This window comes from Psychrobacter sp. APC 3279 (assembly GCF_030407795.1).
GTDB lineage: Bacteria > Pseudomonadota > Gammaproteobacteria > Pseudomonadales > Moraxellaceae > Psychrobacter.
In genome coordinates this window covers 115,343-165,479 of record NZ_JASDCR010000005.1, presented here as the reverse complement: position 1 = coordinate 165,479, position 50,137 = coordinate 115,343, and the positions used below count along the sequence as shown (strand labels likewise).

The window sequence follows — 50,137 nt, the reverse complement described above, 5'->3', positions numbered from 1 at the left end:
GCTTGCTGCTGTTCTCGCGGTAGAACCGGCAACAAATAACTCGATTAGTCTGCTTTGTTTATACCAACTTAGTTTACTCTTTCTCATAGTGCTATCCTAAATAATTTTACTTATCTAGGACAGCCCCATAAGTTATTAGGAAGTAAGAAAAATAAGGGTATATATTGAAGGAGGAGCTCTTGGATTAAAGGGTTTTATGACTAGGAGGCTTTGTAATTAAGAAGATTTTTAACTAACAAACATCGTGATTAACAAATGCTGTGATTAATAATTTCTAGAATTAAAAAGCAGGCATAAAAAAAGCTGAGATATACTCAGCTTTTTTATTTTTAACAGCTATCTGAAACCTATTAGTTAGGCTCAGTATTTCTCTGAGAGTCTAGTCATTTTCAAGGAAAGAGCGCAAGTGCTCAGAACGTGATGGATGACGCAATTTACGTAATGCTTTTGCCTCAATCTGACGAATACGCTCACGCGTTACATCGAACTGTTTACCGACTTCTTCTAGAGTATGATCGGTTGGCATATCGATACCGAAGCGCATTTTCAAGACACGCGCTTCACGTTCAGTCAGGTTACCCAATACATCACGCGTCGCTTCTTGCAGACCAGCAGCAGTCGCATCATCAACAGGGCTTGAAATCGTACCATCTTCGATAAAATCACCTAGGTGCGAATCTTCATCATCACCGATAGGGGTTTCCATAGAGATAGGTTCTTTAGCAATTTTCAGCACTTTACGGACTTTAACTTCGTCCATCTCTAAGCGTTCGCCTAACTCCTCAGGCGTTGGCTCGCGGCCCATTTCTTGTAGCAATTGACGTGAGACACGGTTTATCTTGTTGATGGTCTCAATCATATGCACAGGAATACGAATGGTGCGCGCTTGGTCAGCGATCGAGCGAGTAATCGCCTGACGAATCCACCAAGTAGCATAGGTCGAGAACTTATAACCACGACGATATTCAAACTTATCAACGGCTTTCATCAGACCGATGTTACCTTCTTGGATAAGATCCAAGAACTGTAGGCCACGATTGGTATATTTTTTGGCGATAGAGATAACCAGACGTAGGTTAGCTTCAACCATCTCTTTTTTCGCGCGGCGAGCTTTTGCTTCACCAACCGCCATACGACGTGCCACATCTTTCATATCGTGGATTTTCATGTCGAGCTGTTGCTCGTAATCACGGATACGACGTTGTAGTAAAATAACGTCATCAGTAACTTTTTCTAGCGTACCAGCAAATGCAGGCTTACCTTTGATACGTTCAATCAACCAATCAACATTGGTTTCATTGCTAGGGAAGGTCTTACGGAACTCTTCACGCGGCATACGACCACGGCGAATCACCAAACGCATGATTTGACGTTCTTGCTTACGTACGTCGTCATAGACGTCATGCATGATAGCCATGACTTGGTCTGACAAGCGATTATTTAGCTTTAGCATCATAAAGCGTTCAGCAAGTAGGGCATACGCTGTATCAGCCTGTACGCTACCACGGCCATAATCTAGCAATGCTTGCTTGGCTTTGATAAATAGATGCTCGATCTCTTCTAGACGTAAACGAACTTCTTCTGGATCAAGGCCGCTGGTTTCTTCTTCAGCTTCGTCTTCAACGTCATCTTCGTCTTCGTCGTCATCATCAAGCGCAGCTGCTTTCGCATTGACCTTGGCTTTGATAACTGGTGGATTTTCTTTTTCTTCTTTAATGCGCTCACGCTCTTCTTTCGCTGCTTCTTTTGCTTCTTGGGCTGCGATTTTGTCTTCTTCGGTCTCAGGATCTAAGAAACCAGTGATGACGTCAGAGAGTTTCTTTTCACCATCTTGTACTTTTTCATATTCGTCAAGGACAAACTGTACGGTACCAGGCCAATAAGCCATAGCATGCTGTACATCACGAATACCTTCTTCGATACGCTTAGCAATAGCAATTTCGCCTTCGCGAGTCAGTAGGTCAACCGTACCCATCTCACGCATATACATACGTACAGGGTCAGTGGTACGACCAGGCTCGGTTTCAACAGAGGCGAGTACTGCCGCTGCCTCATCTGCTGCCATATCATCATCACTTGAATCATCGTTCATCAAGATGTCATCGGCATCAGGAGCTGATTCAAAGATCTTGATACCGACATCGGTCAGCATTTGCACAATGTCTTCGATCTGATCGCTTTCGGTAATAGAGTCGGGCAGCTGGTCATTCACCTCAGCGTAGGTAAGATACCCTTGCTCTTTGCCCATTTGGATTAAGGTGGCCAGTTGAGATGTGGACTTAGAAACTGACTTATCGTTCATAAATACTCGCTTACTTGCATCGGACATTTTTATATTGTGACTCGCTATCGCTCGCTCTTTGCGTTGATCTTATCAATCGATTGATCAAAATATGGCGTAGAGGTTGTCAATAATATCAAAAATGAGTTGATATGAATAAAGGCTCAAAACACTACAATAACAATGCTGATAAACAGCCAAAAATTAGAAAAGCTAAAAAGACTTCAATATAGTACTTAAAAAACACAGTACTGAAAAAATAGTATCTAAAAGCGGATACGTAAAAATAATACCTAAAATTTGTGCTTAACGATGCATGCTCACAATCATTCACCAAGCAGTGCTGTCAATATACAGCGACACAGTTTAACACAGACCACAGTCGTCAAGCACGAGCTAGTGATAGCTACCGACCATTTTTTACTGATTATTTGCCATCAGCTAAATGATTTTGGAGCGACTCATGCTACTGGGCATAATCATTAGTAGTGGGGGCAGCTGCTAGACTTTTAAAGGGTCAACATTTGAAATTAAACATTAAGACTGCACAGTGACCATCTGGGCAGATTGCTCTGCCTGCTGTGCGCGTAGCCAATCATTCAATAATTGGGTTTGTTTACGGACGATCGCAAGCTTAATATGATCAGGGTTCTGTATCAGCTCTTGTATTTTTTTCTTCATGTTGCGCTCAAGCAGTTGACTGACTAGCTCTTCGATTAGGCCATCAAGCCCCAAAATATTGCGCGCAGTTAGCGCTTTATAGAAGCCGCCCCAATTACGGCTGAGCATGTCTTGGGTCGCAGGTTTTACGTTCGATAAGATAAAATGCGCCGCTGCATTGACATCTTTTGGTAAGTAATTAAGACAGCGCTTAATGGTACTTACGATGTCTAACAAGGCAGCATCTTGCAAGTCTTCCCACGCAAGAGGACGCAGCGTATCAGGCGATGCTTTTTTTTTGATATGGGCAGGTAGGTGTAAGCCATTAATCCCTGACTGTTGCCAAATCGACTCAATAGGGTCGTCGATTAACGCGCGCGGCTGAAACAAAAAGCACAGCTGCAATTGCTGACTGATGGTCATATCACCATCGAAATCTAGTAGCGCATCTTTGGCCTCGACATTCTGACTGCGCCTGCCGCCAAGCTTTTGATAAACGTCATTGTTAAGCAAATAGCGAAAGCTACTGCCTTTGGGTAAAGCGGTCGTCAACGAGCGAACTTGGGACATGAGCTTGGCTTTGCCTTCAGCCAGACTCATGTCATAACGCTCACTCAAGTATGCAAAAATATACTGTGATAGCGGCATGGCATTAGCGATTTGCTCACGCATGGCATCGCTGCCCTGACTCTTAATAAAAGTATCAGGATCATGATTGTTAGGCAGGGTTAAAAACCGCAGTTCTTTGTCATCGGCCAGTACAGGCAGGGCAACTTCAAGTGTACGCCAAGCCGCTTTTTGTCCTGCGCTATCTCCATCAAAGCTCAAAGTAAGCGTTGGATTGAGTGTCAGTAGACGCGATATTTGGCTTTCATTAATCGCTGTACCCATCGAGGCGATTGCCCCATAGATACCTGCTTGATAAAGAGCGATCACATCCATATAGCCTTCGACCACTAGCCAGCTATCTGCGCGCTGCTGACGTGATTCATAATAGCCGTATAGTACATGCTGCTTATGAAAGACGGGTGAGTCTGAGGAGTTGATATATTTAGGCTTTACTTCGTCATCAAGCGCTCGACCGCCAAAACCAATAGTGCGGCCTTGGTTATCACGAATTGGGAAGATGACTCGGTCTCGCAATAGATCGTAGTCGCGGCCAGACTCTGATTGACGTACCAATCCTAAAGCTTTTAGACCCTCAATATCCTGCGGAAATTGATGCTCAAGATGCTGCCAACCAAACGGTGCATAGCCAAGACCAAAGGTCTCAAAGATATCTTCTGTAATACCGCGCGATAAAAAGTAGTGCTTGGCATGGGGATGCGTGGTCAGGTTGTGCTGATAAAACTGTTGGATTTGCTCTAGCAGCTCATATAGATTGCCATCTTTATCATCGCTTTGCTCAATACCATGAGTGTCCTGCATACCAGCGCTAGTATCCGTATCTGTCAGCCATGTTGGCGGATAGCCATTGTCATCTGCATGGTTTGGCAAATACGGCTCTGAGGAATACGAGTCCATCGAATAGGATGCTGAATCATACGCCTCTAACGGTGGGAAATTCTCATAGCCCTGATTGTCATCATAAATGGGCTGATCGATGTAATTTTGGTCGCTTTGGGCAACATTGTTTTGATGATTGTCTTGATAAATGTCTTGACGATTATTTTGATGATTGTCTTGATTTGTACCGTCTTGACCTACTTTGCTATGTTCTACAGTTGGGTTAGGAATATTATGCACAGGCGGCGGTGCAATAGGTTTGGGTGCGCGACGTTGATAACTAACGTTTTGCTGTTCTTCTTTGGGTACTTCAATGCCTGTTTGCTTTGATAGTTCATTGACCGCTTCAATGAATGTCAAATTCTCATAATCACGCAAAAAACTGATGGCATTGCCACCGACGCTACAGCCGAAACAGTGATAGATGTTTTTTTGTGGATTGACATAAAAGGAAGGCGATTTTTCACCGTGAAAAGGGCAGCAGCCTTTATATTCACTACCAGCCCGTTTAAGCGTGGTGTGTTTGCCAATGATACTGATCAGGTCAGCTTGGCTATTTAATTGTTCAAGAATATGGTTAGGAATGCTCATACAAAAAACAGTTTACCATAGGTCGATTATATTGGGGCAGAGGTAATAAGGTACTGCTAGAAAAATAAGGCCAACATAATGTTGACCTTATTATCAATGAATACAGACTGTGTTAGTTAGGCTAAGCTAAGAAGAGACTTCACGTAATCAATTATTATCCATATCACTCACACTGTCGTCATTTAGCGTAGTGCGACGTGTTGGATTGGTATTTAGTGGATCGACGTTGGCTTCTCTTGCAGTCGAGCCAGTGCTTGATTGACTGGTTACGCGCTCAGCTGACGCTTCAGGCAGACCTAAGCCTACGCTAATACCATTACGCGCAGCAGCATTATTGGCGACTGGAGTATTGGCAGGCGTCGTGTTAGTCCCTGCTAGTCTCAACTGGGCTGCATTACGAATCATTTGTGTCTTGGTGGCGCCATTATACTCACCAGATGCGACTGATTTGTCAGTTGTGTTCGAACGACCAAGCTTGCCAAAGGTGATCTTGTTGAGCCAAGTACGGTCACGTTTAGTGCTTAATTTCACACTACCATTGCTAGTTAGCATTTCTGGGTAGTTGATCTGCAACAGCGTTTTGTAATCATTGGCCAAATCGGTTAGACCCAGTTTTTCATGGCTATAAGCTAATACCGCAAGAGCATCTGGCGTTGACTCACTTAGCGGGTAATACTGAAATACCCATTTGGCACGGTTGACCGCTGCTACATAAGCTTCACGCTCGATATACCAATTGGCTGCGCTCATTTCGCTCTCAGCAAACTGATTGTAGATGAACGTCATACGCTGAGCGGCATCTGGTGCATACGGGCTGTTTGGATATTTATTGATAAGCTCTTGGAAGTTGGCAAAGGCAATACGCAAATACGCGGTATCACGCTCAGCTTGGTTTAGTTTAAATAGCTTTAGGCTCTCAGATGAACCTTCCATATTGGCAACGCCGCGCACATAGTAGGCGTAGCTGACTTGTGGGTTAGACGGATACAGACGGATAAACTGCTCAGCACTTGCTGCTGCCATCTCATACTTATCGCCTTCGTATTGTGCATACATCATGTCAAGCAAAGCTTGCTCAGCGTACTGTCCGGTTGGGTAGAATGTGCGCAGATTGGTCAGCTCTTCGATACCTTGGATATAGTGACCTTTGTCAATCTGATTGACGGCCTCGTTATAGTACCCTTGCTCTGATTTTTCAGCTGTTTCTACTGCCTCACCATCTTTGGCGCCAGTTAGATTTTTGAAAGTCTGGCAACCCACTAGATTGACGCTAAGCGCCAGTAGGGTTATTGAGGACAGTTTGATAAACGTATTGCCAACAGCTTGCATACTTCTTCTCCGACACAAGACGCATAATAGCAGCGGCGCTATCATGCTATATAAAAGGTTAGTGATAAAAAACAACGCTAAATAGTCAGCGATCCACCAGCAAAAATTTTTTATCGAATGCAGTTTTTGTTATGACGTATTGTACTGATAGATTGGGTCTGATACATAGCGCTTTTATAGTAAGCCAGTCATAGACCACATGCACTTAACCATAGTCAAACGGTTTAAATGGCAAACATGATCAACAAAGCCCAATGCTATTTTCAAACTGTATCTAAGTACGGCATTCGCATACAGTGCCATAGCATACAGCAAAACATGGCTATACTTTATAGAATAACATTTGCTACGTCTATTTTTTCGCCATCTATATTGTATAGGCAGTTTAACATGAGCGGCTGTCACGAGCGATATCGAATGTCGCTAGCATGAGTAAATATACAGTAAATTACAGCAATGTCATGTTCTAGAGAGTTAAGCGAGGAATCTTACAGCCCAAAGGTATGCTCAAAAATTAACAGATAGCATGCGGCTTCTATAGGGCTTATGCGTGCGACATGATACACTAGAGCGGTATTGTCTTCGCTTTTTTGTACCTTAAAGGTGGTTATCTGCCATTTATAGGCAAAAAACGACAATTTTTTATACTGCTATTTATAATACTATCTTCGAAGTCACCTCACAAAACACTGTCAGGGGCTTTGCCACGTATCAATGTATCAATCCGCTATGAATAATGATGCCATGACTACCAATTTATCACCGAATCAATCGCTAGATACTGATTCATCAGCACAAGAGTCACCAATGCCAAATGATGTTTTGAACAATAATGAGCTACCTGATAATCAACCAATGATGAGTGAGCAAGTGCATGATGATGCGCTTGATGATGATGCGCTTGATAATGAAGAACTGCTCATCGATGATGGTAATGATCTGAACGATAGCGACATTGATGATAATGATATTGATGACAGCGATATGGACGGCGACGACGATGAAGCTCCAGTAGCGGGTCAAGCTGTACCAGTGATTGTAGACATGACGCATGTGGTCACAGAAGATCAAGCTGGCCTGCGTATTGACAAGGTCGCCTCACAAGCGTTTTCGGACTTTTCGCGTGTACAACTCCAGAACTGGATTACTGATGGTAGTCTGCTCTACAACGGCAGTGTCCAAAAACCGAAAGTCCGTGTCAAAGCAGATGACGTATTGCATCTATCAACGACGTTACAGCAGCATGGCGAAGACCAACCAGAAAACATAGATATCGATGTTGTCTATGAAGATGATGACGTATTGGTAATTAATAAACCTGTCGGTATGGTGGTTCACCCTGGCGCTGGTAATCAAAATGGCACTTTGGTCAATGCATTGCTATATCATTATCCTCAGCAGCATCATTTACCGCGTGCAGGTCTTGTACACCGTATTGATAAAGACACCTCTGGATTGCTACTGATTGGCAAAACCAAACCTGCACAGATGGCACTAATGGAGCAGCTAAAAGATAAGTCTGTTTATCGTCACTATAAGTGTGTGGTGGCAGGGGACCAAGCAAGCTTATCTCGTCATCGCCGTATCGATGCGCCGATTGGCCGACATCGTAACCAGCGTACTAAAATGACGGTGATGACCGCCGGCCGCGAAGCGGTAACGCATCTGCTAAATGTCACGCCATTGAACGAAAACTACTGTCTGCTAGATGTTGGACTTGAGACTGGACGTACGCATCAAATTCGTGTGCATCTAAGTCACATTACTTATCCATTAGTCGGTGACCGTGTCTATGGTGGCCGTCGTCAGTTGCGTTCTGGATTGACAGAAGCTCAGCGCCAAGCTATTAATAATTTCCCGCGCCAAGCACTGCATGCCTATACGTTAGGATTCGTGCATCCGACGACGGGTGAAGACATTGAGGTGACGACGCCACTACCTGAAGACATGCAAAAACTCATGGCAGTACTAAGCGACGGTTATTATGAAGAGTAAACGCTAACGTTTACTAGATGAGAGGTGAGAGCGAGCAGCCATGACGAACACGTTCCCGATGACAATGATTGCGCAAATTGATAATGTAGCCGTTTTTCAGACGGCTGCTTTTGTGCATGATGATATTGATGACTCTGCTGCTAAAAACCAGCGTACAGGTTACGAAGGTCAGTCAAATTACGGTGAGCTGAATTTAGGTCTGCATGTCAATGATAATGCACTGCAAGTATTAGATAACCGCATGAATCTATTGGCTGCTATCAATGAGCAGCTGATCGATAAGTCTGCACAAAACGAGCAGCATGCGGCTATTAATCGCTTGCATTGGGTCAGTCAGGTTCATGGTAAACATATTCATGATGTTGATGCTACTACGCTGAATATGGCGCCACTGTCTGCTGATGCGATGGTCAGTCAACAAAGTGGTCGCGGTCTGGCAATCATGACGGCAGACTGTGTACCGATTGTCTTGTGTCAACCTACCAGTGGCAAAATCGCAGCGATTCATGCAGGCTGGCAAGGATTGGCCTGCGGTGTGATACCAGAGACTGTTAATCGCTTTACTGATTCAGGCCCTATACAAGCTTGGATAGGAGTGTGTATCAGTCAGGAAAACTATGAAGTAAATACAGACGTTCGCGATAAGCTATTATCTGGGTGTATAGCTAACCAGACGTTATCACAGGCACATATCGATAACTTTGTGTCGCTATTTTCTATATCGTCTCATAATGACAAAATAAAGCTGGATTTACCGAAGCTTGCTGCCATGCAGTTAGAAGCTGTTGGTGCTACAGTTGTGAATGATTTGCCTGTTGACTGTAGCTACGCAGATACTCACTATTACTCGTATCGCCGTCAGACTCATATGCACCAGCCTGCAACGGGTCGGATGGCACTGGTCATCGTCCGTCGTTAGCAGCTTTATAGTCAGTGAACTACTAAACCGCTACGGTGTTACCCTCCCTAGATGTACTATATGTACAATCTACGGTCGGCTGCCTTGTAGCTGTTTTAGATTTCTTTGACTATATAATAATGAGTAGTGGCAAGGAAGTGATAAACAACAAAAAACAGCAGATTATTCTGCTGTTTTTTTATTTGAGTGCTACATTTGTATTAACACAAGGCCTGTATTAACACGAAATTTGTATTAACAAACAGAGTCGCTAGATTTTGGTACTGACAATCCAAATAAAGGACGTAAATACAGCGCCAAGAATGTACCTGCCATTGCCAGTATGCCCCAGATATAACCATGCAAGCTAAAAGAGGCGATACCACCAAAGTAAGCGCCGATATTACAACCGAACGCGAGACGTGCGCCATATCCCATCATCAATCCGCCAATGACCGATGCTGCAAAGTTACCTGCAGTAATCTTAGTAAACTTGAACAAACCACCCGCAGCAGAGGCGATAAACGCGCCAATGATGATACCGATATTTAATACAGTGGTCGAATCTGCAAAGATAGAAGCTTCAAGCGCTGCTGCATTAGCCCCTTGCCAATAGCCCCAACTAGCCACATCCATGCCAAAGCCGCTTGCAATTTTAGAGCCCCATAATGTAAATGCTGACGTAATGCCCCACGGTTGACCACGTGTAAGTAATGTCAGACCGTTAAGTAAAGCCAGAACGATTGCGGCAGCAAATAGCGGCCAAGAACCACGAAAAATTCGTTTCCAACCAGACTCAGAAGGCACGGGTGCCATCTTTGGTGCGTTTCTTTTTTTCTCAACGACTAACGTCACCCATGCGATAATGCCAAATATGGCTAGCGACACCAGCCATGCACCTGTATAACCAAGACCTGTAGAGGTTGCCAAAGAGAAAGGTGCATAAGCGGGCATTTCTTCTGTCCAGAATGGCAAGTGATAAGCCCCAATCGTGGCGCCCACTATGAAGAAAATAAAGGTGATGAACATAACAGAGCGTCCACCGCCTACCGCATAGAGCGTACCAGAGGCACAGCCGCCGCCCAATTGCATGCCGATACCAAATACAAATGCGCCTACGACTAGACTGACCCCTAATGGCGCGACATAACCTGCGACAGGACCGCCAAATAGCGTCGTGCCATAAGCAAGGATTGGCGCAAATAGCGTAACAGCAACTGCCAACATTAGCATGTGTGAGCGCATCGCCTGACCGTTGCCCACTGCCATCATACGTCTAAAGGCAGAGGTAAAGCCAAAGCGGGCATGAAAAAGGGTATAGCCTAACAAAAGACCTATGCCAAGTAGCAATGATTGAGAGATATGTTGAGTGGCTAATAGATACGCAAGCACCATCAATCCTACGATGCCACCACCCATAATTAAGGGTTTTTGTGGTGCATTTAAGGCCAGATCATCTCTGAAGATAGGGTCTTTTGTGTCGTTTACAGGTTGAACGAGAGTAGTCAAGGTAATAGCTTCCTTATCCGATGATGTTATCAGATATCATTTTTATAAGAATTTATATGAGTATAGTTGCGCAGGTTTGCAGAATTGGAAACTGTATTTCTGTTAATTCGATTGATTCGGTTTAGCAGTAAGAAACGTTACATCATAATCCTATTGTCATTAATGTAAATACGGAGAGGTTAGAAGAAATAGAATTAGTATATGATTATATGGAATAAATAGGCTGCTGTTTATATGATCTTATATTAATAGTTAACTATGGTACTGATAATCATAGGTTTATCAGGTATCGGGAATTTGTTTGTGTCATATTATCAGTTAACGCGACTTACCCATTTATACAAAATATATTAAAAGTATATGTGATCTGATTAGTCAGACTTTAATAAATAACTTAAAAACGAAAATACGTCTGATACAATGGGCTTGAATTCAATGAAGGTCGTCGCATATATACTGGTATGTATACGCTGACGTATAGAGACTATGTAATTAAGGACTGTGCAGTTAAAACAGTGCAATTAAAGACTATGCGATTGCTCTATCATCATTGATGTTTCTGCCAATTAAATCGACTAAACGAAACGTTGCTTGATTCTGTTGTATCGCTCGAAAGCTTAAGAGCTTGAGCTATCGATAAGTATTTATCGTGAAAGTGAGGCCACTAACTATCGATTGTGGCTAAGTATCCAATATTTTGTAAATTTATATTCAACCAATTATTTATTATTAGAGTACGTATGAATACACCTGCTAAATCGTCTGACACCTCTACATCTACTGATAACGCGCCTAATGTCTCAATCGCTGTTATCTTCCATAGTAATTATGGTCATACCAAGCGTGTCGCTGAGGCGATAGTACAAGGTGCGCATCAGCAATTGCCAGAAGCACAAGCCAAGGCTGTCGATGTTTATGATGTTGATTGGGACTACTTAGATCAGGCAGATTTGCTGGTTTTTGGTAGTGCAGTGTATATGGGTAGCGTGACAGCTGAATTTAAGACCTTTATGGATGAAACTTCTAAGCGTTGGTATCATCGTAAATGGGAAGGCAAGTGGGCAGCAGCGTTTGCCAATTCGGGCGGTCTGAGCGGTGATAAACTTGCTGTATTGCAGCAGATTTCTCTATATGCGATGCAACATGGTATGAACTGGATTGGTCTGCCATTGATGCCGACAGGTCATGAGGCTCATGATTTGAACCGTCTGTCTAGCTTCTTGGGATTGATGACTCAGTCGCTTGATGGTCCACCTGAAGAGACGCCAGGTTCGGGCGATATTGATACTGCTATTTGGTTTGGTGATCATCTCGCCAAAACGATTATTAAGCATCAACCAGCTGACACTAAGCTCTAAAAATAGCTAAAACCGACAGAGCAATCGAATAAAAAAGCAGACATTATTGATGTCTGCTTTTTTTTGTGCCAATTTTTATTGAACGATAAGTTCTATTAAGCGCTAGGCTTTTATTGAGCGGCAAGCTTAGTAGGGGCAGGCTTCACGGGAATAGGACTGTCAACGAATTGAAACGATTGACAACCTCCTAACAGCATCGTTGCTACTAGCAAATAGGTAAAGGCGAATGACTTCATAGTAATATCTCAAAAACGATTTTAGCCCAACGACATGTCACGATTATCCATCATTAGAAATAATAGTAGTGTAGAGTCAGGCTTATTTGCAGACATTATATATAAAAATCGGCGGGTCATAGCAGTTTAAAGGCGATATAGGTATTCGGTACTGTTTTTACGCAGGCTATCTAGCTGTTTATAGTATAGCTTATCTAACGCTTAGCTTTATTCGCTATATATAAAATTCGCCAACTGTTTGATAGTATCTATAGGCATTTTAACGGGTTGTGTTATAAATAAGAATAGTGATAATATGTTGAAAGCTGACCAAATAGTCAAGTATCCTATAGTACGAGTTTTCTAACAAAATTGTTCGATGCTTACTGATATTTGCAACCGATTTACCTGATATAAAAAGTGCGCTGTGCTGATTTTTTTATCTCTTAAGAATGTATTAGCAAATAAAACAGAATAACCGTACTTAAAAGGTTGCAGCATGATGTAAACCAAGTGCTTACGTTCAGCATTTAAGCCGTCAAATTCCTTAAGCCTTATGCTTATCTTCATTATTTTATTTTAGCCGAGTCTTGCTATGATTAGTTTTTACTTAAATGGGAAACGCCATGAGCTAACCCAGCTTAACCCTAATACGACGGTGCTTGAGTATCTACGATTGCATGAAGGCCAAACGGATACGAAGGAAGGCTGTGGTAGTGGTGATTGCGGAGCCTGTACTGTGATGGTTCAGCGCCTGCCTAACGCTAGCCAGCCAGCGCTTAATGATGAAAATGCCGACGAAAAAAATGCTACGCCACCGTTCTATACGATTAACTCCTGTATTACGCTAGTGTCGCTCATGAATGGTTATCATCTGATGACGGCTTCTTATTTAGCAGATAATCCAGAACATCATCCAGAACGTGCTCTGCTGCATCCAGCGCAGCAGGCCATGGTTGAATGTCACGGATCACAGTGCGGTTTTTGTACGCCTGGGTTTGTGATGTCGCTGGCTTGCGTTTACGAAAACAATCGTATGCAGACAAGTCTAGAAGCAGAAAATCAGGGCGATGCTAAGCAACTAAGCTATGATGAGGTGGTTGCTTCAATCTCTGGCAATCTATGTCGCTGTACAGGTTATCGTCCGATTATCGAGGCGGGCCTATTGATGAGTGATATCGGTCAGCAGAGAGAGGCGGAGCAGTCGGCGGTGAAAGACCTGACGATCAGTCTCGCAACAGATGCGATGAGCAGTACAAAGGAATCAACAGTATCTGAAAACGTGCCAGATAACGTCGAATTAAAGAATGAAAAGTCGAAAGCTATTGCCCCTGCAGTCAGTGATGCTGGGCGACAGTTATATATGCCCAAGTCACTAGATGAGCTTAATCAAGTATTAGCGGCCTATCCGCAGGCTACGATTTGGGCAGGTGGTACGGATTTAGGGCTGAGCGTAACCCAGCATTTGGTTGATCACGAGATCATTATCCAGCTTTCAGGTGTTGAGGCACTAAAATCATGGTCACTATTTGACGCAAAGTCTGACCCAAGCGAAGGGCCAGATAACGAGCAAGCTTCTAGCCAATCACTAGTACTAGGTGCTGGCATGAGCTATCAGCAGATGTTGCCTGTGCTTGAGCAGTATTTTCCAAGCTTTGCGCAAGTATTTGAGCGTATTGCTTCTCCGCAAATTCGTAATATGGGCACCATCGGCGGCAATATAGCCAATGCGTCGCCGATTGGTGATTTACCACCGATTTTATTAGCGTTAGATGCGTCAATTCATCTGCGTCATTGCGCGCCTAATCGTGAAGAATCAGATAATGATTTAGATAATAGTGATTCGGTTTATACGGATGAGATCATACCGTTATCAGAATTTTTCTTAGATTATAAAAAGACCAAACTGCAAGCAGGCAGTTATGTTGTCGCCATCCATATTCCTCTGATGCATGACAATCAGCACTTATTTATTCATAAAATTAGCAAACGTTATGAGGATGATATTTCAGCGTGCCTATTGGCTGCGCGAATCGATGTATCAGCAGATGGCATGATGATAGAGGATGCAAGGCTTGGGCTTGGCGGCATGGCTGCTATACCACTATTAGCCACAACCTGTCAGAAAGCGCTCATTGGGCAAGTGGCTGAAGTGGCAAGTTTTGAGCAAGCAGCACAAGTCTTGTCTGCCGATGTGACACCAATGACTGATGTCAGAGCTAGCCGTGAATACCGCATGCATGTGGTGCAGCGTCTACTGGTGAAATGCGGTAAGCAGTTGGCAGCAGATATGCAGACTGAGAGTGCCTAATCGTTATCATTATTAAAAATTAAAAACAGCATTAATAAAAGCGTATTAATAGAAGAGACTTGCCATGAGCCATCATTCGTCCTTATTCGACAGTTATAGTATCCGCCGTGTGCGTCCGCCAAAAAACAAAATTGGCACCTCGGCCAAGCATGATAGTGCGATTAGCCATGTCATGGGGACGGCAACTTATGTAGATGATATTGCAAAACCGCAAGGCACGCTACATCTGGCAGTAGGTAAAAGCAGCCACGCTCATGCACGTGTATTGAGTATGGATTTAAGCGCTGTCAGAGATGCGGATGGGGTGGTAGATGTCTTAAGTTTTAAAGATTTACCGGCGCAGACCGATATCGGTGCGGTGTTCGACGGCGAGCCATTGATGGTGGATGACATCACAGAGTATGTTGGTCAGACACTGTTTGTAGTGGTGGCGAGCAGTCATCGCGCTGCCAAAAAAGCGGCTACTAAGGCAGTGGTTGAATATGAGCCATTGCCAGCGGTACTCAGTATAGATAAAGCACTAGAGCAAGAGTTGTTTGTGCGTCCGAGTCATTTTATGAAGCGTGGTGACGCGGCGACTGCACTTGATAACGCACCGATTCGCATTGAAGGTCATATTCATATGCGCGGGCAAGAGCACTTTTATCTTGAAGGGCAAGTGTCGTATGTGGTGCCATGTGATGACGGCGGGCTGGAAGTATACACGTCGTCACAGCATCCAAGCGAAGTACAGCAGCTGGTCGCCGAAGTGACAGACTTGCCATTTCATGCGGTAAACACAGTCGTGCGCCGTATGGGTGGTGGTTTCGGTGGTAAAGAGACGCAAGCCGCTGCATGGGCGTGTCTGTGCGGTATCGTGGTTAAGCGTCATAATGTGCCTGTTAGTATGCGTCTAGATCGTCAAGATGACATGGTGGTGACGGGTAAGCGTCATGAGTTTGCCAATCGTTATGAAGTGGGTTTAGATGAGTCTGGGTGTATATTGGGCGTCGATATGCAATTGGCTGGCTTGTGTGGTTACGCGCCAGATTTGTCTGATGCCATCGTTGATAGAGCGATGTTCCATTGTGATAATGCTTACTATTATCCGGCTGCCCATGTAGCAGGTCATCGCTGCAAAACGCATACCGTATCCAATACTGCCTATCGAGGGTTTGGTGGTCCGCAAGGTCTGATGACTGCTGAATATATGATGGACCATATTGCCTATACGCTGGGGCAAGATCCATTGCAAGTACGCTTGGCAAACTTATATCAAGATGGTCAAAGCACGCATTACGGTCAGACTATTGAGCATTTTGATTTAGCGACCATCATGACCAAGTTGGCAGACGATTGCGATTATGATAATCGCCGCCAGCAAATTCTAGAAGCCAATCAAAAAGCTGCCGCTGAAGGCAGTGATAAACGTTTGGGTCTTGCTTTAACGCCAGTAAAATTCGGTATTTCATTTACGGTGCAGACGCTCAATCAGGCAGGCGCATTGGTACATATTTATACCGATGGTAGTATCCATCTGAATCACGGTGGTACAGAGATGGGTCAAGGGCTATATATCAAAATCGCCCAGATCGTCGCCAATGAGTTCGATGTGGATCTGGATACGGTAAAAGTATCAGCCACGCGTACAGATAAAGTCCCTAACACTTCACCAACTGCCGCGTCATCAGGGACAGATATTAATGGTAAGGCAGCTCAAAATGCTTGTTTGAGCATCAAATCTCGCATCGTTGAGTTTGCTGCTGAGCATTTTGACGTAGCGCAAGAAGACATACGTTTTGAAAAGAATCATGTCTATATCGGTGATAAAGAAACGTTGACCTTTGCTGAAATGATTCAGCTGTCATATCAAAACCGTATCAGCCTATCGTCCACTGGCTACTATAAAACGCCGAAGATATTTTACGATCGCTCTAAAGCATGGGGTCGTCCGTTTTTCTACTTTGCACTCGGTGCTGCCTGTGCTGAGGTGGAAATTGATACGTTGACAGGCGAGTACCAAGTACTGCGCTGTGATGTACTACATGATGCAGGACAGTCGATTAACCCTGCCATTGATATTGGCCAGATTGAAGGGGGCTTTGTTCAAGGTATGGGTTGGCTCACAGCAGAAGAGTTGATTTGGAACGACAAAGGTAAGCTCGCATCTGACAGTCCTGCCAACTATAAAATTCCAACCGCGCATGATCTGCCCAAGCAGTGGAATGTCAAACTGTACGATCGCAAAAACGAAGAACAAACGATTTATAACTCTAAAGCCGTTGGTGAGCCGCCATTTATGTTGGCAGCCAGTGTTTGGTGCGCCCTCAATAATGCAGTCGCAAGCCTTGGTGAGTATAAGAAGAATCCAGAGCTGACCATGCCTGCGACGCCAGAAGCAGTATTGAAAGCGGTCATGCGCATGCAAGGCACGCCGTGGGATTTAACAACTAAAGCAGACACAGATACGGTTGATAGTTTAGTCAAAGGCGCAGAAGAAAATAGTGACTTATACAACGACAAAGTCATGCCGCAAGAAGTACGTCATGCTAAAGATATTAACCCAGCGGAAGTCGAAGGCAAACAAACCGATAACCAGCCTAATGCGGTAGAGCATCCAAATGTAGCAGGGGCAAGAGGTCCTGCGCACAGTGAATGAGTCGTTAACACTGCCAGTCGTTTGGTACGAAGGTCTAGCGCGATATCAGCAGCGCGGCATTGCTCACGTGTTGGCGACAGTCGTAGCCGTAAATGGATCTGCTCCTCGAGCGCTACAGGCAAAAATGATTGTCACGCAAGATAGTATCGTGGATACGCTAGGCGGCGGCGGTCTAGAGCACGATGTTGTCAATACGGCACGGCAGCTATTGAATGGTGAAATAGCGGCAACGGTATCAAAAGAAGTAAAACCAAAAGTCGCTGAAACTGACGGTGAAAGCACGTTAATACCTTCTAAAGCAGTGCGCCGTGATGCTGTCTACACCAAGCACTACCCGCTAGGTGCGAAATTGGCACAGTGTTGCGGCGGTAGCGTCACCGTTATGTTCGAATGCTTCAATGTAACGCCGCCGATGTCAGTACTAGTGTTTGGAGCAGGGCATGTAGCATCAGCGCTAATGACCATCCTATCTGAGCTGCCTTGTCAGGTAGATTGGGTGGACAGCCGCCCAGAGATGTTTAAGCGTTATTTAGTTGATGAATCTACTACCAATAAATCCAAACTTTATAACTTACCAGCGCATATCCGTCCGCATATCGATGATGAGCCTGTAGATTTTGTACGTCCATTTATCGAGCAGGGTGGTCAGCGTTTTATTCTAGTTATGACTCATGACCATAGTGTTGATTTCGAGTTAGTGCGGGCGGCATTAGATACTATTTCTGACATGAGCGCATCTCATGATAAGTGCTCAGATATCTCGACACCTTACGTAGGTTGCATTGCCTCGGCAACCAAAGCCAAGCGTTTTAGAGATCGCTTGATGCAACGTGGCTACAGTGAGCAACTAGTGGATCAGTTGATCATGCCGATTGGGTTGCAAATTGGTGGAAAAGAGCCGATGGCGGTGGCGGTTTCGATCATGGCACAGCTCCTACAACAGTATCATCAGGCTATTTCTTGAACGGTTCACTCCATATAACTTTCATACTTTTTATCAAATTATCAAAACGCTCAGTACTATCAAGCCATTGTGAGATCTACGAATGACCCTACATATCTATCAAGCTCGACTGCTGCACTACTTGACCGAGAGCGATCGTACTGAGCGTACATCCTCTGATCATTCACAGACATTAATTGCTGAGCAAGACATAACGTTACTACCAGTGATTGAAGGTGTACAGGTTTATCCTGAATATATCGCTGATGGTGCGCTTGTCGTAGATGATGTGACAGGGTGCATTGTAGAGTATGGTCATAATGAGACAATATTAGCGAAATATACTAATACCTCTGAGCAGGTAGGTCAGTTAGGAGTCAAAGTACATGATTATCACGATAAATTGATCATGCCAGGCTTTATTGATACCCATGTGCATTATCCGCAAATAGATATGATTGCTGCTTACGGTGAGCAATTACTTGATTGGCTTAATAATTATACTTTCGTCACCGAGGCCAATTTTGGCGATCCGAAAGTAGCACATGATACGGCGCAGTTCTTCTTAAACCAACTGCTTGCTAATGGTACGACGAGTGCCATGGTGTTTTCTACCAGTCATCCTGAATCAGTGAACGCATTTTTTACGGAAAGCCACAAGCTCAATACTCGTATGATCACAGGTAATGTACTGATGGATCAAAATGCGCCTGATAACTTGTGTGTGCCTGCTGAGCAAGGCATTCGAGATACCCAAAACATCATTGATAACTGGCATGAGCGCGGACGTCAGCATGTGGCGATTACGCCAAGATTTGCCATTACTTCGACACCCAAGCAACTACAAATGGCAGGTGAGCTGTATACCAGTTACGAGAGTGTTTATCTGCAAACGCATCTAGCAGAAAATCATGATGAGATTGCCTTTGTCAAACAGCTGTATCCCAATCATAAAGGCTATCTTGATGTCTATGATACGATGGGATTACTGGGTCGCCGCACCACCTTGGCACATGGTATTCACCTTGAAATATCTGAGTATGAGCGTCTGCGCGCGACTGGTACACAAATATCACACTGTCCGACGTCCAATCTGTTTTTGGGTAGTGGACTATTTGATTTACCCAAGACGTTAAGTTATACCGGTGTCAGTATCGCCACTGACGTTGGAGCAGGGACGAGTCTGTCGATGCTGACGACTCTGTCAGAAGCGTATAAAATCCAACAACTACAAAGCAATCAGCTATCCGCTCATCAAGGGCTGTACCAAATTACGTTGGGTAATGCCCAGTCGCTATTATTGGACAATAAAATCGGTAACTTTATGCCAAATAAAGAAGCGGATTTTGTGGTCATCGATATGGGTGCAACGGAATTGCTTGAGCGACGTATGGCACAGACCAAGACACTGGAAGAGCAGTTGTTTGTACTAATGATGCTAGGCGATGATAGAGTAATTGATCAGACAGTCATCGCTGGCGTAAGTCGCTATCGTAAATCTATATCTTGATAAACTAGCGAAAAATATGAATAACGAAAAAGTCCTGTTTATGTTAAACATAAACAGGACTTTTATCAGATTGATTTGTGCTTAATGACAGCTTAACTGCATTCATCTTCTAACTCAATAGACACATGCCAATCCGTGATATCAATCTCATGGCAATTATTACCCTCGCCATTGATACGATCAATAACTAAAAAATCACTGTCACGCCCAAGCGCGAGTAGAGGGTGATGCCAGACATTAGCATCGTACTGTACACCTTGGTGAGATTTCGCATAGAACACGGCTAGGTCATCAGGCGACTGCGGCGGCACACCAGCTTTAGCGACGACGACAATATAATCTTGGCCTTCCATAGATACAAACGCCTGTGTCCCAAGCGGATGGTATTCCATGACCGAAAGGGCAATCGGATTCTCACGCTTTTTGGCTCGAAAGATACTCATGCCAACTGCACCACCGTCTAGTTTACTTTCGGCAAGTGCATGATGACGAACCGCATAGCCATTATTGATCTCATAAGTATTGTCAGCCGTTTGTTCATTATCACTATAGCGCTCGATAACCGAACCGTAAGGGGCAAAGTTTGCCTTGGTTAAAGGCTTAGCTGTTAGGGTGATACCCATTATTTTGCCTCTTTACTATTAATATCAGTACCAGTGTCAGTATTAGCCTCAGCAATTTTGCCATACACGCGTACACGGCTGATACCACCATCTGGGAAGATATTGACCCGAATATGAGTGATAGGCTGGTCTATCTGAAGCTTGTCTTTACCAAAGTGATGAACGTCGTCGGCGTTGGTTTTTTGCGGTTCAAGTAAGGTTTCCCAAAACATACTCTGAGTCACTAAAGTTTGCTCTGGTGTATTTGGTGAGTAGACGGCTTGGATCGAGACTTTATCAGGGTAATTGCCTTTAAAGTGGGCAGTATCTATCTCGATAGCGTCAACGATACCTGCTTGACCTAGTGCGATGATGCACCAGTCATTGCCTGGCTCACGGCGACGACGAGTCTCCCAACCATCACCCATGTTAGGCGCTTTAGTTGGTAGTAGTAAATTACTAGCCGCACCAAAGTGCGCATCGTTACTGGCAATGGCACGACCACCATTTAATGCACCTGCCAAGTCAAGTGTCTCACCTTGTGTATTTAGGCTGGCATCAAGTTGGATATCACCATAGACACGTAATCGGGCAACGCCGCCATCTGGATAAATGTTTAAACGAATATGAGTTACCGTTTGCTCATGATCAATCTCGACAAGCTCATGATTGTGACCTTGAAGCGGGGTCATACCCACTAGTGCCTGCCAGTTTTTATTGTCCCAATCTTTTTTGCTTAGACTAGTAAGTTCAGCTTCATCTTGCTGCAGTAGCTCTGGCGCGTACAAGGCATCGACACTGGCGGAAGATGGAAAATTACCCGTAAAGTGACTGGTATCAATATCGAGACCAGAAATTTTGGTTGGGCGAGCAAGCTGGATAACTAAATAATCGTAACCCAAATGGCGCTTGCGACGTGTTTCCCAGCCGTCCATCCACTTACCGTTGTCATCGAACTTACCCACGACAAAGATAGGTGCATCAGGATTTAGAATACGGCTTTTATCCGCAAAAAAATCATCGGTGGCGAATAGTGATTTTGCACCCAAGCGACTGTCAGCGACGTTTGATTTCTTGGTAAACGCTGGCAGGGTATCAGGTAGATTGTTTGCGGAAATAATTTGTCCAACTTCTGAAGTGTTTTGACTCACAATGATTCCTTTTTTAATAATGGTGTTTATTAATAACGTATGGCTTATTTTATCTATTAATCTATGCCAATTCGCACTCGCTCAGCTAAGTAGAACGAATACTAGGACGATAGCCTAGCTTACATCCAGTTAGCAGTGTTATCCGGCGTAGCAGGATGATTTTCGTACCAGTGCTTGGCGATGTCATCACGGCGGCATATCCATACGTCGGGCTTATTGGTGATATATTGCAAAAACTGCTTTAGCGCTTTTATGCGCCCTGCACGTCCAATAATGCGACAATGCAAGCCGATGGTCAGCATTTTAGGGGTGTGTGCGCCTTCCTCGTATAAGGTATCAAAGCTGTCTTTGAGATACTGATAAAATGGTTCAGCATGAGTGAATCCCGGGCTAGAAGAAAAACGCATGTCATTGGTCTCGAGGCTATAAGGTATGACCAAATGCGGTTTACGTGTGATCATATTGCCATCTTGGACCTTTACATTGAGCCAATACGGTAACTCATCACCGTACGAGTCAGAGTCATAGGTATAGCCGCCTTGCTCGGCGACCAGTTCACGAGTATTTGGACTATCGCGTCCTGTATACCAGCCGAGAGGTTGTCCGCCTAGCATACGTTTAAATATCTGGGTGGCGCAGCGAATGTGTTCACGCTCCGTCTCACGGTACATATCCTGATAAGTAATCCAGCGTAAACCATGACTGGCAATCTCATGACCGTCTTCTAGTACACGCTCGATAATATGCGGTGTTTTTTCAGCAGCGGCGGCACAGGTAAACGTGGTGATAGGAATACCATAATCTTTAAAGACATCTAATACACGCCACACACCGACACGGCTACCGTATTCGAATGCAGACTCAATAGACTGGTGACGGTTGTTAAATTCTGGTGTGCCCAAAATATCAGACAAAAAACGCTCTGATTGACCATCGCCATGGATGACGCTATTTTCTGCACCTTCTTCGATATTTAATACAAACTGTACGGCGATTTTTGCGCCACTTGGCCATTTTGCTTTTGGTGGATTGCCAGCATAGCCTTTTAGGTCGCGGGGATATGTGCTCAGATCAAAGTCACTGGTAATTTTTTTGCTCATTATTTATGTTCCTATATCGCTTAGAGCCTTAGATATTTATTTAAATATTGCTCGTAAATGACAGTTATTTTTTATCACAAATTAAAGTGATGACGCATAGGCCACAAGCTGTTGGCGCTCGGCATCCGTCAACTGAGTAATATTACCAAGCGGCATATAGCCAGTCTGTACCGCAGTGACGATTTTCGCTTTATGAATTTTTAAGTCTTCTGGTGTCTGCAAAATGATTCCTGCTGGCGGTGCGGCAAAGCCTTGTTGTGTCGGTTGCACAGCATGACAAGTACTACAGCGCGTATGCACGACATCCATCATAGCATCATCTGCTGACGCGCTCATGGGTACGGTTTCAGCAGTAGCTACATCATTACTAACACTGTTATTAGCATTAGCAACGGTATCAGTGTTTGAGTCAGTAGTCGCGCTTGTAGTTGACGGCGTACTTTCAGTTGTCGTAGGTGCTACTGACGTATTAGCAGGCATTGCAGACGCTGGCTCAATTGGTTCAGGTCGCATCCAAATAATTAATAATACGGTTAATACGGCTGGAATAACCAAGTAACGAGGTTTTTTATGACCCAAATGCTTTTGGTTAAAGTAATGACGCGCAGTCGCGGTAATGATACCGACGAAGACCAATACCAACCAACCTTTCTCATGAGCATACATCATTGGGTAATGGTTGCTGATCATGGTAAAAATGAGCGGTAGGGTAAAATAATTATTCATCAGTGAGCGATTTTTGGCTTGTAATGCCAATTCAGCCACTTCTTTACCTGGTTTTTCGCCGCGCCGCACACAGTCAACGAGTGCGCGCTGAGCCGGCATAATACCAAAGAATACGTTACCTACCATCACCGTGCCCAAGATGGCACCGATATGTATAAATGAGGCGCGATCACTAAACAGCTGATAAGAGCCCCAGCTCGCGATGACCAGCAAGATAAAAATCAGCGTACTAAAGATAAACGCGTTTTTACCCAAATGACTGCGCACGATAACTTCATAAATGAAGTAACTACCAAACAAGAAAAGCAAGCTGGTGGCAATGGCACCGATACTGGTAAAAGGTACTTTGCTTGGGTCAATCAGGTAGGCAGTTGCATTGGCATAATAGACGATAGACATCATCGCCGCACCCGTCAGCCAAGTGGTATAAGCTTCCCACTTAAACCAATGTAGCGTCTTTGGCATCTCTTCTGGTTCGAGTTTGTATTTGGCAATTTCATAAAATCCGCCGCCATGAACGGCCCAAAGATCACCCGAAATGCCTTTGTCTGTTTTCCACTGTGGCGGTTTGCGTAGGCTTAGATCTAGCCACACAAAATAAAACGATGCACCAATCCATGCTACCCCAGCGATAACATGAAACCAGCGGAAAAATAAACTCAACCATTCGAGAAGATAGGCGCCCATGTAATAAATGTCCTTTAATATGACAGTGTCTTAATAAAATGTCTTTTGATAGTATTTCTTGAAAGCTAATAACAACTCAGAGAGCTAAACAACGCTAGAGCTATGATCCGCGATAGGTACTATAACCGTGCGCACTAAGCAGGAGCGGTACGTGATAATGACTGGCATCGTTTACCACAAAGTCGATAACCACTTGCGGATAAAATGCTGTCAGCTGCTGAGCATCAAAATAAGACTGAGTATCGAACGTTACGGTATAGCGGCCAATATTTAGCTGATGCTCTGTGCTATCGATGGCTGTATCAAAATGCCAAGCGTCTGGTGTGACACGGCCATCACTATTGGTTGTACCATGCGCTAGTAATTTGATCACACCGTTGTCTTGTATGCGGTGCAAGGTAACGGCGACATCAGCCGCAGGTTTGCCAAGATGAGTGTCTAAGATATGTGATGATAGGGTGGCAGACATAATGCTTCCTTTAAATTTGTGAGAAATATAAATCGGGTAAAAATACTAGTCTAACTCTGCAACTACTATTTGCTTGTCTCAGCATTACCTAGCAATTTAGTTAAACGTAGACGCGTAATTTTATTTTGTTCAGTGGCTGCATTTGCCAGTTCAGTAGCGCGATCGTTAGGCAGGCGCGCTAATAGCAGATCTAGCATTTGCTGCGCGCTTTTACCGGTCGCAAAGACAATAAAAATAAAACCAAATTTATCAAGATAGTCGCGATTGCCTTTGGCAAGTGCTTCGAGGACTTCATCTGCTGCATCGTTAGCGCCTGATTGTTCGTGTGCGGCGCTACTTTGTGTGTTGCGATATTTTTCTTTTAGAGATGCCACGTTGCCGATTTGCGGATGCCCATCAAACGCTTCTAATAAGTTAGGCTCATCATTTTGCACTTTGTTCCAGATAGCGTCGCTACTTGCTAGCAGTGCATCAAAGTCTGCAAAAGGGCGGGCGACTGCAAGTTTATAGGCCCAGCTTTTACTGGTGCAGCAAGTCAATAGCTGAGCGATGGCGACTTCTTGTGATAGGTCGTTAAATTGCGCTAAGGTTAAGCTCACGATGACATCCTTTTCTAATAGGGTAGCCCGTTATTTGTATCGGGCGATAAATGTTTGATAGAGGTTTATACCTTATGATTATTTGCATAAACTTATAGGTATAAGCAGTAATTTTGATAAGTGGCGCTTGCTTCAGCTTTATGGCTGATTTAATTAAGCTAGTCGCGATTAATTTGCTTAAAATCAAAAGTCGATAATCTATGTGTTCGTAGTCAGAGCTTTGGCGCTTATATACGCTTTGCATAATTTCAAGTTATAGTGAACTGACAATATGAAACAGATTTGCTAAGGAAACACTGATATTTTAGCCGTCCAAAACGTCTGGCAAGAAGTGATTAATGACGGCGTAATTGATTTACAGTTCCCATTTTGCTAAAACCTGACTAATTGGTCAACTGTTTTATGTGAAATATTTTTATTTAACAGGTTATGCTGATCAAATCTATGTATTTATACAAGAATACACAGCAAAATATAGCGACTATTTTGTCGAACCTGTCTCTTAAAGTGAGATACCACTGCTATGACTCAAAATAATCAAAAGGAAGAAACCTCAGTGACTGATACGCCCTCGCACCGTAGCCAACAAGCCATTCGCGCACAGAACCAAGCGCTTATCTTAGCGGCAGCTGAAGAAGAGTTTGTGCTCCAAAGCTATCGCGGCGCTACGATGCAGGGTATTGCCGATAGAGCAGGCTTGCCTAAAGCCAATGTTCACTACTACTTTAAAAACAAAAAGAATCTCTACATGGCAGTGCTGCGTTCGATCATTCAAGAATGGAACGAAGGTTTGGTAACCATTACAGTAGATAGCGACCCAAAAACAGTCATCGAAAAATTCGTCCGTACCAAGCTACATCAAGCCTTTGTCAATCCAAGTCGCCATAAATTGTTTGCGATTGAAGTTATCGGCGGTGCACCGCATTTGCATGAATTTATGTCCACTACGATGAAGGAGTGGGTACACGATAAAGCACAGGTAATGAAAGAGTGGCACAAGCAAGGCAAAATTGGGATTACTGATCCTCTACAACTACTGATTTTGATTTGGGCGACTACCCAACGTTATGCTGAATTCGAGATTGAAATCGTTGGATTAATGGATAAGACGGCGTATGACGCAGCAGATGAAGCACGTGCGGCAGACTTTCTGGTGCCTTTTATTTTAAAAGGCTGTGGCCTTGAATAATGACAAGGTACCTATTTGACAGGGTGCCTATTTAATAAGTCAGGTGCTTAATCAGCGAAGTGCACAGATTATTTCTATTTTTCTGTGCACCTCGTTTACGGCGAAACACTTCGATATGTTCAGCCCTAGCTTGTGTTTAGCATTAAGCGACTTCTTGCGTTGGTTCTAATTTGTCTTTTGCATGCTGTGCTTTGGTATCAAACTCGATGCCATAGTTTTGAGGTAAAATCATATCAAGGGTGATAGCCACAATACCTGCCATCGTTACCGCTGAGCCAAAGATATTCTGAAAGAACTGGGGCGTTTGTGACAGTACATCAGGGACAAAGGCGATACCCGTTGCCAGACCCAGTGAGGTGGCAATGATTAAGACATTACGATGCGTGAATTGCACGGTAGATAAGATACGAATACCAGCAGTCGCTACCGTCGCAAACATCAGTAGCGTGACGCCGCCAACAACAGGCTTCGGTAATTGGGTAAAAATAGCACCAAGGACGGGGAATAGCCCCATCAGGCATAGAATGCCGCCCACATAGAAACCCACATAGCGACTGGCAATACCCGTCATCTGGATTACACCGTTGTTTTGGCTAAAGGTTGTCACAGGGAAGGTATTGAATATCGCCGCAATCAGAGAGTTAACACCATCTCCTAGTACACCGCCTTTGATGCGTTTCTCATAGAGAGGGCCTTTGATCGGTTCACCTGATATCATTGAGGTAGCGGTCAAATCACCCGAGGTCTCAATACTGGTAATGATGTACATAAAGGCAATGGGAATAAATGCCTGCCAATCAAAACCAAAACCATATTTGAAGGGAATGGGAACGGTGAAAAAATCCGCTTCAGACACCAATGAAAAATCAATGCGCCCCATAAATACGGCAGCGAGCAAGCCTAACATCAGACCGATAAAGATAGCACTTGAGCGAATAACCTTATTGTTAATAATGCTAATGAGCACCACACTGACGAGTACGCCACCACCTAAGAGTAGGTTTGGAATACTACCGAAATCCTCAGCACCAAACCCACCTGCCAAATCAGTGAGACCTACCTTTGTTAGGGACAAACCAATCGTGACAATCACACAGCCAGTAACAATAGGGCTCATAAATGATTTGAGTTTGGTAATAAACTGACTCAAAAATATCTCAACAAATGCACCGAGAAATGAAACGCCAAAAATAACTGATAAGATCTCTTCTGGACCACCGCCACGGTTTTTTACCACAAACCCTGCCGTCAATACTGCTGCCAAAAATCCAAAGCTGGTGCCTTGTAATGCCATAAGACCAGAGCCAACAGGACCTACTTTACGGGTCTGAATAAAGGTTGCAACGCCAGATACTATCAATGACATACTGAGAAGGTAGGGAATATGCTCTCCTAAACCTAATGTGCCACCTATGATAAGAGAGGGTGTGATGATACCTACAAACGCTGCAAGTACGTGCTGTATAGCACCTAAAAATGCTTTAATGGGGGTGGGACGGTCATGCAGTCTATACAGTAAATCGGTATTCGCTGGAACGTTTTCACTCATGGTGGTTTCCTCCTAAAATAACTGCTTAGTACCCGCTTGACTGTAGATATCAGACAATGTGGTAAATCACGAGATCAAAGTTTTAACCCAATCTTTGACTTGTTTTTATCGATGTAAACAATAGGGGTACGCATCCGTCTGTAAGATAAGTAACAAAATTAACTAACATATATCGGCTAATATTTGAACAACCTGACCAATTAGTCAGGTCTATTTAGGGTATAGGTAAAACACAAGTCATTGCAATGTTTTTTTTGGTACTAGTGCGTTTACAGGTTTGTTACGAAGGAGGGAGGGTTAAGTAACATTGAAAGGTAGATCAAAGACGAGGGGTGTTGACCATTGAAAGTAAATAAATACTAAGACCTATCGTTAGTTCTATTGCTGTTTTTTAATCAAAAAAAGCCCCAACCATATTCGTTATGGTTGGGGCTTTTACAATTTTGCTTAACGGTTGATATTTATTCCACTATAACCAAAATTGCTACTTTGGTGGACGACCAGTTATTTTGGGCTTGATGACCATACGGGTGAGCGGATAACGCCTTGTCCTGACTTACCAAACGCTTCGCCACCATTGAGGGACTTGATAGTCAGCACGCCTTTGCCGCCTTGGGTCGATGCGTAGACCACGCGTTTACCGTTTGGTGAGAAGCTTGGTGCTTCATCAATACCTGTATTGCCAAGATTGGTAGTGATAGCACCATTACTATTCATAATAGCCGCTGAGCGTCCACTCAAAAAGGCAATTTGTGTGCCGTCACTGCTAAACTGTGGACTGGTTGCATAACCACCGTTTGACACTTTAGTCGTTTGTCCTGTAGCAAACTCGTAGCGATAGACTTGCGGCTTGTTAAAGCCAGTTTTATCACTGACAAACACAAAAGATTTGCCGTCTGGTGCATAGCTTGGTTGTACTTCACTGCTCGGTAAATTGGTGAGCCTTCTAGGTGTACCGCCGCTGGCACTCATCTCATAGATATCAGCGCTACCTTCAAAACTACTAGAGAATAATATCTTGCTGCCATCAGGGGAGAATGAAGGGCTTAAGTTGCTACCTGAAAAAGGCGTCAGGGCAGTTGCGCCGCCGCCACTGACGTTTTGCACATAGATGATAGGATATGATTTTTCACGTTGTACTGAGTAGGCGATACGGTTGCCATCAGGTGACCATGCTGGTGAGAAGATAGAGCCTGTCACTTCAGTAATAGTTCTAGCATTTTCGCCATCAGCATCCATCACTTTGAGACGCGAGATCTTTTGCTTGCCAGTTCCTGTTTCTTCAATATAAGCAATGCGTCCTGAGAAGTCTCCTGGAATACCAGTAATCAGCTCGTACACTTTGTCTGCGATGACATGACCGGCATAACGCATACTTTCTCTATTATTGTCAGCAGTTAGGCTTTGCTTGCCTTCTATCACGCGGCCAGATTTGACATCGATGACTTCGTAATCGGTGATTATTTTGCCACGATTGGTACGCGTGCTACCGACGACTAGATACGGTATACCCATGCTTTGCCAAACAGGTAATGTACCTGTCAGCTCTTTACTACTGTGCGGCTGCTGCGGCAGATCCTGATTGGTTACTTTTAGCTCGGTTTTACTCAAGTCATTTAATATAATCGGTGATAAGACAGAGTCACCTGCAAACGGCACAAACGCGACTTGGTTTTGCTGAACAGGAATCTCATAGTCCAATTCTAATACAACAGGTGCAGCGAGCACGCTTTGCGATATTAGCAATGCTGAAGTGCTGGCGAGTAACGATACTAGTAGTTTTTTGTGGGTACGCATGAGTAAATGGAGCTCCTAAAATTAGTATGATATTCATTTTTTATTTAATGAGACAAGCATCTAGATGAGGCAGCAACCTATGCGAGACAAGCCGCTTAACGTCACGTTACCAATATTACAAGGACCTAGCAACTGATTAATTGCTGCCTTTAAACTGTATGGTAAAAGTCGGGTATTTAGGGTCATCAGCATCAATCGGGAGGCTGCCAGTATTGAGTACCGCTTGTCTTGCCGCTTCGTTGACCGTGCTATCAGGTCCAGAGGCCGTCACATTGATCACATCGCCATTTGCATTGACAGTAATGGTCAGGGTGGCACGTTGAGTAGAGCCTCGCGCAGCAGTAGGCGGCGTATAGTTGCGCTTAATTAAGTTGATGATTTCGCTGTTGCTGGCACCGCGACTGCCACTGGATGCAGAGCGGCTACTGCCCTTGGACGTACTAGGGGTTGACGTATCACCAGACATAGTAGACTGCCCATCTGATAGGCTAAAGGTTTTTCCTGCATTGCCAGAGCCAGCAGTATCAATCTCAATATTGCGATCGCTAGCAGTGGGACGTTTTATCTTTGGTGGGTTGTTTTGCTTTTGACGAAACTCTCCCAGTCTCTTTTGTTCTTCTATGAGCTGATCACGTTTGCTTTGATCAACTTGGTCAAGCTCTTCCATGGCTGATTCATCTAATTGTGCTGCCCACTCAGCCATTTTGCGCTCATATTCTTGATTTTGCTCAAGCAGACGTTGTTGATGGTCTTCACTCATAAGTATGGGTTGACCAGCTGGCTCCTCAGATCGTGTGAATACAGGCACGCGCTGAGAGCTTGACTGACTTGGATTTTGCGCACTAACGCTACTACCAGACACTTCTGGCTGGGCACTACTGGACGAATCGCTAGTGCTACTATCCATCTGCATTGCGCTAGCTGCTGCACGGTTGGCCAGTATTTGTCCTTGCATTTCAGCAAGTTGCTCAGGAGATACCATGACCGTCTCGATACTACCAGCAGTCTCAACTTCAGTGGTTTGATAGTTATAAACCAGTATGCTAATGACAAGGCCATGCGCCAGTAAGCTTAGCAACATAGGCAGTGTTAGCCCATTGCTTTCTGGTTCGGTAGGTACATAGACGGCAGGAGCATTATGCATGGTAAGGATACTCATGAACGTGATTTGTCAGATTGATTACTAGAATTGGCTATTATGATATAAGACATTTACTAAAGGACGCTGATCACTATAAAGAAGGCGTAGGCAGAGGCGCACCGGTCAGTAATCCAACTTTTTCGATACCTGCTTGTTGCAAGGTTGCCATCAGCGTCATGATGGCACCATACTGATTGTTTTGATCGGCATTAATCATCACCTGTACTGGTTCAGCATTACTATTATCGCTCTGAGACTGCAGGTTAGATAAAGTATTAATCAGCTCAGGCTCACTTACTGGCACATCGACATTGCTTTCATAGCTGATAAAAATATCACCCTTATCAGTCAACGAGACAATCACAGGTAACTGGCTTTGACTCATGGTATTGGTTTGCTCTTTTGGCAGATCAACATCGACGCCTGTAATCAGCATCGGCGCTGTCACCATAAATATCACCAGTAGCACCAGCATGACGTCAATGTAAGGAACGACGTTCATTTCTGCATTAAGGGCTTTTTTTTCACGGCCGTAGGGGTTTGGTTTCATAGCCCTGTCACCTGACCTGCATTAACTTGGGTTTCTTTGCTAATAGGCGCTTGTACGCTGGTCTCACGCTGTAGCATACCTGTCATCTCATCACAAAATAAGGCGCGCGAGTCATATAGTCGGCTCGATTTTGCTGTGAAGTGGTTGTATGCCAATACGGCAGGGATAGCGGCAAACAAACCCATGGCTGTGGCAATCAGTGCTTCGGCGATACCGGGCGCTACCGAGGCGAGGGTAGCTTGCTCAGTTTGAGACAGTCCCAAAAAGGCATTCATGATGCCCCACACTGTACCGAACAATCCGATGTACGGAGCAACGGAGCCAATGCTGGCTAGCGTCGTCAGTCCTGACTCGAGCAATTGCTGCTGGCGACCTAGGCCGACGCGTAGCTTGCGTTCAACACCATCGATAATATCGTCTTTAGGTTGACGCTTTTTATGCATTCTCAGATATTCTGAAAAGCCCACATAAAAAATCTGCTCAAGTCCTTGACGATCAAGAGAACCCTGAATGCCTTGGTATAGCTTGGCTAAGTCTTCGCCTGACCAAAACCAAGTCTCAAATTGTTGATCAAAGTTTTTGGCTGTACCAAGTCGCGCACTCATGCGAAATATAATAACCCAGCTGAGCAAAGAGGCTAATAACAATAGTGCCATCACAATCTGCACCAATAGACTGGCTTGGGTAATAAGATCGACAATATTTAATGATTCAGGCATGTAATGGACTCACGAATAATTGATAACAGCTGGCTGGAATAGTGATATCCGAACCAGACAACCCCTAAACAAACACTATTTACTTTTTATTACTTAATACGCAGCTCGTTTCTTCACTAAAAATTTGTAACTGTGCTTAGAAAAATGCTGCAACAGTAAGTATCGCGATTTAGGTATCGGTATAATAACCCCCTAGTTTACTTCTAAATGAGAGAAAGGTCATTATTAATGTGTTAAACGACTATTTAGTTGGGCTGCTACTGATTCATTCAGTAGTTAGTTGGATAACATGAATAATGACCGAGCAAATACTTACTACCTAAAACTCATGACTCAAACCGAATATTACCTTAATGACGAATAGAAAGTAGTTTTTCGAATAGCGTAGGGCAACATGGCTGTATGTGGCTTTTCATATGGCTTTTCTGACCAATAGTCTTGAAGTCTCTCAAAATCGCATTTTGTGCGAGATAGACATTATCAACGATTGAGTTTGTAAGATAACTGGTCTAATATGTTACGCTTTGTTACTACATTATTCTTATTGTGGCATCGTTATTTTTTCGCTGAGGTCATGTTTAATTTTAGGTAATGATGACTTTTTATTAGCCAGTCGGGGGCGACACTTATGAATGCAATTGAACGCTATTTTGGGATTAATGGTGAAAATACCACGATCAAAACAGAAATCATCGCTGGTATAACCACGTTCTTGACGATGGCTTATATTATCTTTGTCAACCCTAACGTCTTAGCCGATGCAGGTATGGATAAAGGGGCCGTATTTGTAGCGACCTGTATAGCAGCAGCAGTAGGTTGTTTCATCATGGGTATCTACGCCCGACTACCAGTTGCGCTCGCACCAGGTATGGGTCTTAATGCCTTCTTTACCTATGGTGTGGTGCTTGGTATGGGCTACGCATGGCAGACAGCGTTAGGTGCGGTGTTCTTGTCTGGTTGTATCTTCGTACTATTGAGTCTATTTAAGATTCGTGAAGCAATCATCAATGCCATTCCAACGTCTCTCAAAAACGGCGTAGTTGCTGGTATTGGTGCGTTCCTGGCGTTTATTGCTTTGCAGAGTGCAGGTATCATCGTCAATCATGACGCAACCTTAGTTGGCCTTGGTGACATGACATCGTTTGGTCCTGTCATGGCTTCACTAGGTTTTGTTGTTATCATTGGCCTGTCTTACAAGAGAGTCCCAGGTGCGGTAACCATTGGTATTTTATTGGTTGCACTGATTAGCTTATTAATGGGCTATACACAGTTCACAGGTATCATCTCTTCACCGCCTTCTATTGCACCGACGCTAATGCAGTTAGACATTGCTGGTGCATTTGATGTGGGCATGATCAGTGTGATCTTTGCTTTCTTATTTGTCGATTTGTTTGATACTGCTGGTACTTTGATTGCCACCACTAGCCAAGCAAAACTAACGGACAAAGATGGCAATATCCCGAACATGGGCAAGGCACTACTCGCTGATTCAACCGCGACAGTAGCGGGTTCTTTACTGGGTACTTCATCGACGACCAGCTATATTGAGAGTATCTCTGGTATCGCCTCAGGTGGCCGTACAGGCTTGATGGCTGTTACGGTAGGTGTGCTATTCCTATTCAGTATCTTTTTCTCGCCATTAGCAGGTATGATTCCAGCTTATGCAACGGCTGGCGCTATCTTTTATGTAGCCGTACTTATGATGGGTACTCTAAAGGACATTAACTGGAGCGACTTAACAGAAGCGGCACCAGTAGTCGTGGTATTGCTATTCACACCGCTTACATACTCTATCGCTGACGGTATCGCACTTGGTTTTATTACCTTTACAGCTGTAAAAGCAATTGCAGGCAAGTTTGCAGATATCAGTATCGCTGTCTGGATTTTGACTGCTATATTGTTGTTCAAGATTATCTTCCTATAATGCAAAATGTATTAAGACATTAATAGCGTCTTAAACAAAAAACCCTCCTTATCAGCTGATGATAAGGAGGGTTTTTTTTGTCAGCATTATAAGCCTATCGTCTTAATTTAAGCTCGGTATCTTTGGTATGAATGTTTAGTATTTCTGATACCAGTATTAAGTAGGCTGATGCCAAACTATGGGCAATAGTAAACAAAAAAACGTAACCAAAGCGTCATGGCCAATAAAGTGCTTGTAAGTTATTGTTATTTAGATATATATTAATTTATGAAAATAATAAATTTCGTTAGTTTGAAAAAAACTTTCGTGATATTATAGCCGAGTTAAGCGCATCACCTCAATCAACGCCGTAGAGGTTTTTCTTACAGTGAATTAGCATCACCAAAGATGACAGATTTGTGATTATTAGAGCGATTTTTCGGTTCAATAAGGCGATATTTGGTCATCACACTCCTTTCACTACTAACAAGAAGAAGGCACTAATGCCGCTTAGCTTTTCGTTGTTGCCTTTGTATTGTTAACGTAGCCCGTTTAACAGTCGAACGACCTACTTAACCGTCTCCAGCCTATGCTGGATTTTTAGTTTTGTGATGGCGCCGTTTGGTCTTTTGATTATTGCTGTGAATATCCGTCAATAACCACTATTTTTTGATAGCGGTTATGAGCAGTTATACAGGACGATCAGACTTCCTAAAGCACCATTTATTATGGTTTTTAAACGATAGTTATGGAGTTATTATGAACCCAGTAGACCAGTTTACCCCGCAAGAGCCGATCTTGTTTAATCCTGTTGATATGCTGTCGCCTGAGTATCTCGCCCAGTCAGCAGAAGAGTTAAATAAGCGTATTTCGCCGCTATATAGCGCCGATGAAGAACGTTGGTTGTCTGAGTTATTGCCACTTGCCAAACCCAGTATAGAAGAACGCGATGCTGCTGCTGAGCAAACGCGCAAACTGGTCGAGCACGTACGTAATGATGGTAAAGCCGTCAAGATGGTTGACTCATTATTGCTTGAGTATAGCCTTGATACCCAAGAAGGTATCTTGCTAATGAGCTTGGCAGAAGCCTTGATTCGTGTGCCAGACAACTATACGGCTGATGCGTTGATTCATGACAAAATGAGTGTGGCTGACTGGAAAAAGCACATTAAAAATGACAATGGCTTTATGGTCAATGCCTCTACTTGGGGCATGATGATGACTGGTCGCGTTGTCAGTATTGACAGCAGTACCACTGCATCAGGTTTCTTGGATCGCATGACTAAAAAGATGGGCGAGCCTGTCATTCGTAGTGCGATGCAAAAAGCCATGCGTATCATGGGCCATCAGTTTGTATTGGGCGAGACCATCGAAGACGCCAATAAAAACAGCCAGCCATATCGTAATAGAGGCTATACCTATTCATTTGATATGTTAGGTGAAGCGGCCATCACGCATAAAGATGCGGAAAAATACTTCAATGATTATCTACATGCGATCAGAGCCACGGCGAACGTAAAAGTCAAAGAAGGCATGCCGAAGCCGTCAGTGTCTATCAAATTATCAGCACTGCATCCTCGCTATGAAGCCACGCAAGAAGCGCAAGTAATGGGCCTATTACGTCAGCGCTGCCTGCTATTGATTGAAGCGGCACGTGAAGTCAATGTCGATATCAGTATTGATGCTGAAGAAGCAGATCGCCTTGAGATTTCTCTAAAACTGTTTGAGTCTTTGTACCGCGATAATTTAACGGCAGACTGGGATGGTTTAGGTATCGTTGTACAAGGGTACTCTAAACGCGCTATCGCTGTATTAGCATGGCTTGCTCGTTTGTCTACTGAAGTCGGTGATCGTATTCCAGTACGTCTAGTTAAAGGCGCTTACTGGGATACTGAGATCAAACTTGCTCAGCAAAAAGGTCTATCAGGCTATCCAGTTTGGACACGTAAAGAAGGTACGGATACTGCATACCTTGCTTGTGCGCGCTTCTTATTGTCAGACCATCTGCGCGGGCTAATCTGGCCACAGTTTGCGACGCATAATGCGCATACACTGTCATCAATCATGACCATGAGTGCACATAGGGACTTTGAATTCCAACGTCTGCACGGCATGGGCGATGCGCTTTATGATCACATTTTGCAAGCTTATGAAATTCCTGTACGTATCTATGCGCCAGTAGGTGCACACAAAGACTTGCTACCGTACTTGGTACGCCGCTTGCTTGAGAACGGTGCCAACAGCTCGTTTGTTCATCAGTTGCTAGACAAGTCTTACCCAATCGAAAAGCTAACGGTGCATCCATATGACAAGCTGCTTGGTAATGCAACATTGCACAATCCAGACATCCCGTTACCGTTAGAGATTTATGGTGAACGCCGTGCAAGTTTTGGCCCAAATATCTTTGTAGAGTCGCAATGGCTGCCGTTCAAATCAGCTATTGATAGCCATCTACACAAAACATGGTCAGCAACCTCTATTATTAATGGTAAAGCTGTTGATTCTTACGAAGTAGATGGTCAAACGAATCAACTTGATACGCAAACTGTACTTGCGCCTTGGAACCACGAAGTTAGTGCTGGTAAAGTAACTTATGCCAACGCTGAAGTGGCTCGCCAAGCGATTGATGTTGCTGTTGCTGGTCAAGAAGTATGGAAAAATGTACCAGCTGCTAAGCGTGCTGAGATATTACGTAAGATTGCTGAGCTATACGAAGAGAACTACGCTGAACTAATGGCACTATGCCAAGTTGAAGCGGGCAAAACCATGCAAGACGGCATCGATGAAATCAAAGAAGCCGTTGATTTCTGTCGTTTCTATGCTGACGAAGCAGAGCGCCTAGATGACGTCGTACATGAGTTTACAGACTTGGCTGGTAAGCAGTCTCGTCAAGTATATAAAGCACGCGGTACTTTTGTTTGTATCAGTCCATGGAACTTCCCATTGGCTATCTATACGGGACAGATTGTAGCTGCACTTGCTGCAGGTAACACGGTAGTAGCGAAACCTGCTGAACAAACCAGTTTGGTAGCTCATTTTGGTGCCCAATTGATGTATCAAGCGGGTATACCAGCAGAAGCATTGCAATTAGTCATTGGTGCAGGCGACGTAGGTGGTGCTTTGACGGCGGCTGACAATATCGCAGGTGTGATATTTACAGGTTCTACTCAAACAGCCCAACGTATCAACCAAAGCTTAAATGATCATGCACAAGCTAGCGGTGAATTGCCTGTCTTTATCGCTGAGACTGGCGGTCAAAATGCGATGATCGTTGACTCAACGGCACTGCCAGAGCAAGTCGTTAGAGATGCGGTACTATCAGCATTTGGTTCAGCAGGTCAGCGTTGTTCAGCTTGTCGCATATTGTGTGTACAGGAAGAAATGGCGGATGATTTAATCGAGCTATTGCAAGGTAATATGGCTGAGTTGTCTGTAGGTAATCCTCTATATGCTGCCACAGATGTAGGTCCAGTGATTGATGCAGATGCTAAGCATGGTTTAGAGGCGCACATCGAACGTATGAGTGCTGAGCCGACTGCTACTATCTTGGCACAGACGCCGATGAGCTCAAGCTCAGTTGTCAGTCAAGAGAAGTCTACCTTTGTATTGCCAACCGCAATCGAAGTGAAGAGCATCGATGTGATCGGTGGTGAGCACTTTGGCCCAATTCTACACGTAATGCGTTACCAAGCACGTGATTTGAATAAGCTGATTGATGCCATTAACAACACAGGCTTTGGTTTGACGTTAGGTATCCATAGCCGTATCGAAAATACTGTTGAGCACATTGAGCGCCGTGCCTTCGTCGGTAACACTTATATCAACCGTAACCAAATCGGCGCGGTCGTAAACGTACAGCCATTCGGTGGTTGTGGTCTGTCAGGTACTGGCCCTAAAGCTGGTGGCCCGCACTATGTCGCGCGTCTCATGCAACTTAGCTCAGAAACAGTCAACGCTGAACAGTCAGCTGCTTATATAACAGCGACCGAAACCCAAACTACCACTCAAACAGAACTCGCATAAGGAGTAGCAACATGGCGACTGAATTCAAAAAAAATCATGCCCAGGTTTGTGAATCTTGGCGATTACTCGGCGCAGTGAATCGCGCAACATATCTACAAGCAGCCATTCCAAAACTGGCATTGCTCACTGGTGATGCCAATAAAGCAAAGCGTTTATTCAACCATTTGTTGAGCGCTGCGCCTAGCTTGGATGAAATGCATCGTATGACAGGGGCAACAGGCGAGTCCAATGACTTGTATGTGACTGGCCGTGGTAAGACGATGGTCATCGGCGGCGAAACTGCTAGAGCCATGGCAGTATTAGGTCAGCTTATCGCGGCTTTGCTGACAGGTAATGAAGTTATATTGCATTGCCCAAGCCAAGATGAGATGTGTAATGAAGCTGCTAAGATACTGCACGACACAGGGATCAGCGAAGATGTATTGAGTGTGGCTAACGATTCGCAAACAGTCACACTTTTATATATCGATCGTCTAGCGCAAGTGGCTGTCTCTGGTAGCCGCAGCGAGGTGCAAGCCATCAGTCAAGAGCTTGCCAATACTGACGGTATTTTGACGCAGGTTATCAGTGTCACTGATATGGAAGGCTTGTCAGAGATGCTGACGCCTGATTATCTGCATCGTTTTGTCACTGAGCGAGTCAAGACTATCAATACCACAGCAATCGGTGGTAACGCGAGCTTGCTCGAGCTTGGTACAGAGTAGAAACATTGCATTAATTACGAATTCGCTTCGCTTTTATATCAACTTTCATAAAGGCTAAGCGGTATTTGGTAGCGCTATAAATGCCAAACTAGTAATTGCATAAGATGTATAAGAAAAAACCGCTATCTGAATAATTATCAGATAGCGGTTTTTTTGTTTATGCTATTTAACTGAAGCCTGATGACAGGATGTTATTCAGCAATATCCACCCATACCCAGCCATTCTCTAGCCATTCGCTCAAATCATCTGCATCAACATCTGTGACGTCGCTATGCTGTAATGCTTCACCATTGGCTAAGCGTACTAGTACTGCTATCGCAGCTTCATCAAGCCCATCGATACGTTGACCATTTGCATACAGCACGGTGCCATCATCGGTCTGGCTATAGAGTAGGCGGTTGCTATAGTCTGCCTGCAATGTGGCTCCTTCTGATAGGGCTTGCGTTAGCTCATCGGTATCTAACGTCTCTTCTGGCATCAGCGCATCATATTGGCGTTTACTAACCACTTCAGAGATTGCTTGGCGAATCATGTCATCACCGCGATCAGATTGTAGCATCTCTAGCAGCTGCGCCTTGATAGCCGCAATACTATCTGCTTGCAATTCACCTGACGCTTGTAGTGCTTGCGGTAGTAGCATCGGGATAAACAGCTTGCTGTCATTGGTCGCGATATCGGCCACACTATCGATGATTTGCATCAGGTTTGGACGGCGGCAACCAAATGAAAAAGTCAGACAGTCATCTTGTGCTACACCGAAATGTGATAATTTAGGCGGTACATAAAGGACATCACCCGCTTCTAGTATCTCATCAAAGATAAGCTCGCCCATGTCGTCGAACAAGCGTAAAGGCTCATCAGCAACAAATTCTGTCTGGTCATCACAGAATTTGCCTAGTTGCCAACGTCTAGAGCCGTACCCTTGTGCCAAGAACACATCGTAGTCGTCATAATGCTTACCGACCGAACCACCTGCTGGCGCATAAGAGACCATGATGTCATCGCGCTGCCATTGCGGAATAAAGTCAAACGCTTGCCACAATTGACCAAGCTCTGGCGACCATTGCTCAAGATTCTGTACCAATACGGTCCATTGCTCTGGTAAGTTTTCAAAATCCGTTTCACTCAGTGGGCTTTTTTTGAGTTGCCACTGTGCCTGACCTTCTTTTTTACTGGCTGCTTGAGTCAGCAATCTTGCGCTAGCATCTTCTTCAAGTGCAAGACCAATCATGTCATCTGGCTCAAACATGTCAATCAGCTGCGGCAACCCTTGCTTGATAAGCAGTGGCTTCTTTTGCCAGTATTCAGTCAGGAATTGCTCAGGCGTGATAGAGTCGGGTAAACAAAGAGGAATAGAAGTCATTGATAAATCCATATTTTGACGGTGTACAAGATTAATAATAAGGGATGCTTTATAGGAAGGTTTTAATAGTTTAAGATTGTCATCTATTTGATGTCTATTATTTTGGTGACGTTTATATAGTACATATAAGCAATAACGATTATCAAAATAATAGCTGTCAGCAGAGCATCCACTCAATCGTAGGAACGTTATGAAAAAGCTGCATTTTGTTGTCATCATCGCTAGCGTATTTTTGCTACAGGCCTGTGTCCATAAAATTGTCACAGTACCCGCAAAAATCGCTTATAAAACTACCAAAGGCGTGGTCAAAGGAACCGTTGCTGTGGGTAAAGCCATCATACCGGGCGACAGTGATGACGATGATGATAAAAAATAAAACCTTACTTATCGACTATGGGTTTTGAATCAAAAGCAATCGAATCAAAACCAATCATAGCGTTCAAAGTAAGGTTACTTTTTATTCAGATACTAGTTATTCAGATAATAGCTATTAAGATAATAAGTGAATAAGATAAAAGTGCTATCAAGTAGGAGCGAGTAAATAATACTAGGCGCTCCTACCTTTCTAGTCCGATCTTATTATCAGTATGCTCTTATCAGTTATTAAAGCTTGGCAATCCACTCTTTAATAGCGCGTGCTTGCTCAGCGGCATTACCGATATAAGTGGCAGGCGTCAATGCACGTAGGCGTTCTTTGTCCGCATCACTAACTGCCGATAGCTCATCGCTTTCGACGAACGTTAGCATGGCTTCACGAGTCATAGCATTACCACGAGTCAAAGCTTTTAGTTTCTCGTACGGGTTTTCAACACGGTAGCGACGCATGACCGTTTGAATCGGTTCTGCCAACACTTCTTGCGCTTGATTCAAGTCATCATTTAAACGCTGTGCATTTAGCTCAAGTTTACCCACGCCTTTTAGGCAAGCATCAAACGCAATCATGCTCTGTGCTAGACCAACACCGATATTACGCAATACCGTTGAGTCCGATAGGTCACGCTGCATACGTGAAATTGGTAGTTTCTCACCCAAATGGGCTAGCATCGCATTGGCAACGCCTAAGTTACCTTCAGAGTTTTCAAAGTCAATTGGATTAACTTTATGCGGCATAGTAGAAGAACCAACTTCACCGTCTTTTAGGCGCTGTTTAAAATAGCCTAAGCTAATATATTGCCAAATATCACGGTTGAAATCGATCAAGATTGTATTGAAGCGTTTAACAGCATCAAACAATTCAGCGATATAGTCGTGTGGCTCGATTTGAGTCGTGTAAGGGTTAAATGTTAACTCTAGACGCTGATTGATAAACGCTTCAGCATGGCTCTGCCAGTCAACGTCAGGATACGCTGAAAAGTGCGCATTATAGTTACCGACTGCGCCGTTGATTTTACCTAATAGCTCTACTTGATTGATTTGCTTGATTTGACGGGCTAGGCGATAGGCTACGTTTGCCATCTCTTTACCCAATGTCGTTGGACTGGCTGTCTGACCATGTGTACGTGATAACATTGGCTGATCAGCGTGAGCAATAGATAAGTCAACGATGCTATCAGTCACTTGCTGCATTTTGGCAACGACTAGCTCGCGGCTGTCTTTGAGCATCAATGCATACGATAGGTTATTGATATCTTCACTGGTACAAGCAAAGTGAATGAACTCAAGTGAATCGATTAAGGCATCCTGACCACGGAACTTGTCTTTGATAAAGTACTCAACCGCTTTTACATCATGATTGGTCGTCGCTTCGATGTCTTTGATAGCTTGAGCATCTGCTTCGCTAAAGTCATCAACGATTGCATTCAAAAAAGCGTTGGTCTGGTCATCAAATGCTGCTAATTCACCAATTGCGCTGTTGTCAGCTAAAGACTGCAACCAGCGAATCTCTACCGTAACGCGAGCTTTGATTAGACCAAATTCAGATAAATAAGGACGTAAGCTGTCAGCCTTTGATGCGTAACGACCATCAATTGGAGAGAGAGCGGTAAGTGGGGTCATGGTTATGCCTCAGTAGTTATGAAATAAAAAACTGCAAGAGTCTAGATAAAAAATTACCATATAAAAAACGACGTCGAAATCGTTGCGCGTAATATAGCAGAAATATGATATTAAAAAAGCGGTCTATGCAAATAAAGCGATGTTGGCCCTCGTTAAAATCAATCTATTCACTGCATCAACATCATGCTTTAAGTTGGGTCTTAGGAATCAATTAGAATCCGCAAGGTGCATCGATAGATTCAATCACGCCGCCGCCCAGACATACTTCATCGATATAAAATACCGCTGACTGACCAGGGGTGACGGCGCGCTGTGGCTCATCAAATACCACGCGCACTTCGCTGCCATCAGTATTGGTCGCAAACACGCGACATGCTTGATCTGGCTGGCGATAGCGAGACTTTTCCATACAGGCTAGACCTTCGTCGCTAAACACATCCGCAGGTGGTAGACCATCAATCCAATCGAGCTTATAGGCTTTTAGCTCGTTGCTCATTAGCATGGGATGTTCATGCCCTTGACCGACGATTAAACGATTTTTCTCTAAGTCTTTTGCCAATACAAACCACGGTGCCTCTACACGGTCTTTAACACCGCCAATACCGATGCCGCCACGTTGACCCAATGTGTAATACATGAGGCCATCATGAGTACCGATGACTTTATTATCATCAGTAAGTATCTCGCCTTTTTGAGCAGGCAGATATTGCTGTAAGAAGTCTTTAAAACGGCGCTCACCAATGAAGCAAATACCCGTAGAGTCTTTCTTTTTAGCCGTCGCTAGGTCATGCTCTTCAGCAATCTGACGTACCATTGGCTTTTCAAGCTCACCAACTGGGAATAGCGTTTTGGCGATTTTGTCACCGCCAACCGCATGCAAGAAATAGCTTTGGTCTTTATTGTTATCAAGACCGCGTAAGAGCTGTGCAACCTCGTCACCTTCGGCATTGGTATAGTTTACACTGCGGCGCGTGTAGTGACCTGTAGCGATATAATCTGCCCCAAGGGTCAACGCATAGTCCAAAAACGCTTTAAACTTGATTTCTTTATTGCACAAGATATCTGGGTTTGGGGTGCGTCCTGCTTTATATTCCGCCAAAAAGTGCTCGAATACGCGATCCCAGTATTCCATAGCAAAGTTGGCCGTGTGCAGCTTCATACCGATTTTGTCACATACGGCTTGCGCGTCTGCTAGATCATCCATCGCCGTACAGTATTCGGTGCCGTCATCTTCTTCCCAATTCTTCATAAACAAGCCTTCGACCTTGAAGCCTGCCTGCTGAAGTAATACGGCTGATACAGAAGAATCGACCCCACCTGACATACCGACGATTACATGCTTGGTGCTAGGGTTTTCGACATCAGCAAGTGTTAAAGGGCGATGAGCATTAAAAGACTCAGAAACGGTTGTGCTTGAGGTATTTTGTATGGCTGACATAAAACGGCTCAACTATTTATACGTTATCCAAAGTACATGCCGACGCCAAGTGTTATGCAATCACTACAATACGTAGTCTCAGCACAACAACGTCAGCTTGTCTTTTGGATCTGGTATTATGATAAAATAAACGTCATATTATACCAGTTAATTGAAACTGATGGCGACCGATGGTGTCTGGCTACTAGTAAAACCACTTTGAAAATTCAGATAGTGGTTTTGAATTATTTTAATCACCTTTAACTCATCTTGGAATAATAATGATAAAAATTGGTCAAGGTATTGATGTTCACGCGTTTCATAATAATGGTCAGCAGCAGCAATATGTCATTCTAGCAGGCGTGCCTATTGAGCATACTCACAGTTTGCTCGCACACTCTGATGGGGATGTGGTTTTGCACGCACTTGCTGATGCGCTGCTTGGTGCATTGGCGCTTGGTGATATCGGGCAGCATTTTCCTGATACCGATGCGGCACATGCTGGATTGGATTCACGAGTATTGCTGCGTTATGTTTATAGTAAGGTGAAAGAGGCTGGTTATAGCCTAGGTAATGCTGATATTACGGTGATGTGCGAGCGTCCAAAGTTAGCGCCGCATAATCCAGCCATGCGCGCTAATATCGCTAGCGACTTACAAACAGATATTAGCAATATCAGCGTGAAAGCCACCACGACTGAAAAATTGGGATTTACAGGTCGTCAAGAGGGCATCATGGCCAATGCCGTGGTATTATTAGTCCCTAATGCTATCGAACCTACATAGATAGAAATTCGTGCTTGTAATACAGCGGCAGTCGCCCCATGTATCAGCCACGTCTTTACACAATTATTTTATATAAATAATCATTTTAATGAACCGCTTTATCAATAGGAGCTTTTATGAGTGAGCAAACCCCAAACACTGCTGCAAACGACGTTGAACAATTGATCCGTGATCAAATCCGTGACAACAAAGTCATTATCTACATGAAAGGCACACCGCAATTTCCACAGTGTGGCTTTTCAGCGCGCTCTATTGAAGTGCTGACTCAGATTGGTCGTCCATTTGCGTTTGTAAACATTTTAGAAAACCCAGAAATCCGTGCAACGTTGCCAAAAATCGCGAATTGGCCAACGTTCCCGCAATTATGGATTGATGGTGAGTTGATGGGTGGATCAGACATCATCTTGCAAATGTATCAATCGGGCGAGCTAAAGCCATTGGTTGAAGCAAACAGCCCTGCTGCTTAATACTTGAAAGTGTGAATTGGATGTCTTTAATGTCCAATTAGCCTTTGCAAGATACAAGCACGGCAAACCCAAGTAGTCATTAATGGCTATTTGGGTTTTTTTATTGTCGCTATTAGTAACGTTAGTACCGTATTTATTATTGTCCCTATTAGTATTTCCACTCGCGTATGTCATTAGGTTTCGTTGTTTTTATAGGATTTACCCCCATATAGTGTCCAAGATACCAGCGATATAAATAATAATTATCAGATGAGTAAGAGAGCTTTATGAATAATCAAACCAGCGAACAGTCAAACGAGCAAAGAGAAGCGGCTGAGCAGGCGGCTATTGAAAAACGCCGTGAACGTTTAAAAAATGAATCGACACGCATTATTGAGATTGCTAATAATGAGTCATACTCAGCACTTAAATGTATTCATCAGCTTAGTGTGGCAGGCGGTGCAACTGAAGCAACCTATGTGGCTATCGAGCAGCGCATCGTTGTAGACCAAGATCCTGCAGGCGCTTATCATTTGGCACTGTTGGCACAAAACACACCAGATTTGCCAATCGATGCTCGTCAGCTTATCGAGTTGGTAGTCAACAAAGGTGATAACCATCAGCGTTTAGCATTGCTTAAAAACTTACCATTACCGCCAGTTGAGCTTATCAAAGAGCAGATCTTGGCCAGTGATGATGGTGAGGCGATTGGTCAAATGAACGCTTATCTACAGATCAATCCAGAAGGGTATGGTAGCCATCATATGCTGTCTAGTGGTCAATCAGATCAGATCGTACCGCTTAGCCCTGGCAATAATAATCAAAACGATGATTAAAACAGTAACTAAGGCGTGTCTTCAGTTCACCCGATAGTCATCTAAATGGGCTAAAAATGGCTAAATCTTGCCAAACATCGTCAAATAGCTGTTTAATATCCCGATATTATTTGCGCTATTTTTCTTGTTTGACGGCAATTTATCTCATTTTTATCACCATTTTTGAAATGAAGACACGCCCTAGTAAGGCAACAACTAGCAAGATAGTAACCAGAGTAGAGAACTTTTCGCTTAATTTTAATAGTTTTTGTTCTAACGTTTTTTAAGTATCAAAAAATTGTTATAATTATGGGTTATTCAGGGCGTGTTCTTAATCTGAACAAAAGCATCTGAATGGGCTAAAAATGGTTAAATATTGCCAAACTATGTCAAATAGCTGGTTAATATCCTGATATTATTTGCGCTATTTTCCTTGTTTGACTGCAATTTACCTCATTTTTATCACCATTTTCAAAATAAGAACACGCCCTAACCAATTATGAACGACTTATCTGAGTCGTTATCTTTTTTATAAATTCGACTGACGTTTATTTGCTGACTGTTTTCTTATTTGAACATAAGATATGGCAATCAGCAGCGTTATGAGTCAAGTGAGGCACACATGCAATACCCAAAACATTACGACGTGATAGTGATCGGCGGTGGTCATGCTGGTACAGAAGCTGCTCTGGCGGCTGCACGTATGGGCGCACAGACCTTATTGTTGACGCATAATATTGAGACGCTCGGGCAGATGAGTTGTAACCCTGCGATTGGCGGTATCGGTAAATCGCATCTAGTACGTGAGATTGATGCGTTGGGCGGTGCAATGGCATTGGCAACGGATAAAGCAGGTATCCAGTTTCGCGTACTAAACAGCCGTAAAGGGGCTGCCGTTCGTGCCACACGCGCGCAAGCAGACCGTATCTTGTATAAAGCGGCTATTCGCCATACGCTAGAAAACCAGCCAAATTTAGATATATTCCAGCAAGCCGCTGATGATATCTTGGTTGAGAATGGTCGTGCGACGGCTGTTGTGACTTCTACAGGTATTATTTTTAAGACCGAAACAGTGGTATTGACTTCAGGAACTTTCTTGGGCGGTGTGATTCATATTGGTTTAGAGAACTCAAATGGTGGCCGTGCAGGGGATCAGCCTTCTATCAAGTTGGCAGATCGTTTACGTGAGCTTAAGCTGCCAGTTGGTCGTCTAAAAACAGGTACCCCAGCACGTATTGATGCACGTAGTGTTGACTTTAGCGTGATGACCGTACAACCAGGTGATACACCGTTGCCAGTGATGAGTTATATGGGTGATGTCTCTATGCACCCTGAGCAAGTTAACTGCTATATCACGCATACCAATGCGCGTACTCATGACATCATTCGTGAAAACCTTGACCGTTCACCAATGTTCTCTGGCAAAATCGAAGGCGTGGGCCCACGTTATTGCCCATCGATCGAAGATAAGATTCATCGCTTTGCGGATAAAGACAGCCATCAGATTTTCATCGAGCCAGAAGGTCTGACCACACATGAGTTGTATCCAAATGGTATCTCAACCAGTTTGCCATTTGATGTGCAGTTAGACTTTATTCATAGTATGAAAGGCTTAGAAAACGCGCATATTACTCGTCCAGGTTATGCGATTGAGTATGATTACTTTGATCCACAAAACCTAAAGCCAACGCTTGAAACCAAGTCGATTGATCGTCTGTACTTTGCAGGTCAGATTAATGGTACGACAGGCTATGAAGAAGCGGGCGTACAAGGTTTGCTTGCAGGTACCAATGCGGCATTGGTCACTACCAACAATAGCGAATTTGACACATGGACACCGCGCCGCGATGAAGCGTATCTCGGTGTACTTGTCGATGACTTGATTACTCACGGTACTACCGAGCCTTATCGTATGTTTACGAGCCGTGCAGAATATCGTTTATTGCTACGTGAAGACAATGCAGATCAGCGTTTGACTGAGACTGGTCGTAAGCTAGGTCTAGTAGACGATGTACGCTGGCAGGCCTATCAAGAAAAAATGGAAGCCATCGCGACAGAAACCTCACGCCTAAAAGATATGTGGGCCACGCCTGCTAATGCTTTAGGTAAGCAAGTGACTGAGCAAACAGGTGAAGTGCTGTCTAAAGAGTCGACTGCCTTTGATTTGCTAAAGCGTCCGCAAATACATTTTGCTGATATCGCCGCTATCACGGACTCAACCGTTGATGCACAAGTGGGTGAGCAGATAGAGATTTCTGTTAAATATGCTGGCTATATCGATCGTCAACAAGAAGATATCGACCAAATGAAGCGTTTAGAAAACACGGCGCTACCGTTAGACTTTGATTATAGTATCGTGTCAGGTCTATCGAACGAGATAGTACAGAAACTTACGCAAGTTCGTCCTGCGACGCTAGCCCAAGCTGGACGCGTAAGCGGTGTAACCCCTGCTGCTATTCAATTGTTGGCAATGACGGTTAAAAAGCATAAAAAAGCAAAAGCTGCATTGGACTCATAATAGGCATGCAATAAAGCCTTTTATAATAAAGTACTTATAGTATAAAAGCCCGTAACGATATTTCATTACGGGCTTTTGTTTGTCAAAAAAAACGTCAGTTTTAAAAGAAAGTCACATGTAACCTTGTCCTACTTGCTACTTTGTCTCTATACTAGGTCAGTAAATTTTCTTACTACTTGTTAATTTGTCTCGCTGATGTCCATATATTGATGGGCTTGTCACCGAACTGAGTCTACTTATGATTGATGCTATTGTTTTTGCTATTACCATTGTTTTACCCAACCTTGCCTTAATGTGGTTGGGTTTTTTTATGCAACGACGTGGTGAAGCAAGCCAAACTTTTATCGATCAGGCGTCAAGTTTTGTCTTTAATTATTGCTTGCCGTGTTTATTGTTTTTTAGCGTGGTTGATAGCGACGTCGATTATGGTAAGCAAATTACGCTTATCCTTGTTGGTATCTTGGTGACGTTTATATTATTTATTGGCGCAGAGTTTTATGCCAAACGCTTCGTCAAGCGTCCTGAAGACCAAGGTGTGTTTGTACAAGGCGTATTCCGTAGCAATATGGCCATCATTGGCCTTGCAACCGTGGCCAACGCTTACGGCGCGCAAGGGTTAAGTATCGGTGCGGTCTATATGGGCGTGGTGACGATACTGTTTAATATCTTGGCGGTCATTACCTTGAGCCGCGTATCCAAAAGCGTAGATGACACATGGGTTAGTCGCGGTACGATGATCGTAAAAAAATTGCTAACCAATCCTCTAATTTTGGCATTGGTCGGCGCATTCGTCTATAAAGCACTACCATTACCGCCACTCACAGGGGTGATTCATACCACCGGTGACTTACTGGCAGCGGTGGCTCTGCCGCTAGCACTGATCTGTGCAGGTGCTAGTATTAACCTAAAATCTATGTTGCATCCTTCGGGCTTATCTATGCAGGCGAGTATTGGTCGAATTGTCATCGCACCATTGATTGCGATCGCTGTTGGGCTCGGATTTGGACTATCAGGCGTGCATATGGGGGTGTTGTTTTTGATGGTCGCATCGCCCACAGCTGCAGCCAGCTATGTCATGGCAAAAGCAATGGGTGGCAATGATGTATTGGCGGCTAATATTTTGGCATTTACCACTGTTGTCGGCATGTTTGGTATGGCGATTGGGGCAGCGTCGTTACGTGCCCTTGGATTGATGTAATGCAGATTTTATACTATTCTTAAATAAGTAAGTATTTTCGCTTTATCTAATTTTGATAGTCTTAAAAAAGCCCTCTTTTCAAATAAGAAAAGAGGGCTTTTGGTATTAATCTAGCGTTCACTATTACGCTTGTCTTCACGGCGCTGCTTGCGCTTTGGACTAGTACGATAGGTTAAATACCCACCGATAGCCATAGCGGCAAGAAAGGCAACGATATACATAAATATTGACGAGCCAATCATGAGCGATGCACCGATAATGGGAGTTGCTTCCATGTCAAAAATCCAGTTAAGGTTCATCAATAATTATGCAAGTGTCTCATTTCATTGTAAAGTAAATAAGTTTAGCTCCGATGTAAGTTCAAGTGAACGGATACGGGCAGCTTGGTCATAGATATTGGCCGTCACAATCAGCTCATCTGGCTGATAGGTTGCCAAAAACGCAGCGAGTCTCGGTTTTACCGTGTCGACAGAGCCAATGAATGATACTGACAATGCATTGTCTACCATCATTTTCTCTGCTTGACTCCAGATACTGTCCATATCGTGAGTAGGCTTAGGCATTTGACCTGTTTCACCACGGCGCAGACGTACAAAGCTCTGCTGTGCTGAGGTAAAGTGATATTGAGCGGTCGCATCATCATCAGCCAACAATAAGTTTGCAGCCAGCATCACATAAGGCTTATCTAGATAGACAGACGGTTTAAACTGTTCGCGGTAAGTCTCAATTGCTTGCCCAAGCATTTGCGGAGCAAAGTGAGAGGCAAACACATAAGGCAGTCCTAAATGTGCAGCCAAAGTCGCACCAAATAGAGAAGAGCCTAATATCCAAATCGGTATGCCTGATTTTGCGCCAGGAAATGCCTGTACGGGACTGCCTTCTGTATCATTACCTAGGAAATACATCAGCTCTTGCACATCTTGTGGAAAGCGTTCGGCGTCTTTCA

General features: G+C 43.9%; 38 protein-coding genes and 1 pseudogene (1 of these 39 only partly in view). 17 read left to right on the top strand and 22 right to left on the bottom strand.

Features of this window, described 5'->3' with window-relative positions:
- The 4 genes and pseudogenes from QL898_RS04055 to QL898_RS04040 form a co-directional block, all read right to left on the bottom strand.
- Positions 1 to 87, bottom strand: a pseudogene (locus QL898_RS04055) (IS1595 family transposase); the annotation flags it as partial.
- Between the two features lie 292 nt (positions 88 to 379).
- A complete protein-coding gene (gene rpoD, locus QL898_RS04050; RefSeq protein WP_290175884.1) occupies positions 380 to 2,302 on the bottom strand; it encodes an RNA polymerase sigma factor RpoD in 1,923 nt (640 codons plus the stop codon).
- A 516-nt stretch (positions 2,303 to 2,818) separates the two neighbouring features.
- A complete protein-coding gene (locus tag QL898_RS04045) occupies positions 2,819 to 5,038 on the bottom strand; it encodes a CHC2 zinc finger domain-containing protein (RefSeq protein WP_290175883.1) in 2,220 nt (739 codons plus the stop codon).
- A 147-nt stretch (positions 5,039 to 5,185) separates the two neighbouring features.
- Positions 5,186 to 6,367 carry an outer membrane protein assembly factor BamD gene (locus tag QL898_RS04040; RefSeq protein ID WP_290175882.1) on the bottom strand — a complete coding sequence of 394 codons (1,182 nt, stop codon included), beginning with the start codon at positions 6,365 to 6,367 and terminating at the stop codon, positions 5,186 to 5,188.
- A gap of 744 nt (positions 6,368 to 7,111) precedes the next feature.
- Here QL898_RS04040 and QL898_RS04035 point away from each other — a divergent pair.
- Together QL898_RS04035 and QL898_RS04030 are read left to right on the top strand one after the other, a co-directional pair.
- Positions 7,112 to 8,362 (top strand): RluA family pseudouridine synthase, encoded by a 1,251-nt coding sequence (locus tag QL898_RS04035; RefSeq protein WP_290175881.1) that lies wholly within the window; start codon positions 7,112 to 7,114, stop codon positions 8,360 to 8,362.
- A gap of 40 nt (positions 8,363 to 8,402) precedes the next feature.
- Positions 8,403 to 9,281, top strand: a complete 879-nt coding sequence (locus tag QL898_RS04030) for a polyphenol oxidase family protein (protein WP_290175879.1) — start codon at positions 8,403 to 8,405, stop codon at positions 9,279 to 9,281.
- A gap of 234 nt (positions 9,282 to 9,515) precedes the next feature.
- On the opposite strand, the gene QL898_RS04025 is transcribed toward QL898_RS04030, so the two are convergent.
- On the bottom strand, positions 9,516 to 10,769 hold the full coding sequence (locus tag QL898_RS04025; RefSeq protein ID WP_290175878.1) for a YeeE/YedE family protein: 1,254 nt from the start codon (positions 10,767 to 10,769) through the stop codon (positions 9,516 to 9,518).
- Between the two features lie 740 nt (positions 10,770 to 11,509).
- On the opposite strand from QL898_RS04025, the gene QL898_RS04020 reads away from it, so the two are divergent.
- On the top strand, positions 11,510 to 12,127 hold the full coding sequence (locus tag QL898_RS04020) for a flavodoxin family protein (RefSeq protein ID WP_290175877.1): 618 nt from the start codon (positions 11,510 to 11,512) through the stop codon (positions 12,125 to 12,127).
- Between the two features lie 110 nt (positions 12,128 to 12,237).
- Here QL898_RS04020 and QL898_RS04015 read toward each other — a convergent pair whose 3' ends face one another.
- Entirely contained in the window at positions 12,238 to 12,363 is a 126-nt protein-coding gene (locus QL898_RS04015; protein ID WP_290175876.1) for a hypothetical protein, read from the bottom strand.
- Between the two features lie 574 nt (positions 12,364 to 12,937).
- Here QL898_RS04015 and QL898_RS04010 point away from each other — a divergent pair.
- The 4 genes from QL898_RS04010 (at position 12,938) to guaD (ending at position 19,744) form a co-directional block, all read left to right on the top strand.
- Positions 12,938 to 14,653 (top strand): FAD binding domain-containing protein, encoded by a 1,716-nt coding sequence (locus QL898_RS04010; RefSeq protein WP_290175875.1) that lies wholly within the window; start codon positions 12,938 to 12,940, stop codon positions 14,651 to 14,653.
- Between the two features lie 64 nt (positions 14,654 to 14,717).
- Positions 14,718 to 17,291 carry a xanthine dehydrogenase molybdopterin binding subunit gene (xdhB, locus tag QL898_RS04005; protein ID WP_290175874.1) on the top strand — a complete coding sequence of 858 codons (2,574 nt, stop codon included), beginning with the start codon at positions 14,718 to 14,720 and terminating at the stop codon, positions 17,289 to 17,291.
- On the top strand, positions 17,284 to 18,255 hold the full coding sequence (locus tag QL898_RS04000; RefSeq protein ID WP_290175873.1) for an XdhC family protein: 972 nt from the start codon (positions 17,284 to 17,286) through the stop codon (positions 18,253 to 18,255). The genes xdhB and QL898_RS04000 overlap by 8 nt, the downstream gene beginning before the upstream one ends.
- A gap of 82 nt (positions 18,256 to 18,337) precedes the next feature.
- Entirely contained in the window at positions 18,338 to 19,744 is a 1,407-nt protein-coding gene (gene guaD / locus QL898_RS03995; RefSeq protein ID WP_290175872.1) for a guanine deaminase, read from the top strand.
- Positions 19,745 to 19,836: 92 nt separating this feature from the next.
- On the opposite strand, the gene QL898_RS03990 is transcribed toward guaD, so the two are convergent.
- The 6 genes from QL898_RS03990 to uraD all read right to left on the bottom strand — a co-directional run bounded on the left by QL898_RS03990 (position 19,837) and on the right by uraD (position 25,078).
- Positions 19,837 to 20,367, bottom strand: coding sequence for an ureidoglycolate lyase (locus tag QL898_RS03990; protein ID WP_290175871.1), 531 nt, complete (start codon positions 20,365 to 20,367; stop codon positions 19,837 to 19,839).
- Positions 20,367 to 21,464, bottom strand: a complete 1,098-nt coding sequence (alc, locus tag QL898_RS03985; RefSeq protein WP_290175893.1) for an allantoicase — start codon at positions 21,462 to 21,464, stop codon at positions 20,367 to 20,369. Before alc ends, QL898_RS03990 begins: the two co-directional genes overlap by 1 nt.
- A gap of 152 nt (positions 21,465 to 21,616) precedes the next feature.
- Complete coding sequence (puuE, locus tag QL898_RS03980) at positions 21,617 to 22,597, bottom strand: allantoinase PuuE (RefSeq protein ID WP_290175870.1); 981 nt, start codon at positions 22,595 to 22,597, stop codon at positions 21,617 to 21,619.
- A gap of 81 nt (positions 22,598 to 22,678) precedes the next feature.
- Positions 22,679 to 24,010, bottom strand: coding sequence for a urate hydroxylase PuuD (locus QL898_RS03975; protein ID WP_290175869.1), 1,332 nt, complete (start codon positions 24,008 to 24,010; stop codon positions 22,679 to 22,681).
- 100 nt (positions 24,011 to 24,110) lie between these two features.
- Complete coding sequence (gene uraH / locus QL898_RS03970) at positions 24,111 to 24,479, bottom strand: hydroxyisourate hydrolase (RefSeq protein ID WP_290175868.1); 369 nt, start codon at positions 24,477 to 24,479, stop codon at positions 24,111 to 24,113.
- 65 nt (positions 24,480 to 24,544) lie between these two features.
- Positions 24,545 to 25,078, bottom strand: a complete 534-nt coding sequence (gene uraD / locus QL898_RS03965; RefSeq protein ID WP_290175867.1) for a 2-oxo-4-hydroxy-4-carboxy-5-ureidoimidazoline decarboxylase — start codon at positions 25,076 to 25,078, stop codon at positions 24,545 to 24,547.
- Positions 25,079 to 25,601: 523 nt separating this feature from the next.
- Here uraD and QL898_RS03960 point away from each other — a divergent pair.
- Positions 25,602 to 26,267 (top strand): TetR family transcriptional regulator C-terminal domain-containing protein, encoded by a 666-nt coding sequence (locus QL898_RS03960; protein WP_102092158.1) that lies wholly within the window; start codon positions 25,602 to 25,604, stop codon positions 26,265 to 26,267.
- Positions 26,268 to 26,409: 142 nt separating this feature from the next.
- On the opposite strand, the gene QL898_RS03955 is transcribed toward QL898_RS03960, so the two are convergent.
- The 5 genes from QL898_RS03955 to tolQ form a co-directional block, all read right to left on the bottom strand.
- Positions 26,410 to 27,816: a nucleobase:cation symporter-2 family protein gene (locus tag QL898_RS03955; RefSeq protein ID WP_238069727.1), complete on the bottom strand. Its 1,407-nt coding sequence runs from the start codon at positions 27,814 to 27,816 to the stop codon at positions 26,410 to 26,412.
- 504 nt (positions 27,817 to 28,320) lie between these two features.
- A complete protein-coding gene (locus tag QL898_RS03950) occupies positions 28,321 to 29,613 on the bottom strand; it encodes a translocation protein TolB (protein WP_290175866.1) in 1,293 nt (430 codons plus the stop codon).
- Between the two features lie 136 nt (positions 29,614 to 29,749).
- The gene (locus QL898_RS03945; protein ID WP_290175865.1) at positions 29,750 to 30,772 is read right to left on the bottom strand and encodes a cell envelope integrity protein TolA; all 1,023 of its coding nucleotides are present in this window, start codon (positions 30,770 to 30,772) and stop codon (positions 29,750 to 29,752) included.
- Positions 30,773 to 30,845: 73 nt separating this feature from the next.
- Positions 30,846 to 31,304, bottom strand: a complete 459-nt coding sequence (gene tolR, locus QL898_RS03940; protein WP_101204804.1) for a protein TolR — start codon at positions 31,302 to 31,304, stop codon at positions 30,846 to 30,848.
- Positions 31,301 to 32,023: a protein TolQ gene (gene tolQ / locus QL898_RS03935; RefSeq protein ID WP_201607485.1), complete on the bottom strand. Its 723-nt coding sequence runs from the start codon at positions 32,021 to 32,023 to the stop codon at positions 31,301 to 31,303. Before tolQ ends, tolR begins: the two co-directional genes overlap by 4 nt.
- 628 nt (positions 32,024 to 32,651) lie before the next feature.
- Here tolQ and QL898_RS03930 point away from each other — a divergent pair.
- The 3 genes from QL898_RS03930 (at position 32,652) to QL898_RS03920 (ending at position 38,653) form a co-directional block, all read left to right on the top strand.
- Entirely contained in the window at positions 32,652 to 33,947 is a 1,296-nt protein-coding gene (locus QL898_RS03930; protein WP_101204806.1) for an NCS2 family permease, read from the top strand.
- A 738-nt stretch (positions 33,948 to 34,685) separates the two neighbouring features.
- Complete coding sequence (gene putA / locus QL898_RS03925; RefSeq protein ID WP_290175864.1) at positions 34,686 to 37,949, top strand: bifunctional proline dehydrogenase/L-glutamate gamma-semialdehyde dehydrogenase PutA; 3,264 nt, start codon at positions 34,686 to 34,688, stop codon at positions 37,947 to 37,949.
- A gap of 11 nt (positions 37,950 to 37,960) precedes the next feature.
- Positions 37,961 to 38,653, top strand: a complete 693-nt coding sequence (locus QL898_RS03920) for a 1-pyrroline-5-carboxylate dehydrogenase (protein WP_101204808.1) — start codon at positions 37,961 to 37,963, stop codon at positions 38,651 to 38,653.
- A gap of 191 nt (positions 38,654 to 38,844) precedes the next feature.
- Here the strand turns inward: QL898_RS03920 and QL898_RS03915 are convergent, their stop codons facing one another.
- Positions 38,845 to 40,017 carry a cupin domain-containing protein gene (locus QL898_RS03915; RefSeq protein WP_290175863.1) on the bottom strand — a complete coding sequence of 391 codons (1,173 nt, stop codon included), beginning with the start codon at positions 40,015 to 40,017 and terminating at the stop codon, positions 38,845 to 38,847.
- A 190-nt stretch (positions 40,018 to 40,207) separates the two neighbouring features.
- Here QL898_RS03915 and QL898_RS03910 point away from each other — a divergent pair, with 190 nt between their 5' ends.
- Positions 40,208 to 40,393 (top strand): NF038104 family lipoprotein, encoded by a 186-nt coding sequence (locus tag QL898_RS03910; RefSeq protein WP_057759633.1) that lies wholly within the window; start codon positions 40,208 to 40,210, stop codon positions 40,391 to 40,393.
- A gap of 227 nt (positions 40,394 to 40,620) precedes the next feature.
- Here QL898_RS03910 and purB read toward each other — a convergent pair whose 3' ends face one another.
- Positions 40,621 to 42,012: an adenylosuccinate lyase gene (purB, locus tag QL898_RS03905; RefSeq protein WP_057759636.1), complete on the bottom strand. Its 1,392-nt coding sequence runs from the start codon at positions 42,010 to 42,012 to the stop codon at positions 40,621 to 40,623.
- Between the two features lie 211 nt (positions 42,013 to 42,223).
- Entirely contained in the window at positions 42,224 to 43,450 is a 1,227-nt protein-coding gene (mnmA, locus tag QL898_RS03900; RefSeq protein WP_290175862.1) for a tRNA 2-thiouridine(34) synthase MnmA, read from the bottom strand.
- 260 nt (positions 43,451 to 43,710) lie between these two features.
- On the opposite strand from mnmA, the gene ispF reads away from it, so the two are divergent.
- The 5 genes from ispF (at position 43,711) to QL898_RS03875 (ending at position 49,191) form a co-directional block, all read left to right on the top strand.
- A complete protein-coding gene (gene ispF / locus QL898_RS03895; protein WP_290175861.1) occupies positions 43,711 to 44,214 on the top strand; it encodes a 2-C-methyl-D-erythritol 2,4-cyclodiphosphate synthase in 504 nt (167 codons plus the stop codon).
- Between the two features lie 116 nt (positions 44,215 to 44,330).
- The gene (gene grxD, locus QL898_RS03890) at positions 44,331 to 44,681 is read left to right on the top strand and encodes a Grx4 family monothiol glutaredoxin (protein WP_057759647.1); all 351 of its coding nucleotides are present in this window, start codon (positions 44,331 to 44,333) and stop codon (positions 44,679 to 44,681) included.
- 266 nt (positions 44,682 to 44,947) lie between these two features.
- The gene (locus QL898_RS03885; RefSeq protein WP_238069713.1) at positions 44,948 to 45,496 is read left to right on the top strand and encodes a hypothetical protein; all 549 of its coding nucleotides are present in this window, start codon (positions 44,948 to 44,950) and stop codon (positions 45,494 to 45,496) included.
- Positions 45,497 to 46,097: 601 nt separating this feature from the next.
- Complete coding sequence (gene mnmG, locus QL898_RS03880; protein ID WP_290175860.1) at positions 46,098 to 47,993, top strand: tRNA uridine-5-carboxymethylaminomethyl(34) synthesis enzyme MnmG; 1,896 nt, start codon at positions 46,098 to 46,100, stop codon at positions 47,991 to 47,993.
- A gap of 238 nt (positions 47,994 to 48,231) precedes the next feature.
- Positions 48,232 to 49,191, top strand: a complete 960-nt coding sequence (locus QL898_RS03875; protein ID WP_290175859.1) for an AEC family transporter — start codon at positions 48,232 to 48,234, stop codon at positions 49,189 to 49,191.
- 110 nt (positions 49,192 to 49,301) lie between these two features.
- Here the strand turns inward: QL898_RS03875 and QL898_RS03870 are convergent, their stop codons facing one another.
- Both QL898_RS03870 and QL898_RS03865 read right to left on the bottom strand, forming a co-directional pair.
- Entirely contained in the window at positions 49,302 to 49,466 is a 165-nt protein-coding gene (locus QL898_RS03870; RefSeq protein WP_290175858.1) for a hypothetical protein, read from the bottom strand.
- 48 nt (positions 49,467 to 49,514) lie between these two features.
- Positions 49,515 to 50,137, bottom strand: partial view of an LLM class flavin-dependent oxidoreductase gene (locus tag QL898_RS03865; protein ID WP_290175857.1) — the 3' portion only. The gene runs 379 nt beyond the window's last position; 623 of the gene's 1,002 nt are visible here — the last part of the coding sequence; the start codon falls outside the window, past its right edge; its stop codon occupies positions 49,515 to 49,517.

Excerpts from the sequence above, each read along its gene's own strand:
- mnmA (WP_290175862.1), bottom strand. The coding sequence starts at position 43,450 with ATGTCAGCCATACAAAATACCTCAAGCACAACCGTTTCTGAGTCTTTT.
- xdhB (WP_290175874.1), top strand. The coding sequence starts at position 14,718 with ATGAGCCATCATTCGTCCTTATTCGACAGTTATAGTATCCGCCGTGTG.
- QL898_RS04045 (WP_290175883.1), bottom strand. The coding sequence starts at position 5,038 with ATGAGCATTCCTAACCATATTCTTGAACAATTAAATAGCCAAGCTGAC.
- QL898_RS03960 (WP_102092158.1), top strand. The coding sequence starts at position 25,602 with ATGACTCAAAATAATCAAAAGGAAGAAACCTCAGTGACTGATACGCCC.
- rpoD (WP_290175884.1), bottom strand. The coding sequence starts at position 2,302 with ATGAACGATAAGTCAGTTTCTAAGTCCACATCTCAACTGGCCACCTTA.
- guaD (WP_290175872.1), top strand. The coding sequence starts at position 18,338 with ATGACCCTACATATCTATCAAGCTCGACTGCTGCACTACTTGACCGAG.
- QL898_RS03975 (WP_290175869.1), bottom strand. The coding sequence starts at position 24,010 with ATGGGCGCCTATCTTCTCGAATGGTTGAGTTTATTTTTCCGCTGGTTT.
- QL898_RS04015 (WP_290175876.1), bottom strand. The coding sequence starts at position 12,363 with ATGAAGTCATTCGCCTTTACCTATTTGCTAGTAGCAACGATGCTGTTA.
- QL898_RS04040 (WP_290175882.1), bottom strand. The coding sequence starts at position 6,367 with ATGCAAGCTGTTGGCAATACGTTTATCAAACTGTCCTCAATAACCCTA.
- QL898_RS03930 (WP_101204806.1), top strand. The coding sequence starts at position 32,652 with ATGAATGCAATTGAACGCTATTTTGGGATTAATGGTGAAAATACCACG.
- puuE (WP_290175870.1), bottom strand. The coding sequence starts at position 22,597 with ATGAGCAAAAAAATTACCAGTGACTTTGATCTGAGCACATATCCCCGC.
- QL898_RS03920 (WP_101204808.1), top strand. The coding sequence starts at position 37,961 with ATGGCGACTGAATTCAAAAAAAATCATGCCCAGGTTTGTGAATCTTGG.
- putA (WP_290175864.1), top strand. The coding sequence starts at position 34,686 with ATGAACCCAGTAGACCAGTTTACCCCGCAAGAGCCGATCTTGTTTAAT.
- QL898_RS03870 (WP_290175858.1), bottom strand. The coding sequence starts at position 49,466 with ATGGAAGCAACTCCCATTATCGGTGCATCGCTCATGATTGGCTCGTCA.
- purB (WP_057759636.1), bottom strand. The coding sequence starts at position 42,012 with ATGACCCCACTTACCGCTCTCTCTCCAATTGATGGTCGTTACGCATCA.
- QL898_RS04010 (WP_290175875.1), top strand. The coding sequence starts at position 12,938 with ATGATTAGTTTTTACTTAAATGGGAAACGCCATGAGCTAACCCAGCTT.
- ispF (WP_290175861.1), top strand. The coding sequence starts at position 43,711 with ATGATAAAAATTGGTCAAGGTATTGATGTTCACGCGTTTCATAATAAT.
- QL898_RS03875 (WP_290175859.1), top strand. The coding sequence starts at position 48,232 with ATGATTGATGCTATTGTTTTTGCTATTACCATTGTTTTACCCAACCTT.
- QL898_RS03915 (WP_290175863.1), bottom strand. The coding sequence starts at position 40,017 with ATGACTTCTATTCCTCTTTGTTTACCCGACTCTATCACGCCTGAGCAA.
- QL898_RS03885 (WP_238069713.1), top strand. The coding sequence starts at position 44,948 with ATGAATAATCAAACCAGCGAACAGTCAAACGAGCAAAGAGAAGCGGCT.
- QL898_RS03910 (WP_057759633.1), top strand. The coding sequence starts at position 40,208 with ATGAAAAAGCTGCATTTTGTTGTCATCATCGCTAGCGTATTTTTGCTA.
- QL898_RS03955 (WP_238069727.1), bottom strand. The coding sequence starts at position 27,816 with ATGAGTGAAAACGTTCCAGCGAATACCGATTTACTGTATAGACTGCAT.
- grxD (WP_057759647.1), top strand. The coding sequence starts at position 44,331 with ATGAGTGAGCAAACCCCAAACACTGCTGCAAACGACGTTGAACAATTG.
- QL898_RS03990 (WP_290175871.1), bottom strand. The coding sequence starts at position 20,367 with ATGGGTATCACCCTAACAGCTAAGCCTTTAACCAAGGCAAACTTTGCC.
- tolR (WP_101204804.1), bottom strand. The coding sequence starts at position 31,304 with ATGAAACCAAACCCCTACGGCCGTGAAAAAAAAGCCCTTAATGCAGAA.
- QL898_RS03945 (WP_290175865.1), bottom strand. The coding sequence starts at position 30,772 with ATGAGTATCCTTACCATGCATAATGCTCCTGCCGTCTATGTACCTACC.
- QL898_RS03950 (WP_290175866.1), bottom strand. The coding sequence starts at position 29,613 with ATGCGTACCCACAAAAAACTACTAGTATCGTTACTCGCCAGCACTTCA.
- QL898_RS04030 (WP_290175879.1), top strand. The coding sequence starts at position 8,403 with ATGACGAACACGTTCCCGATGACAATGATTGCGCAAATTGATAATGTA.
- QL898_RS04020 (WP_290175877.1), top strand. The coding sequence starts at position 11,510 with ATGAATACACCTGCTAAATCGTCTGACACCTCTACATCTACTGATAAC.
- uraH (WP_290175868.1), bottom strand. The coding sequence starts at position 24,479 with ATGTCTGCCACCCTATCATCACATATCTTAGACACTCATCTTGGCAAA.
- mnmG (WP_290175860.1), top strand. The coding sequence starts at position 46,098 with ATGCAATACCCAAAACATTACGACGTGATAGTGATCGGCGGTGGTCAT.
- QL898_RS04035 (WP_290175881.1), top strand. The coding sequence starts at position 7,112 with ATGACTACCAATTTATCACCGAATCAATCGCTAGATACTGATTCATCA.
- tolQ (WP_201607485.1), bottom strand. The coding sequence starts at position 32,023 with ATGCCTGAATCATTAAATATTGTCGATCTTATTACCCAAGCCAGTCTA.